This window comes from Curtobacterium sp. GC_Cur_3, from assembly GCF_026544205.1.
GTDB lineage: Bacteria > Actinomycetota > Actinomycetes > Actinomycetales > Microbacteriaceae > Curtobacterium.
Genome location: NZ_JALNUI010000012.1, coordinates 1 through 57,671, shown reverse-complemented (window position 1 = coordinate 57,671; position 57,671 = coordinate 1). Strand labels below are relative to the sequence as shown.

The following is a 57,671-nucleotide window of genomic DNA, read 5'->3' as shown; positions in this document are numbered from 1 at the left end:
CCAGTCGAGCCCGCGGGCCTCGGACCACTCGCCGATCTGGGCGAACTCCTGGCCCATGAACAGCAGCTGCTTGCCGGGGTGCGACCACATGAACGCGAGGTAGGCGCGCACGTTGGCGAGCTTCTGCCACTCGTCGCCGGGCATTTTGCCGTAGAGCGAGCCCTTGCCGTGCACGACCTCGTCGTGGCTGATCGGCAGGGTGAACTGCTCGCTGAACGCGTACACGAACGAGAACGTCAGCTCGTCGTGGTGGTACGAGCGGTACGCCGGGTCACGCTGCACGTACTCGAGCGAGTCGTGCATCCACCCCATGTTCCACTTCTGCCCGAAGCCGAGGCCGCCGGCACTGGTGGGCTGGGTGACGCCCGGCCACGAGGTGCTCTCCTCGGCGATCATGACGATGCCCGGGTAGCGCTTGTACGCGGTGGCGTTGGTCTCCTGCAGGAACGAGATCGCCTCGAGGTTCTCGCGTCCGCCGTGGATGTTCGGCAGCCACTCCGTGCGGGAGTAGTCGAGGTACAGGATCGAGGCGACGGCGTCCACGCGGAGGCCGTCGATGTGGAACTCCTCCATCCAGTACAGCGCGTTCGCGACCAGGAAGTTCTTCACCTGCGGCTGCCCGAAGTCGAACACGTAGGTGCCCCAGTCGAGCTGCTCGCCGCGGCGGGGGTCCGGGTGCTCGAAGAGCGCGTAGCCGTCGAACTTCGCCAGCGCCCACTCGTCCTTCGGGAAGTGCCCGGGGACCCAGTCCATGATCACGCCGATGCCGGCCGAGTGCAGCCGGTCGATCAGGTAGCGGAGGTCGTCGGGGCTGCCGTAGCGGGAGGTCGGGGCGTAGTACCCGGTGACCTGGTAGCCCCACGACCCACCGAAGGGGTGCTCGGACAGGGGCAGGAACTCGATGTGCGTGAACCCGAGGTGCTGCACGTGCCCGATGAGCTCGTCGGCGACGTCGCGGTACGACAGGCCCGGACGCCAGGAGCCGAGGTGGACCTCGTACACGCTCATCGGGCGATCGTGTGTCGTCGCGGCGGCGCGGTCCGCCATCCACTGGCGGTCCCCGTCCGACCATGCGTAGGAGGAGCTCGTGATGACCGACGCCGTCAGCGGCGGGACCTCGGCGCGACGCGCGAAGGGGTCGGCGCGCTCGACCCAGCCGCTGTCGGTGAGGATCTGGAACTTGTACCGCTGCCCGTCGAGGGCACCCGGCCAGAAGAGCTCCCAGACGCCGAGGTCGTTCAGGCGGCGCATCGCGGTGGTGCGGCCCTCCCAGCCCTCGAAGTCGCCGATCACGCGGACGGCGGTGGCCCGGGGGGCCCAGACGGCGAACGCGACGCCGTCGACGCCGTCGACGGTCGTGACGTGGGCACCGAGGTGGTTCCAGAGCTGCTCGTCGCGGCCCTCACCGAACAGGTGCAGGTCGAGTTCGCCGAGCGTCGGCGGGAACCGGTAGGCGTCGTCGCTGGTCCACGTCGTGTCGTCCTCGACGTACTCGGACTCGACGCGGTACCGGCCGAGTTCGCCGGTCGTGGCGCCGGACCAGAGGCCGTCGCCCTCGTGGGCGAGCTCGATGTCGTCGCCGTCCGGACGGACGATGCGGACGGCCTCGGCGAGGTGGCGGACGACGCGCACACTGGTGCCGCCGTCGACCGGGTGCGGGCCGAGCACGTCGTGCGGCTGGGACCAGCGGCCCTCGGCGACCTGCTGGCGCAGCCACTCCTCGAGGGGAGCGGGTCGTGGCTCGACGGTCGCCGCGGCAGCGTCGGCCGTGGTGGTCGTGCCGTCGGACGGCTCGGCGGCTGCGGCCGACTCAGCGACGTCCTGTGCGGTGGTCGCCGGGGTGGTGTCTGCCGGAGTGGTGTCCGCCGGGGTCGCGTCCACCGCTTCGGCGTGACGGGGGTGCGGTGTGTCCAGGCCACCGGCGAGCGTCGCCGACTCGGGCACGTCACGGTCGGGGGACTCGCGGCGCGGCAGTCGGGCACCGGGGAGGTCCTCTCCGGGGGCCGACGTCCGCGGCTCGGTGCGGGGCACAGCCTGGGGAGCGCGCGACGGCACCGGTGCGGGGACCGGGCGGCTCGGGACCGGGGACCCGGCGCCCAGGCCGGCGGCGTCCGCAGCGTCGACGGGGTCGAGCGCGTCAGCGGGGTCCGCGGTGGGGTCGACGTGCTTCGCCGGGTGCTCGGAGCGTGCGGGCGGGGGCGGCGGCTGGACCGGGGGCACGCTCGGCCCCTGGCCCCGGTCGCGGGGTTCGATCCGCTCGGGGTTGTGGTGGTCGGTCATCGGTGGGGTCCTTCCACGACGAGCAGGTGCACGGGCTCCTGGAATGCGTCCAGGCGGACGTAGTTCGACGATCCCCAGACCCAGCGCGCACCCGTGACGACGTCGCGGACGTCGAACGACTGCTCGGGGTCGAGTCCGAGTGCAGCGAGGTCGAGGTGCACCGTGGTCTCACGGGCGGAGTGGGGGTCGACGTTCGCGACGACGATCACGGTGTCGGCGCGGCCCGAGCGGATGAACTGCCCGGGGAGGTGCTTGGAGTACACGACGATGGCGTCGTCCTCGCTGGTGTGCACGTGCAGGTTCCGGAGCTGCCGGAGCGCGGGGTGCGCCTGCCGGAAGCGGTTCAGCATCGTGACGTACGGCGCCAGGCTCGCGCCCTCGGCCTCGGCGAGGGCGAAGTCGCGCGGCTTGTACTCGTACTTCTCGTTGTCGATGTTCTCCTCGGAGCCCGGGCGTGCGACGTCCTCGAAGAGCTCGTAGCCGGCGTACATGCCCCACGTCGGAGCGCCCGTCGCGGCGAGCGCAGCGCGGATCTTGTACCCAGCGCGACCACCGAACTGCAGGAACTCGGTGAGGATGTCCGGCGTGTTCACGAACAGGTTCGGACGGAGGTAGTCCGAGGTCTCGTGGGCGAGCTCGTCGAAGTAGTCCGCGATCTCGTCCTTCGTGTTGCGCCACGTGAAGTACGAGTACGACTGCTGGAAGCCGGCCTCGGCCAGGGCCCGCATCATCGCCGGGCGGGTGAAGGCCTCGGCGAGGAACACGGTGTCGGGGTGCTCGTCGCGGATCTCCCGGATGACGCGCTCCCAGAACCAGAGCGGCTTGGTGTGCGGGTTGTCGACGCGGAAGATCCGGATGCCGAACGCGATCCAGTGGCGCAGGACCCGCTCGACCTCGACGACCAGGCCCTCGGGGTCGGAGTCGAACTGGATCGGGTAGATGTCCTGGTAGCGCTTCGGCGGGTTCTCCGCGGTCGCGATGGAGCCGTCGGCGCGCGTGGTGAACCACTCCGGGTGCTCGGTGACCCAGGGGTGGTCGGGGGAGCACTGCAGCGCGAAGTCGAGCGCGACCTCCATCCCGGTGTTCTTCGCCGTCTCGACGAAGTCGCGGAAGTCGTCCTCGGTGCCGAGGTCGGGGTGGATGGCGTCGTGGCCGCCCTCGGCCGAACCGATCGCCCAGGGGCTGCCCGGGTCGTTCGGGCCGGCGTCGAGCGTGTTGTTCGGGCCCTTCCTGGCGGTGTGCCCGATCGGGTGGATCGGCGGCAGGTAGATCACGTCGAAGCCCATCCGGGCGACGGCGGGGAGGCGGCGGGCGGCGGTGCGGAAGTCACCGCTCTTCCAGGAGCCGTCGGCGTTCCGCTTGGCGCCTTCACTGCGGGGGAAGAACTCGTACCAGGCGCCGACACCGGCGCGCGTGCGCTCGACGTCGAGCAGCTGCACGGGGGAGTCGGTGCGGAGCGAGGTGACGGGCGACTCCTCGACCTCGGACAGGATGCGCGGGTCGTCGACCGCCGCGAGGCGGTCGGCGGCGTCGAGCTCCGTGTCGCGCATGCGGGCGGCGGCACGGGTCGCGGCGGGGGAGTCGGTCTCCGCCGCCAGCCGGTCGAGCAGCACGGCGCCGTCGAGCAGCGTGGCTTCGGTGTCGACACCGGCGGCGATCTTCAGCCGGGCGCCGTGGAGCCAGGATGCCCAGTCGTCGGAGTAGGCCTCGACGTGCCAGGTCCACACGCCGACGTGGTCGACCTGGACGGTCGCCTCGTACCGGTCGGTGCCGGCGGCGGCGAGGCGCAGTGGGACGGTCCTGGTCCCCCCGTCGGGTCGTTCCAGGACGACGTCGGCGCCGATCACGCCGTGGCCTTCCCGGAAGACGGTCGCGCCGAACGTGATCACCTCGCCGTCGAAGGCCTTGCCGGGGAAGCCGTTGGGCGTCCTCGGGGTGAGTTCGGTGATCGGGATGCGCCCGATCTTCGGACGCCGGGGTCGGTCTGCGGTGGCCACGGAGCAGACGCTACCCGGCGCGGCGCTCCGTGTTCCCCGGATCGCGTGTCCTGTGGACGGATCGGCGCGTCGCACGGCCGGTGGAGGACCCACCGACCGCGCCGATCGACCGCACTCGCCGCCCGGCCCGACCAAGTGGGCTCAGACGACCTCGAACACGTGGATGCCCGGCCCGTACGCCGTGAACACCGTGCCGGCAGGACGGTGCCGGGCGTGGTCGCGGTGCTTCTCGCTCGACCACGCCAGCCGGTACGCCAGCACGTCCTCCCGCACGGGGAGCGTCAGGTCCCGGGTCCGCCCGCTGCCGTGCACCACGACGAGCACCCGGTCGTACGGTTCGTGCTCCGGCGTGGACTCGATGAAGGACTGCAGCGCGCGGTGGATCGGCTGGTCCCACCACTCGCCGGTCATCGGACCGCCGTCGGGCCCGTACCAGGTCATCCGGGACGCGGAGGGCGTGACCTGGCCCTCGACGCCGAAGCGCGACGGGCGCAGCGCCGGGTGCGCCGCACGCAGTCGGGTCAGCGCGGCCACGGTCTCGGTCATCGACTCGGCGTCCTCGTCGTCCGACCAGTCGACCGGGGTGAGGTCGCCGGAGACGACGTACGCGTTGTTGTTGCCGTGCTGGGTGCGGCTGCGCTCGTCGCCGGCGGTGAGCATCGGCACCCCGGCGGACAGGAACAGCGTGCCGAGCAGGTTGCGCATCGACCGCCCCCTGGCCGCACGGACGCCGCGGTCCTCCGTCGCGCCCTCGTGCCCGTGGTTGAACGAGCGGTTGTCGTTCGAGCCGTCGCGGTTGTCCTCGCCGTTGGCCTCGTTGTGCTTGCCGTCGTACGACACCAGGTCGTGCAGCGTGAAGCCGTCGTGCGCGGTGACGAAGTTCACGCCGGCGAGCGGCCCGCGCGCGACGTCGAAGACGCTCCGCGACCCCGTCAGCGAGTTCGCGAGCGCGCCGATGCCCGCTCCTGGTACGCCGCTGCGGCGCTCTTGGCCGACGTCGGCCAGCCAGAACTGCCGCACGGTGTTCCGGAAGCCGTCGTTCCACTCCAGCGTCCCCGCGCCGAACGCCCCGGTGCGCCAGCCGTCAGGGCCGACGTCCCACGGTTCGGCGATGACCAGGACGTCCTGCAGGTCCGGGTGCTGCCGGATGCGCTCGAGCAGCGGGTGCGCCGGGTCGAAGACGTGGTCGGCGTCGCGGGCCAGCGCGGCCATCAGGTCGAAGCGGAAGCCGTCGACCTGCATCTCCCGCGCCCAGTACCGCAGGCTGTCGACGACGAGGTCGGCGGTGGCCTCGACCGAGGTGTCGAGCGTGTTCCCGCAGCCCGTCGTGTCGTAGTAGGTGTCGTCCTCGGCGAAGCGGTACCGGTTGGCGCCGTCGATGCCGCGCACGGAGGAGGTCGGACCGCCGAGGCCCTCCTCGGCGGTGTGGTTGTAGACGACGTCGAGCACGACCTGGATGCCGGCCTCGTGCAGCAGCCGCACCATGCCCTTGAACTCGCGGAGCACCCCGTCCGCGCCGGCTTCCCGGGCAGAGGAGGACGCGTACCCGGCGTGCGGGGCGAAGAACCCGAGCGTGTTGTAGCCCCAGGCGTTCTCCCGCTCGGCCTGCTGCAGCCAGTGCTCGGTGTCGAACGCGTGCACGGGCAGGAGCTCGAGCGTCGTCACCCCGATCCGCTGCAGGTGCGCGATGGTGCTCTCGTGCGCGACCCCGGCGAAGGTCCCGCGGAGGTGCTCCGGCACGGCGGGGTTCGCGCTCGTGAGCGTCCGCACGTTGGCCTCGTACAGGACGACCCGGTCGAGCGGCACCGTCGGCTTGGGTACGTCGCCCCAGTCGAAGGCGTCGTCGACCACGACGCTCGTCCAGCGGGCCGCAGCGTCCTCGGGGGCGTGGACGACACCGCGGGCGTACGGGTCGAGCAGCTGGCGCGCGCCGTCGAAGTCGTGGCGCCCGCCGGTCGGGCCGTCGACGAGCAGGTGGTAGGTGTCGCCGACGCGGACCTCCGGCACCTCGGCGTGCCACTGGTCGGAGTCCGGCGCGTGCCGGAGTGTGACCCGTCGCTCCGCCACCGAGCCGTCAGGACGGGGATCGAGCACCAGGGTGGCGGCCGTCGCCGTCGCCGAGCGCATCGCGAAACGCGCGACGTCCTCACCCAGGTGGAGGCCCTGGACGGTGTCGATCGCGATGTCCTGCACCCGACAAGGGTACGAGGACACGCAGGTATCCTGAAAACGCTCTCGAAGGGAGTCCTCCAGTGCCGGTCTACCTCGACCACGCAGCGACGACGCCGATCCTGCCCGAGGCGCTCGCCGCCTTCACCGACGCCCTCGCCACGGTCGGCAACCCGTCGTCGATCCACAGCGCCGGTCAGCGCGCCAAGATGCTGCTCGAGGACGGTCGCGCCCGCGTTGCCGCCTCCCTCGACGCCGAACCCGTCGAGGTCGTCTTCACCTCCGGCGGCACCGAGAGCGTCAACCTCGCCGTCAAGGGCCTCTTCTGGGCGCGACAGGTCGACCACCCGCGCCCCCGCATCGTCGTCGCGGCGGGGGAGCACCACGCCACCGTCGACACGGTCGACTGGCTGGAGCGCCACGACGGCGCCGTCGTCGACGTGGTCCCGCTGGACGCGCAGGGTCACCTCGACCTCGACGGCCTGGAGGCCCGGCTCGCCGCGGCCTCGGACGTCGCCCTGGTCACGTTCCTGTGGGCGAACAACGAGGTCGGCACGATCCAGCCGGTCGCCCGCATCGTCGAGCTCGCCCACGCGGCCGGCGTCCCGGTGCACGCCGACGCCGTCGCCGCGTACGGCCAGGTGCCGGTGTCGTTCCGCGACTCGGGTCTCGACGCCATGAGCGTGTCCGCCCACAAGATCGGGGGACCGGTGGGGATCGGCGCGCTGGTGCTCGGTCGCCGCGCCACGGTCGAACCGCTCATCCACGGCGGCGGACAGCAGCGCCAGGTGCGGAGCGGCACGCAGGACGCCCCGGCGGCGATCGCGTTCGGCGTCGCGGCCGCGACACCCCACGCCGACGTCCAGGCCCTCCGAGACCGGCTGGTCGCCGGGGTCCTCGACGCCGTGCCCAGCGCCGTGCTCCGCGGTGACCCGGTCGACCGGCTGCCGGGCAACGCGCACTTCACCTTCCCGGGCTGCGAGGGCGACTCGCTCCTGTTCCTCCTCGACGCCGCCGGGGTGGCCGTCTCGACCGGCTCCGCGTGCCAGGCCGGCGTGCCGGAGGCCTCCCACGTGCTGCTCGCCATGGGGCTGTCCGAGGACGAGGCCCGCGGCGCCCTCCGGGTGACGCTCGGGCACACCTCGACCGACGCGGACGTCGACGCCTTCCTGGCCGCCCTGCCCGACGCCGTGGCGCGGGCGAGCGTGGCGGGCATGGCCTCCCGCGAACCCCTGCTCGGGCGCTAGGCACCAGTCCCCAGTTCGGGGCTGACCAGGGGTTCTCCCGACTCCTGCCCGGCGCTGGCCCCCCTGTCCCCAGTCCGGGGCTGACCTGCTCGAAACGCTGTCGGAGCCTGCTCGAGCGCCCGTACAGTACCGATCGTTTCGGTCGGTCAGGGGCAGGGAATCAGCAGATGGACAAGCAGACGAACACCGGTGCGGTGCGGGGACGAGCGGGTGTCGGGACGGTCGTCGTCCGCGGACACGCACGCCGACGTCTCGCCGTCGCCGTCACCGTGTCGGCGATCGTCGCCGCGACGCTCAGCGCGTCCCCGGTGTTCGCCGCGAGCGCGACGACGACGGGCTCGATCGACGCCGTCAGCGCCGGCCTCGGCACGGTCACGGTCCGCGGGTGGGCAGTCGACCGGGCGAAGTCGACCGCGTCCACGAGCGTCCGCGTCACCGTCGGGGGCAGCGTCGCCGGCACCGTGCCCGCCGCGACGGCCCGTGCCGACGTGAACCGCCGCCTGGGCGTGCGCGGGAACCACGGGTACAGCGGCTCCGTCGTCGCCACGAAGTACGGCAAGCAGTCGGTCTGCGTCACCGCGCTCAGCCTGACCCGTGGGAAGGACGTCGCGCTGGGGTGCCGGACCGTCACCGTCGGGGACCCGTCCCCGGTCGGCTCGTTCGACGGCGTCGCCGCCAGCGCGGGCACGGTGACCGTCCGCGGGTGGGCACTCGACCCGGACACCTCGTCCGCCTCCGTGGACGTCGCGGTCACCGTCGGCGGCACCAGGATCGGGACCGTGCACACGGACGTCGCCCGGGGTGACGTGAACCGCGCCCGCGGGGTCACGGGGACCCACGGCTTCGCCACCGCGCTCGCGACGGCGAAGACCGGCGCGCAGTCGGTGTGCGTCGTCGCGGTGAACGTCGGCAGCGGATCCGACCGGCAGCTCGGGTGCCGGACGGCCACGATCCCGGCAGCACTGCCCGCGACCGCGCCGGCGCCGCAGCCCACGCCCCAGCCGACGACCCAGCCGACGACCCAGCCGACGACGTCGCCCGTGCCCTCCCGGCCGACGACCCCGGACAGCACCGCGGGGTCCGACCAGCAGGACGGCGGCGCGATGCCGGCGGCAGCGTCGGGGTGGACGCGCATCTTCGGTGAGGACTTCACGACACCGGCGGCCTCCGGGGCGTTCGCGAAGGACTACGGGGACCGCTTCGTCGCCTACGACGGCTTCAACGACACGAGCGGCGTCGGCATGTACCGACAGTCCGCCATGTCCGTGGCCGACGGGACGCTCGACATGCACATGCACACCGACGCGTCCGGGCAGCCCACCGGCGCCGCGTTCATCCCGCTCGTCGACGGCCGGTGGGGCGGACAGACCAGTGGCCGGTACGACATCCGGCTCCGTGCGGACGCCGTCCAGGGGTACGGGCTCGCCGGGCTCCTGTGGTCGGACACGAACACGTGGGAGGACGGCGAGGTCGACTTCCCGGAGGGTGCCCTCGACGGCAACGTCACGCTCTCGAACCACTGCCCGGGAAACCCGGCCGCGAACTGCCTGCACCGGGACCTCGGCACGACGTTCACGGCATGGCACACCTACACGATCGAGTGGACGCCGACGAAGCTGAACTTCCTCGTCGACGGCGTGAGCGTGAGCTCCACGACGCAGAACCTCCCGAAGAAGCCGCTGCACCTCGTCCTGCAGGCGGCGACGATGTCCCCGCAGAAGCCGCCGAAGGACGCTGCCGGTGACGTGCAGGTCGCGTGGGTGAGCATCTCCCGAGCCGGTTGACGGACCGCCGGGCCACGCCCGGCGGACCGTGCGCCGACGTGACGGGCGAGGCGGGGCCGCGCCGAGCCTCCCGGTCGGCCGTGTCCTGGCCGCGCCGGTAGGATCGGGGACCATGGTCGAACTGGACTACACCGAGCAGCTCTCCGCCCTCCGAGAGACCTTCGGCAACATCCGCTCGGTGGTCGACGTCGACCGCCTGCAGCGCGAGATCGCCGACCTCAGCGAGCAGGCCGGGGCCCAGGACCTCTGGGACGACGTCGACCACGCGCAGCAGGTGACGAGCGCGCTCTCGCACCGGCAGTCGGCGCTGAAGAAGATCACCGACACGCAGTCGCGCATCGACGACCTCGAGGTCCTGGTCGAGATGGCGAACGAGGGCGACGACCAGGAGTCCGCCGACGAGGCCGCCTCGGAGCTCAAGGCGATCACGAAGACGATGGGCGAGCTCGAGGTGCAGACGCTCCTCGACGGCGAGTACGACGACCGCCCCGCGGTCATCACCATCCGTGCCGGGGCCGGTGGCGTCGACGCCGCCGACTTCGCCGAGATGCTCATGCGCATGTACCTGCGGTACGCCGAACAGCACGGCTACAAGGCCACCGTGATGGACACCTCCTACGCCGAGGAAGCGGGCATCAAGTCCGCCACGTTCGAGGTCGACGCCCCGCACGCCTTCGGCACCCTGTCGGTGGAGGCCGGCACGCACCGCCTGGTCCGGATGTCGCCGTTCGGCGCCGCGGGCAAGCGGCAGACGTCGTTCGCCGCGGTGGAGGTAATCCCGCTGATGCCGGAGACCGCCGTCATCGACATCCCCGAGAACGACATCCGCGTCGACGTCTTCCGCTCGTCGGGACCCGGTGGCCAGTCCGTCAACACGACGGACTCGGCGGTGCGCCTCACGCACATCCCCACCGGCACCGTGGTGTCGATGCAGAACGAGAAGTCGCAGATCCAGAACCGTGCTGCGGCCATGCGCGTGCTCCAGTCGCGACTCCTGCTCCTGAAGAAGGAAGAGGAGAACGCGAAGAAGAAGGAGCTCGCCGGGAACATCACGGCGAGCTGGGGCGACCAGATCCGCTCCTACGTCCTGGCGCCGTACCAGATGGTCAAGGACCTCAGGACCGAGCACGAGGTGAACAACCCCTCAGCCGTGTTCGACGGCGACCTGGACGGCTTCATCAACGCCGGCATCCGCTGGCGCAAGCAGTCCGTCGAGTCCTGAGCCGCGCGCCTGGCGGTCATTCCGAGCCAGGCGACCTACCCTGATCCGGTCATGATCAAATTCGACCAGGTCACCAAGCTGTACTCGGGCAACCCGAGTCCCGCACTCGACAACGTCACCCTCGAGATCCTCAAGGGCGAGTTCGTCTTCCTCGTCGGTGCGTCCGGCTCCGGGAAGTCGAGCTTCCTGCGCCTCGTGCTCAAGGAGGAGAAGCCCTCGCGCGGGCAGATCCACGTGCTCGGACAGCGCCTCGGTGCGCTGTCCTCGAGGAAGGTCCCGTACTTCCGCCGCAACCTCGGCGTGGTCTTCCAGGACTTCCGCCTGCTGCCGAACAAGAACGTGTTCGACAACGTCGCGTTCTCGCTCCAGGTGATCGGCAAGAGCAAGGGCTTCATCAGCGAGGCCGTGACCGACGTGCTGAAGCTCGTCGGGCTCAACGGCAAGGCGAACCGCATGCCGCACGAGCTCTCCGGTGGCGAGCAGCAGCGCGTCGCGATCGCCCGCGCCGTGGTGAACAAGCCGTCGGTGCTCCTGGCCGACGAGCCCACCGGCAACCTCGACCCGACGACCTCGGCCGGGATCATGGCGCTCCTCGAACGCATCAACCAGGGAGGCACCACCGTGCTGATGGCGACCCACGACGCGAGCATCGTGAACCAGATGCAGCGACGGGTGATCGAGCTGTCCGGGGGCGTGGTCCTCCGTGACGAGCAGTCCGGCGGGTACCAGACCCAGGCGCTCCCGATCCAGCACCCGGCAGGCGTCTCGAACACCACCGGCATCCAGACCATCCCGGGGCTCATCCGATGAGGCTCGGACTCGTCATGGGCGAGGTCGGTTCCGGCCTCCGCCGCAACGCCTCGATGGTCGTCTCGGTCGTCCTCGTCACGTTCATCTCGCTGACCTTCGTCGGCACCGCGATCCTGCTGCAGATGCAGATCAACCAGATGAAGGGGTACTGGTACGACCGTGCCCAGGTCGCCGTCTACCTGTGCACCGACACCGACACCACCGGCAACTGCACCGGGGCGAAGGCCACCGAGGACCAGCGCAAGCAGGTCGAGGAACAGCTCAAGGGCCCGACGCTGGCGCCGTACATCGAGAAGACGTACTTCCAGGACCAGCAGCAGGCGTACGTCCGCTTCAAGCAGCAGTTCAAGGACGCGCCGACCACGGAGTTCGTCAAGCCCGAGTACCTCAACGAGACCTTCTGGGTGAACCTGAAGAACCCGTCGCAGGCGGACGTGCTGCAGGAGAGCCTATCGAAGGTCGCTGGCGTCCAGAGCGTCATGGACCAACGCGGGTACCTCCAACCGATCTTCAACCTGCTGAACGCGTCGTCGTACACGGCCATCGGCATCGCGGCGCTGATGCTCATCGCCGCCGTGCTGCTCATCGCCACGACGATCCGCCTGTCCGCGTTCTCGCGGAGACGGGAGCTCGGGATCATGCGTCTGGTGGGGGCGTCCAACCGGTTCATCCAGACGCCGTTCGTGCTCGAGGGCGTGATCGCCGCGGCCATCGGTGCCGTGCTGGCCGGTGGTGCGATCACCGCGGTCGTGTGGTTCTTCGTCCGCAACTACCTCACCAAGCGGTTCAGCGGTGTCGCGTTCATCGGCATGAGCGACGCGGCCGTGGTCGTCCCGGCGGTGATCGTCATCGGCGTGGTCCTGGCGGCGGTGTCGGCGTCGATCGCCATCCGCCGCTACCTGAAGGTCTGATCGTCCGATAGACTGTGGGGCTGCGCACCCGCAGCGAACGGTCGAGAGGAGACGCGCATGGCGAAGGAACGCGGCGAGAAGATCGTGGCGACGAATCGTCGAGCGCGCCACGACTACCTGATCGAGTCGACGTACGAGGCCGGCATGGTGCTCTCAGGCACCGAGGTCAAGTCCCTGCGTGAGGGCCGGGCGTCGCTCGTGGACGGCTACGCCTTCGTGGACGGGGGAGAAGCCTGGCTCGACGCCGTGCACATCCCCGAGTACACCGAGGGCACCTGGAACAACCACGCCCCGCGGCGCAAGCGCAAGCTGCTCCTGCACAAGCAGGAGATCGTGAAGATCTCGCACAAGACGGCGCAGGGTGGCTACACCCTCGTGCCGCTGCAGATCTACTTCCACGACGGCCGCGCCAAGGTCGAGATCGCCGTGGCCAAGGGCAAGCGCGAGTTCGACAAGCGCCAGGCCATGCGCGAGAAGACCGACAAGCGCGAGGCCGAGCGGGCCATGCGGACGAAGAACCGCGTCGGCGAGTAGCGGTGTCAGCCGTTCCTCGGTAGACTGAACAGCTGCCTGCGGAAACAGGCACAACAACTCCACAGTGTGACAGCGGCTCGCTGCTCGGCCCGTACGGGGATGATCGGTTTCGACATTGCCTGTGTGCCGACGGGAAGCGGGCCGAGGATCCACGGTCATCTCGTCAACGATCCGTGGAAAACAACAAGTGCCAATTCCAAGCGCACTGACTTCGCTCTCGCTGCGTAAGCAGCCCAGCACATGAAGTCCGTCGGCCAGGTGATCGTCTTCTAACCTGAGTTCCGGCGTCATCCAGAGGACTTGCTGCACGGTTGCGCCTCAGGGCCGTGCGGGACTTGCACTGAGACTGGGCCCGTCGTCCTAGAAGCCGGTAGCAAAGGACGGGGCCGAGCAGAACGAATCATCCGGATACGCCCGTAGAAGACGTCGAATTGCAGCGATGGACGGGGGTTCGATTCCCCCCATCTCCACCATCGCCGAGCGGCGCAGCTGCTGTCACACGTGGCCTGAGCGATCAGGACCGAACGCCCCGGCGGTGTCGAAGGACACCGCCGGGGCGTTCGCTGTTCGTGCACGCTCGAGGACTACGCTCCGGGGCAGGCGCGGGTGGACACCCGTGCCGAACCCGAGTGGAAGGTCCCGCTGTGCAGGAGATCGCGATCCGAGTCCGGCTGCGAGAGCAGGAACGAGTCGGCCTGGCCGAGTACGAGCGCATCGTCGCGTCGGTCGCCACCGTCGCCGCGTTGACGGCCTGGCTCCCCACCCCCGACGCCCGACTGGTCGTCCGCGGCCGTGGCGCCGAGCCCGTCCGCCTCGAGACCGTGTCGTACGGCTCCACGTTCGAGATGCTCGTCGTGCTCGACCAGCGCAGCGCCGCCGTCGAGCGTGCCGCCGCCACCGTCGCAGCACTCATCGAGTCCGTCCGGCACGAGCACGTCGAGGACGACGTCGCCGGGGTCGCGGGCGAGATCGACCGGCTGGACCGCTCGGCTCCCCGAGGTCGTTCGGCCGTCGAGCGCTCGCTGCGGACGTTCCTCGAGGGCGCCCGGGCCGACGTGCTGGCCCGCAAGAGCACCACGCGCCTCCGTGCCGCGCAGGCCCTCGTCCGACTCGCCGAGGACGCCGCCGAGCTCACCGTGGAGCGGGTCGAGGACGCACTCGCCTCCGAGCTGACCGAGCAGCCCGTGGACGTGCTCGAGGACACCGGGTCCGCCGTGGTCGTCGAGCCGGTCGACGGAATCGAGCCGAGCGAGCCCGTGGTACCGACCGTCCCCGCCGTGCAGCCCGTGCCCGAGGCACCCGAGGCAGCTGAGGCAGCTGAGGCAGCTGAGGACGAGGACGGCAAGACGACGAAGAAGTCGAAGAAGTCGAAGAAGCAGGACGACGAGGAGCAGTCGTCGAAGAAGAAGTCGTCCAAGAAGAAGGACGACGAGAAGAAGTCGTCGAAGAAGAAGGACGAGAAGAAGTCCTCGAAGAAGGACGACAAGAAGAAGAAGTCCAAGAAGTAGCCTGAAGGGTTATACAGGACTGGTGTTTCAGTCATGTGAACAATCCGTCCCAAGTCGCCGCACGGTGCCAGAGTCGAACACGACCCCCCGAACGGGGTCGTGTTCGACTCGACAGGAGCAACCGTGGCAACAACGAGCGCACCGACGCTTCCGGATTCCGGCCTGAAGCGGAACGTCGGCTTCATCGGACTCATCTGGGCGTCCACCGGTTCGATCATCGGGTCCGGGTGGCTGTTCGGGTCACAGGAGGCCCTGAAGACCGCCGGACCCGCCGCGATCATCTCGTGGCTGATCGGTGGCGTCGCGATCCTCGTGCTGGCGCTCGTGCACGCCGAGCTCGGTGGCATGTTCCCCATCGCCGGCGGCACGGCCCGCTTCCCGCACATCGCGTTCGGTGGCGTCGCCGGAGCCTCCTTCGGCTGGTTCTCGTGGCTGCAGTCGGTCACGGTCGCCCCGATCGAGGTCGAGGCGATGATCAAGTACGCGCAGCACTGGCAGTTCGCACACCCGTGGCTGCACACCACCACGGTGGACGGTGAGACCCAGCAGCTGCTCACCGGTGCGGGCATCGCGGTGGCGGTGGTGCTCATGGCGGTCGTCACGGTGATCAACCTGCTGAGCGTGAAGATCCTCGCGAACACGAACTCGGCGGCGACCTGGTGGAAGGTCGCCATCCCCCTGCTGGTCATCATCGTGCTGGCCTTCAGCGGGTTCCACGGCTCGAACTTCACCGCGGCGGACGGCTTCATGCCGCAGGGTGCGAAGGGCGTTCTCGCGGCGGTCTCCACGTCCGGCATCATCTTCGCGTTCCTCGGCTTCGAGCAGGCGGACCAGCTCGCCGGCGAGGCGAAGAACCCCAAGCGCGACATCCCTCGCGCTGTCATCGGCTCGGTCGTCATCGGCCTGGTCATCTACCTGCTGCTGCAGGTCGTCTTCCTCGGCGTCCTGCGCTCCGACGCGATCCAGGGCTCGTGGGCGACGGCGGACTTCACGAAGTACACCGGTCCGTTCGCCGACATCGCGATGGCGGCCGGGCTGACCTGGCTGGCCGTCGTGATCTTCATCGACGCGATCATCTCCCCGGCGGGCACCGGCCTGATCTACGTCACCGCGACGTCGCGCATCTCCTACGGCCTCAGCCGCAACGGGTACTTCCCGAAGGCGTTCGAGTGGACGACGAAGGCCGGCGTGCCGTGGGTCGGGCTCATCACCGCGTTCGTCGTCGGCTGCGCGTGCTTCGCCCCGTTCCCGTCGTGGCAGGGCCTCGTGAGCCTCATCACGAGTGCGTCGGTGCTCATGTACGCCGGGGCGCCGCTCGCACTCGGCGCCTTCCGGAAGCGCATCCCCGAGGTCGAGCGCCCGTACCGGATGCCCGCGGCTGCGGTGCTCTCCCCGCTCGCGTTCATCGTCGCCAACCTCATCATCCTGTGGACGGGATGGGACACCGACTGGAAGCTCGGCGTCGCGATCCTGATCGGCGCCGTCGTGATCATCGCGAACAACGTGTTCCGCGGACAGACCAGCGTCCGCCCGCGGTGGGACTGGAAGGCGGCGCAGTGGCTGTTGCCCTACCTGGTCGGCATGGGCCTCATCGTGTTCCTGAGCGACTTCGGGCCGCTCACGCACCCGGTGTTCCCGCTCTGGATCGACATCGTCGTGGTCGCCGTGTTCTCGGTCATCGTCTACTACTGGGCGATCAACTCGGCGTCCCCGCGGGAGGAGATCCTGCGCACCGCGGACGACGTCCGCGAGGTCGAGGAGTCCGCGGTCGTCGATCCTGTGCGGCACTGACGCGCCGCGCGGCGGCAAGGCGCAGCCTAGAAGTCGAACAGGTTCGACCGCAGCCCGCCCGAGCCGTACTCGCGCCGCAGCAGCCCGCGCTGCCGCAGCACCGGCACCAGGTCGCCGAACATCCGGTACACCTGCGCCGGGTGCAGGTCGCCGGAGAAGATGATCCCGTCGTTGTCCGCGTCCGCCCCGAGCTCCTCGATGAAGTCCGCGAACTCGCCAGCGGTGCCCACGAAGCCCTCGCGCGATGACACCCGCCCCTTGCGGGCCTTCCGCGTGAGGAGCTCCCGCAGCGGCGCGTCCGGCGTGTCCCCGAGCAGTCCCCGGATCGTGCCGGCGGAGACGTGGTCGCCGAAGGTGCCGGCGGGGACGGGCGCGTCGAGGTCGAGCGCGAGCAGGTCGGTCTCCGAGTCGCTCGACCACGCGATCGCCGCGGTGCGGAGGTCGTCGTCGGACGGGTGTCGCGATGCCTCGACTACACGCTCGGCCTCCGCGGCCGAGACGACGATCTCGGGCTTCAGCACGAACAGGATCCGCAGCTGGTCGGCCGTCCGCCCGGCGTCGGCCGCAGCGGTCAGCACACGAGCGCGGTAGTCCCGCACCGCCGCGGCCGACAGCGGCGCCAGCGCGAGCTGCACGTCCGAGTGCGTGCCGGCGAACCCCAGGCCCCGCCCGGAGCCGCCGGGGGAGACCACGACCGGGTCGCTGTCGAACGGCAGCGCGTTCAGCGGGCCGTCCGCCGTGAAGTACGCCCCCTCGTGGTGGAACGCGTCGAGCGCGTCACCGTCGGCGAAGTGCCAGTCCTCGCGGTTCCCGACGTGGCCGTCCGACCCCCACGAGTGCCACAGGCGCCGCAGCAGGGTGATCCACTCCTCGGCCCGGTCGTAGGCCTCGTCGTGGGGCAGCGGCGGCAGCCCGGCGTGCCTGGCGCTGCCGACGTCCGTCACGACGTTGATGCCGAAGCGCTCCGACGACAGGTGTGCGAGCGTCGCGAACTGTCGGGCGGCCAGGTACGGCGGCGTGATCCCCGCGTTCACCGTCGGCGCGATCCCGATGTGCGAGGTGGCGGCGAACAGGTACGGCGCGAGCAGGAGCGGGTCGTGCTTCGGGCCGCCGTACGCCTGGCGGATCCGCAGGTCGAGGGTCGAGGGGTTGCCGAGGGAGATCGCGTCCTCGGCGATGACCAGGTCCATCCCCGCCTGCTCCAGCGCGCGCACGGACTGTTGGTACAGGTCCGGCTTCGTCCAGTCGTGGCCCCAGTCCCAGTCGGAGCGTCCCCACGCCTGCGGACCGAATCCGCGCGAGAAGAAGTACCCGAAGTGCTGCAGGTCGGCCATCGTCAGATCTCCTCGGCGATCACGTGCTGCGCCGGGACGGTGTGTCCCAGGGCGGCGAGCTCCTTGGCGGGCGCGGGCCGAGCCTCCTGGCCGGTCCTGCTGCCACCGCGCACCGCGGCGAGCCCGCGCTCCAGGTCGCGGAGCAGGTCCGCGACGTCCTCGATGCCGACGGACAGTCGGATCAGGCCGTCGCCGATGCCCTGTTCGGCCCGTTCCTCGGGCGTGCGTCCCGCGTGCGTCGTCGTGGCCGGGTGCAGGATCAGCGACCGCACGTCGCCCAGGTGGGTCATCCGGCTGAACAGCTGCACCGCGTCGATGAAGGCGCGGGCGGCCGGCTCGCCACCGGCGAGCGTGAAGGCGAACACGGAGCCGGCTCCCCGGGGCAGGTACCGCTCCGCCAGGTCGTGGTACGGACTGGAGGCCAGACCCGCGTGGTCGACGCTCGTCACCTCCGGCTGCTGGTCCAGCCACTCCGCGATCGCGAGCGCGTTCGCGCTGTGCCGCTCGATCCGCAGGCTCAGGGTCTCGATGCCCTGGCGGAGCAGGAAGGCGTTGAACGGCGAGGGGGTCGGGCCGATCCGGGAACTGACGACGTCGCGTGCGTAGACGACCCAGGCGCGGGTGCCGTACCGGTCGACGTAGCTGTGGCCGCCGAGGGACCGCTCCGGGGTGGTCAGGTGCGTCCAGCGTTCGGGGGAGGCGGACCAGTCGAACGTCCCGCCGTCCACGACCACGCCGCCGAGGCCCGAGCCGTGTCCACTGAGGAACTTCGACGCCGAGTGCACCACGATGTCCGCGCCGTGCTCCACCGGACGCACGAGGTACGGCGTCGCCAGGGTGTTGTCGACGACGAGGGGCACGCCCGCACGGTGCGCGGTGTCCGCGACGCCGGCGATGTCGAGCACGTCGTTCTTCGGGTTGGGGATGGTCTCCGCGAAGAACGCCTTGGTGTTCGGACGGACGGCGGCGGCCCACGCGTCGAGGTCGCGGGCGTCACCGACGAAGTCGACCTCGATGCCGAGCCGCCCGAGGTTCTGGGTCAGGAGCCCGCGGGTGCCCTCGTAGATGCTCCTGGCGCTGACCACGTGGTCGCCCGCCTGCAGCAGCCCGAGGAACGCCACGGTCGCCGCCGCCTGACCACTGCTGACGAGGATCGCTTCGGCTCCGCGCTCGAGCAGCGCCACCCGGCGTTCGACGTCGGCGTTCGTGGGGTTGCCGAGCCGCGTGTACGTGTAGCCGTCGTCGGTGCCGGCGAAGCGGTCGCGGGCCTGGTCGAAGTCGTCGAAGAGGAAGCCCGAGGACATGTGGATCGCGGGCACCCGGGCGCCGTGGCCGGCGTCGGGCACGAACCCGCCGTGGACCTGCTCGGTCGCGAAACCGTGGTCGTCGTTCGACAATGGGCACCTCCGGGACGTGGTGTCCGTACTCTCGCAGTCCCGGCTGTGCCCGCCGCCGTTTGCGGCTCCCCGTTACGCGGAGCGGTCCACGACGCCGGGGATCGGGGTCGTGCCGACGAAGTCGTCGCGCATCGTGTCGACGCCCCACTGCGGGCGGGCCTCGTCGACGAAGGACTGGCGGTCGCGACGCTTGCCGTCGGTGTCGAGGTGCATCTGCGTGTCGCGGTCCTGCTTCATGGCCTCGTCCGACTCGCCGTCGCGGTTGAACGACCACATCAGCCGCGCGTCGCCGTAGGGGAGCGGGGTCCCCGGCTGCGCGCCGTGCGCCAGCGAGTGCCAGGTGTGCCACGTCTTGCCGTAGGAGTTCAGCAGGCGGTGCATGAGCGCCTTCTCGGCCACCTCGGGCAGCCCCGGTGCGACGAGCTGGCCGGAGAGCACCTCGAAGTTGTGCGGGTGCCACGACGGCCGCTCGTCCTCGGGCATCGTCTCGAACAGGTCGCCGGAGACGATGTACTCGATGCCGATCAGGTTGGCGTCCTTCGTGTTGCCGTCGAAGACGACGCACTGCAGGAAGTCGTCGTTCACGACCTTGCAGAAGTGGTGCGCCTCCATCTGCATCTCCGGGTCGCCCTTGGCGCAGTGGAAGCCGACGACGTACACGTCGAAGTCGGCGAGCGGCGCCGTGGTCTGGAGCAGGTCGGCACCCGCGCTCGAGTGCCGCGAGCCCGAGGCCCTTCCGGTCACCGGCGGGCTGGAGTCCGGTGCGGCGGTCGTGGATGGTCGGGTTCCTGGGCATCTGGTCCTCCTCGGTCGGTGCCCGCGAGGGTAGGCCGCGCCCGGTCCGTCCCCGTCCAGGCCGTCGGATGTCGAAGTCCGTCCTCGGCGGTGACGGATCTGGTCGGCGATCCTCGGAGATCGCGAACCGGATCCGTCACGCCGCGGCATGAGGAAGCACTTCCGCTGGTCCGCCCCCCGTGGCGGTGCCAGGGCGGGGCGACGCGACGTGACGCGGGTACGGGTTCAGATGCGGGCGCGGAACGCCGTCCGGATGCCGTCGAGCCGGTCGGCGAAGCCCGGGGGCAGCGACGCGGGCAGGGCGTCGACGGGGAACCAGCTGACGTCGTCGCTCTCGTCGCTCACGCTCGTCGGGACGTCGGGCCGGGCGATCGCGACGAAGCCGACGTCCCAGTGCGCGGCGCAGGCGAAGCCGCCGTGCAGGTCGTGTCGGTCGAGGTCGACGATCCGTGTCGCCGCCAGGTCGAGGTCGGGGACGCCGGACTCCTCGCGGGCCTCGCGGCGAGCGGCGTCGGCGAGCGACACGTCGCCGTGCTCGAGGTGTCCGCCGAACTGCACCCAGAACCGGCCCTTGCGGTGCAGGCAGAGCAGCACGTGGGACAGGTCGGGCGACAGCACGAAGCAGGACGCGGTGAGGTGCTCGGGACCGCCCTCGCGCCACAGTGCGTCGTCGCCGCGGGACGTGACGAAGTCGCTGAACGCGTCGCGGTCGTCCCCGGGCGGAGCGTCGAGGAGTTCGGCGAGGGCATCGGGCGCGTGCACGGGGTCCATCGTGGCAGGGCTCGCGCGGTGCTCGCGGACGGGCGCCTGCGTCAGACCAGGCTGCGGACGCCCGCGGCGACGGTGTCCCACACGGCGAGCAGCGGTCCGCGGGCGAGCCACACCGCGACGCCGTTCACGACCACGAACAGGACGAACCACACGGCGGCGGGCAGGCGCATCTCGGCGGCGGCGATGTGGAAGTCCGTCTGCACGCGGGCGCCGGTGCCGAGCCACCGCGCGACCTGCACGACCGAGCGCAGCCCGTCCACGACGAACAGGGCGCCGACGGCCGCGACGACGAGCACCGTCGCCTCCGACGGCCGGAGCGCCACCCAGAGGGCGAGCGCGTCGAAGCCGACGACGACGAGCAGCCCGAACCAGTTCCGGACGAAGACCAGGGCGACGAGGCCGATGACCCCGAGCACCACGACCGGGAGCCACCTCGACCCGTGCAGCACCCCGGTCACGAGCAGCACGCCGGTCCAGAGCGGCGCGCTGTAGCCGGCGTACAGGTTCAGCACGCGGACGAGCCACCTGATGCTGCCGGGGACACCGCCGAGCTGCACCCAGGCCTCCCCGGAGCCGTCCGGGCGCAGGTCGATGCGGCGGATCTGCCCGCCGAAGGGCACCACGACGACACAGTGGCCGACCTCGTGCGCGATCGTCGCGGCGATCCGCGCCACCCGCCCGACGACGGGGACGAACGGGAGCACGGCGCCGACGAGGATCGCGACGGGGACCAGGGAAGCGGAGGACATCGTCCGCCACCCTGACAGAAACGGCTTAGGAGTGCACCGAGGGGAGCAGCACGACGGCGAGCAGCGTCGCGGGGACGGCCACCGAGGTGAGGACGACGAGGAACATCGTCAAGCGGTTCATGCGGGTCTCCCTGGCTATTCGACCGTCACCGACTTGGCGAGGTTCCTCGGCTTGTCGACGTCGCAGCCGAGCTGCAACGCGAGTTCGCGGGCGAGCATCTGGAGGGGCACGACGGCCTCGAGCGGACCCCATGGCCCGGTCTCGCCGAGCGCGGGGATGTCCGAGCCCGGCCCTCCGATGGTGATGACGAAGCCGCCGCGGGCACGGACCTCGGAGATCGCGGCCTGCAGGCGGTGCTCGCCGTGGTCGATCACGACGACGGGGGTGCCCTCGTCGACGAGCGCCAGCGGGCCGTGCTTCAGCTCACCCGACGGGTACGCCTCGGCCCAGCGGTAGCTGAGCTCCTTGAGCTTGAGCGCGCCCTCGGCGGCGTAGGGCAGACCCACACCACGGCCGAGGAACAGGAAGCCCGTGGCGTCCTTCACGCTCGACACGAGCAGCGGGATGCGGTCCGCGGCGACCTGTCCGGCCGTGGCGAGGCGTGTCGGGAGCTCGCGGAGCGAGGCCACGAGGGTGGCGGCGTGCATCGGCTCGATACGGCCGGAGGCGACGAGTGCGGAGATCATCGCGGCGACGCCGACGACGACCTGGGCGGTGAACGTCTTCGTCGCGGCCACCCCGATCTCCGGTCCGGCGTGGCAGTCGAGCACGGCGCTGGCCCGACGGGCGAGCGAGGAGTGCACGTTGTTCGTCAGGGCGAGCACCGGGAAGCGGTCCTCGAACCGGTCGAGGGCCCGCAGCACGTCGGCGGTCTCACCGGACTGGCTGATCGCGACGACGAGGGTGCCCGGGCCGAGGACGACCTGGTCGGCCTCGCTGGCGACGACGATGTCGGTGGGGACGCCACCGATGCCGCGCAGCGCGGTCGCGATGACCTGCCCGGCGTTCAGGGAGGTGCCGCAGGCGACGATGGCGAGCCGGTGGAAGCCGGGGAGCCCGAGGCCGACCCACATGCTGCCGTCGGCGGCGCGGGCGGCGATGCGCTCGACGATGCCGGCGACGACCTCCGGCTGCTCCTCGATCTCCTTCGCCATGTGGTCCGGGTGGTCGCCGAGGTCGAGCGCGGCGGCTGCGAACGGCGAGGGGGTCGGGAAGGGCACGGCGACCGAGACGCCGTCGGAGGACCAGGACCAGGACTCGCCGAGCTCGACGACGTCGCCGTCGCGGAGCGCCACGAAGGTCTCGCACCACTCGGCGATCGCACCGATGTCGCTCGCGACGAAGTCCCCGCGGGAGGCCCGGGCGACGACGAGCGGGGAGCGCTCGGCGGCGACGACCATCCGACCGGTGCGGGAGTCGAGGACGACGATGGCCCACGACCCCTCGAGCTGCGCTGCGGCGATCTGCACGGCGAGCATCAGGTCGTGGTCGACGGCCAGGGCGCGCTCGACGAGGTGGCTGATGACCTCGGAGTCGACGTCCGACCGGAACACGTGTCCCTGCGCCTCGAGCATCGTGCGGAGACGCTCGGCGTTCTCGATGATCCCGTTGTGGACGACGCTGATGCGACCGGAGCAGTCCTGGTGCGGGTGGGCGTTCGCCTCGCACACGCCGCCGTGGGTGGCCCAGCGGGTGTGGCCGATGCCGGTGCCGGTGAGGGCGTCGCCGGACCGGGCCGCGACGAGCGTGCGGAGGTCACCGACGCGGGACACGGACCGGATGGTCTCGGTCCCGCCGGAGGCCGTCCGCACCGCGATGCCGGCGGAGTCGTAGCCGCGGTACTCGAGTCGTTCGAGGCCGTCGAGCAGGTACGGGGTTGCGTCGTCGGAGACGCGGGCCGCGATGATGCCGCACATCGTGGATCCCTTCGGGTGGGAGGGGTGGAGGGAGCGGGTCGGCACCGACCGCCGCTCGGGTCGGCCACGCGATCGGGGTTCGTCGACCTGGACCGCCGCCCGTCCTCGGATCAGGCGAGGACGGACGACGGCGTCCTGGGGTCGACGGTTCGGGTACCGATCGGGGTACCGTGGCCGGCCTCCTGGGGAGGCGCGGCGGTCGGTGCTCAGACAGCATCACCGGCGGGGCAGTCACCGGACAACGTTCGACCACGACTGTTGCGGTTCCCCGCGCGCCAGGTGCGAGACTGCGGGTCCGGATGCGGAGTCACGCAACCGGTGGACCGAACGGTGCGTTTCGCGATGCCCGGACGAACCGACCTCGCAGGCTCGGTCGGCGCTGGCGCCGCGCGCCGCTGGCGCGTCGCAACATGCGGAGCGCGCGCAGGAGGCCCGGTGCCAGCTGGCACCGGGCCTCCCGTGTGTGGATGGTCGCCGATCAGGTCACGTGAGCAGCGCGACCAGGTGGGAGCGCGAACGCGCCCCGACCTTGCGGTAGATCTGCGTCAGCCGCAGCTCGACCGTGCGCTGGGACATGTACAGCGACGAGGCGATCTCGCGGTTGCGGTACCCCTCCGTCACCTTCTGCACCACGGCACGCTCCTCCGCGGTCAGCGACGTGAGCACCGCCGACGCGTCCGGCGCACTCCGCGGCGTACCGGGCGTGCCCGGGGTGGTCGCGGAGAGGAGCACGCCGGAGCGCACCGCACCGGAGAACGGACCGGAGCCGACGACGCCACCGAGGGTGGGCATCGCGACCGTCGGTGCCGGCGTCACGAGCGGACGTCGGAGACCGGCGGCCTCGTACGCCGCCGCTGCCGCTGCACCCAGGCGGGCACGGTCGGCGGGGCTGCCGACCGCTGCGAGGGCCGCGAACGTGCGGGCACGCTCGAACTGCGAGTCCGCCGGCTGGAAGACCTCGAGGGCACGTCGCTTGGACGCGTCCTTGGTCCCCTCGTCGGCGATGAGCGCGACGCTCCGTGCCAGCACCAGGGCGCCCCACCGGGACGGCCGGGCGTGGTGGTCGGCGGCGAGGCGCGCGGTGATGTTCCGCGCGTCGTCGATCCGGTCGAGCCGTGCGTAGGCCTCGACCAGGTCCCCGAGGTGCCGCAGCACCGCCGGGTTCCGCAGGGAGCGACCGATGGCGTCGGCGGCCTCAAGGGAGGACGCCGCCTCCTCGAGCCGGCCGTCGAGCAGCAGCACGCGGCCGCGCAGGGCGTACAGCTTCGCCGTCGCACCCCACAGCCGGCTGGTCGTGCGCTGGCGCAGGCAGTGGTCGATGACGTCGAGTGCGTCGGCCGAACGGCCCTCCGCGAAGTGCCGCCAGGCGATGGCGATCGCCCGGGACGGCTCGCGGAGGCGTTCCACGACCGCGGAGCCGGACTCCCACACGTCGATCGCGCGGAGCGCCTGCCGGAAGTTCCCGGAGCGCACCTCGTTCTCGGCGGACAGGTACCGCGCGGCCTCGAGCCACACCGGAGCGGTGTCGTTGGCACGGGCGAGCACGAGGGCGAACACGCGTCGGGCGCTGCGGTAGCGCTCGGCGAGGCTCAGGGCGTGCGAGAGCAGCAGCAGTGCCGGGTCGGACATCGCGAGCAGCTTCTGGGCCGCGAGGCCCTCGTGCAGCTCGGCGTCCGGCGGCAGGGTGCCGTCGACGGCGGCGACGAGCTGTCGTGCCGTGGCGAGGATCTCCGCGGTGTGCACGGAGGCACGGTCCTCGAAGAGCTCGGCGCGGTGCAGCAGGTCACGGGCCTGGTCGAGCTCCCACGCCTCGGCGCGGAAGGACGCCACCATGGCCAGCAGGCCGGCGAGGGCGTCGGACTCCTCGGCGTCGTCCGGGCGGACGGGCACCATCAGCTCGTCCGCGTGGACCGCGTCGCCGCTGAGGTACTGCACCGAGTACTGCAGGCGGAGTCGTCGGACCTCGTCGCGCAGTTCCGCGAACGGCTTGATCGCCGCGAGGTACCGCGCCGCGTAGCTGAGCAGCCGGTGTCCGAGGAGGACCTCGGCGACGGACAGCAGTGCGGCGTGCTCGACCTCCGAGCCCGTCCCGACGTGCAGGGCACGCTCGGTCAGGGCGACGGCGGCGTGCGAGTCGCTCTCGGCCGCGTACGACTTGGCCGCGGTCAGCAGTGCGACGGCGTCGGGCGTGTGCTCGACGAAGCTGCTGTGCCAGACGGCCGACCGGTCGTCGTGTGCCGCGGCGTCCGCTGCCAGCTCGGTGTGCGCCTCGCGGCGGTCCTTCGCGGGCATGCTCCAGTACAGCGCGGAGCGGACGAGCGGATCACGCACGGCGATCGACTGCCCGCGGAGCGTGGCCAGGCCCGCGCCGACGAGGTCGTCGACGGCGTCCCGGTCCCAGCCGGCGAGCCGGGCCGTGGGCACGAGTGCCAACCGCGCCAGGACGTCCAGATCGCGTCCTGCAGCGGCTTCGAGCACGAGTGCCGCGGCTGCGGCGGTCGTCGGTGTGGGGCGGAGCGGGAGCACGAGCGGCTCGGCGCCGACGAGCTGTTCACGGCGGAGTGCGCCGATCTGCTCGCGGAGCGCGCCGGGGTTGCCGCCGGTCTCCTGGGCGAGGACGGCGAGGACGCCGTCGTTCGCCTCTTCCGGGGCCATGTCACGGGCCAGCACCAGTGCCTCGTCCTGCGCCAGCGGTTCGAGCCGCAGCGTGGGGAGGGACGTGAGCGGGCCGTTCGACGGCACACGGCGGACGGTCGCCACGAGGCGGAGCGCCGTGCCGGCGAGCCGTCCCGCCAGGAACGCGATGAGCTCCTGGCTCTCGGCGTCCATGCGGTCCAGGTCGTCGATGAGCACGAGCGTCGGCGGGAGCGTCAGCGCGTGCACGGCGTCCAGGAAGTCGTGTGCTGCGGCCAGGCCCTCGTCGACGTTCCGGACCAGGCGCGCGATGTGCGCCGAGGCTCGGGGGTCGTCGAGGGCGGTGAACAGGGAGGTCACTCCCGACATGGGCCAACGGGCTTCGCTTCCGTTGACGCCCAGTCGGACGACGGGGATGGAGACACGGTGCGAGACCGCGTCGAGGACGCTGCTGCGTCCGGAGCCAGGGTCGCCGACCACGACCATCGCAGACTCCCGGGGGAGGACTGCGAGGGCTGCGATCCGGTCGACCTCAGTACGTCGACCGGTGAGTTCCATCAGGACTCACCGGCCTCCGGTACCGGAGGCGGACCAGCGGTCAGAGCGCACGGAGGCGGACCGAGCCAGGACGGGGGTGGTGCCCCCGACGGAGCTCAGACGTGTGGCGGCCATCAGGGTGGCGCCGGGCAGATCGTGGTTGGAATGCGGTCGAGTGAGGGTGCACTCGATCTCGCTCGGGAACGATGAATTCATCGTCTTCTCACCCTTCGGGTTGGGTATCTGACGAACACGACGGGCTGGTCTCTGCTCCGGGACTAGGGATCCTGAGGCGTCGAACGGCCTGCCGTCTGTCCACGAACCTATCTCAGTGATCCCACGTGACAGCCGATGCGCGCAGTCCGATGTGACGATCGATCACCCCAGTACGGGGGGTGCCGACCCCCTCGTGGGGGGCACATCGGGCGTTCCGGGGGTCAGAACGGGGGACAGATCTGTCCCCCTGGGTGCGGACCAGTCCGGCTCAGCGGCGGATGATCTCCACCACGGCGTCGTGCACCAGGCCGTTCGTGGCGAGCGCGCTGCCGTGCCAGGGGCCGGGATCGCCGTCGAGCGAGGTGAACCGGCCGCCCGCTTCCTCGACGATGGGCACGAGGGCCGCCATGTCCCACGGCTTGAGGTCCGGCTCGCCGGCGACGTCGAGGATGCCCTCCGCCACCATCATGTAGGACCACATGTCGCCGTAGGCCCGCGTCCGCCACACCGCTCGGGACAGCGTGATGAGCGGCTCGAGCCGGTCGTCCTCGTCCCACTGCTGGATGCTGTTGTAGCTCAGGCTCGCGTCCGCCAGGTCCGCGACGCCGGACACGTGCAGGGGGCCGTCGAACGCGTGCGCGCCGAGCCCCTCCGCTGCCCACCAGCGCTTGCCGAGCGCCGGGGCACTGACGACGCCGAGCACCGGTCGGCCGTCCACCGCGAGCGCGATGAGGGTGGCCCAGACCGGGACGCCACGGAGGTAGTTCGCGGTGCCGTCGATCGGGTCGACCACCCACTGGCGGTGTCCCTCGCTGCGGGCGTCGGCACCGGTGTCCGCGGTGGTCTCCTCGCCGAGGAAGGCGTCGTCGGGCCGCTCGGCGGCGATCCGCTCGCGCAGCGCCCGTTCGACCGCCTGGTCGGCGTCGGTGACGTGGGTGCTGTCGGCCTTCCGCGACACGCGCAGGTCGGCGGCCTTGAAGCGCTCGAGGCTGATCGCGTCCGCGGTGTCCGCGAGGGAACGGGCGAAGTCGAGGTCGGCGCTGAGGTCCACGGGACGAGCGTAGCGGGACCTAGGCCGCGACGACCTCCTCCTCCTCGAGCCGGCTGACCTCGCGCTCGCGGGCGATGCGGCTCCGACGGGCGACCAGGCCGTGCACGACGACGCAGAGCAGCACGGCCGCGGCGAGCCAGAGCGCCAGCACCAGGGAGCTCCGACCGAGGGACGCACCGGGGAAGTACTGCAGGTCCTGCGCGGCCTGCAGCCAGGCGGCGCCGCTCCAGAACGTGTGGAGCGCGGCGAAGAACCCGGGCTGGAACGCCGGCTGGAAGATCCCGCCGGACGACGTGAAGTTGAGCATCACGAACAGCATCGTCAGCACCGGGGTCGTCCAACGCCCCAGCAGCGGGTGCAGACCGATCCCGAGGCCGATGATGACCGCGTCGTACATCCAGGCGAACAGGAACACCTGCCACGTGTGCGTCGTGACCACGCCGTAGACCGGACCGGCGACGACGACGCCGATGCCCGCGACCACCCCGGCCGTGACGAGCCCGACGACCGCCGTCCAGACCGCGCCGAGCCGCGTGGCGAAGGCCGCGACCGCGATGGCCGAGGCGTATCCGCCGACGCTCAGGGCGACGAGCAGGAAGAACAGGCCCTGCCCCGTGGTGTCCTGGTCGCCGGTCGGCACGACGTCGACCACGCGGAAGGGCAGGTGCTGGTCGTACGCGATCGGCAGGAACACCTTCTGTGCCGCCGTGGCGGTGGTCTCGGACGCGGCGGTGCTCACGTACAGCGTGGCACCCGTCGTGGTCGCGGCGTACACGGCTGCCAGGTCTCGGGTCCGCACCTGGCGCTCGGCGCTGGCCGTCGTCGGCACGACGTGGGCCACGAGGGCACCGTCCGACTGGTCGGTGACCGTCTGCGCGAACACCTGCGTGGTGGGGCCCTGGCCGACGATGCCGACGGGGAGCTCCCTCGGCGTCGGGGCGTGGAAGGCGCCGAGGTACGCCAGGCCCATGCCGGCCGCGAGGAACAGCGGCACCAGGATGTGCGTCGCGAAGGTCAGCAGCGTGCGGCCGAGGCCAGCGGGGCGGAGCACCCCGGGCGCACGGTGGGGAGGCCGGGGTGCGGCATGGAGGCTCTTGGCATAGTTGTACTTTGCAACTTCAGACACGTGTGCCGATGCTACGCCCGCTCCGGCCCGTTGTCGACGGGCGTCGAGTGGTCAGCGGGGCTCGACCAGTCCGGTGAGATCGCACTCCGTGTCGCCTCGGCCCCAGCCGACCCGACACGAAGTGCGATCTCACCGAAGCCCGGGCCCAGCGCACGCTGGCCGCGCTAGTCGGACCCGGGGTCGTGCGCGCCCATGCCCGTCAGCAGCGCACGGAACGAGTCGAGCCGCTCGATGCCCGTCGGCCCGAGCTCCCCGGCGGCGACCCGGTCGACGATCTCCCAGTCGTGGGCCTGCGGCAGCGGGATGTCGTCCCGCGGGGGCAGCACCGGGATCGCGTGGGAGGCGAAGGCGCGGAACACGTTCTCGGGCTGCACGTGCCCGAGGCCGAACGACCGCACGCCCGGGGTGTCGATGATCCAGCCGCCGTCGTGCACGCGCAGCGCGACCGAGGACGACGACGTGTGCCGCCCCCGCCCGGTGACGGAGTTCACGACGCCGATCGCCCGTGTTGACCCGGTCAGGGCGTTCACGAGCGTGGACTTGCCGACACCGGAGTGCCCGACGGTCACGGTGACCTTGCCGTCGAGCAGCTCGTGCAGGTCGTCGAGCGGGAAGTCGTCCGCACGGCTCGTCACGATCCGCAGGTCCAGGCAGGCGAAGTGCGCCAGGAACGCCGTCGGGTCGGCGAGGTCGGTCTTCGTGATGCACAGGATGGGGTCGAGGCCCGCGTCGAACGCCGCCACGAGGTACCGGTCGATGAGCCGGGTGCGCGGTTCGGGGTCCGCCGCGGCGACGACGATGAGCATCTGGTCGGCGTTCGCGACGATGACGCGCTCGACCTCGTCCGAGTCGTCGGCGCTCCGGCGCAGCAGCGTCGTCCGCTCGGCCACCCGCACGATGCGCGCGAGGGAGCCCTCGTCGCCCGAGACGTCCCCGGTGAGCGACACGTGGTCGCCGGTGACGACGGACTTGCGCCCGAGTTCCCGCGCCTTCGTCGCCGTGATGACGTGGTCGCCGTCCTCGTCGGTCACGAGCACGCCGAAGCGGCCGCGGTCGACGTTCGTCACCCAGCCGGTCGGTGCGTCCTCGTACGCGGGCCGCGTCTTCGTGCGCGGCCGGTTGCCCTTCGGGTTCGGGCGCACCCGCACGCTCGACTCGTCGTACTGCCCGTACGGCTCGTCCTCGTCGCCGTCGGACCCGGCGCCGTCGTCCCACCAGCTCATCGGGACACCTCCGGCGACGACGAAGCCGATGACGACGGCGCCGCCGACGCCACGAGTTCGGCCCACAGCTCCGGGAACTGCGGCAGCGTCTTCGCCGTCGTCCCGATGTCGTCCACCGCGATGCCCGGCGTCACCAGCCCGACGATCGCGCCGGCGGTCGCCATCCGGTGGTCCTCGTACGCGGCCCAGCCACCGCCCCGCAGGCGAGCCGGCTCGATCCGCAGGCCGTCGTCGAGTTCGTGCACGGAGCCTCCCGTCCGGTTCACGTCCGCAGCCAGCGCCGCCAGGCGGTCCGTCTCGTGCCCCCGCAGGTGGCCGATCCCGGTGATCGTCGTGGGTCCGGCGGCCAGCGCCGCCAGCGCGACGAGTGCCGGTGCCAGCTCGCCGCCGCGGCTCAGGTCCAGGTCGACACCCGGGACGGAGGCTCCTCCGCGGATCCCGACGCCGCCACCGAACACCAGGTCGTCACCGTCACGGTCCACGGTCGCCCCCCACAGGGGCAGGAGCGTCTCGAGGTCGGCACCGACCTGCGTCGTCGCGGTGGGCCAGGTGCGGATGCGGACGGTGCCCCCGGCGACGAGCGCCGCGACGGCGAAGGGCGCGGCGTTCGAGAGGTCGGGTTCGATGGTGACGTCGACCGCGGCGATCGGTCCTGGGTGCACGACCCACTCACCGACGGCGGGCTCGTCGACGCGGACCCCGCGGGCGCGGAGTGCGGCGACCGTCATCTCGATGTGGGGGAGGCTCGGCAGGCGCTCGCCGTCGTGGCGGAGGTGCAGGCCCTCGTCGAAGCGGGGCGCCGAGAGCAGCAGGCCGGACACGAACTGGGACGAGGCCGAGGCGTCGATCGACAGCGCACCGCCGCGGACCGAGCCCGTGCCGGTGAAGGCGAAGGGGAGCGAGCCGTCGCCGTCGTCGGTGACGTCCACGCCGAGCTGCACCAGGGCGTCGATGACGGGGCGCATCGGGCGGCGGCGGGCTGCCTCGTCACCGTCGAAGACGACCGGGCCGACGGCGAGGGCGGCGAGCGGGGGCAGGAAGCGCATCACGGTGCCGGCGAGCCCGCAGTCGACGCGGACGTCCCCGGTCATCGCAGCCGGCGTGACGCGGAGGTCGGGGCCGTAGGGGTTCGTGCCCGGCAGTTCCTCGATCCCGACGCCGAGCGCGCGGAGCCCCTCGACCATCAGGGCGGAGTCCCGCGAGTGCAGCGGCAGGTGGATCGTGGAGGGGCCGTCGGCCAGGGCCGCGAGGACGAGTTCGCGGTTCGTCAGCGACTTCGACCCGGGCAGCGAGACGTCGCCGCGCAGGGGTCCGCTCGCGACGGGCGCGACCCACGGGTCCTGACCCGCTCCGCTGGGGGTCTGGCTCTGGGAATGCGTCGTGTCTGCCATCGGTTCACAAGACTACTGAAACGATGTGGAGGACCCGTGGCGACAGCACTCGCACCCACGCGGACGCGCCTGCCCGACGTGTCGACGACGCTCGCCCTAGACTGGCGGGCGATGACGACCGACGAGCCGCAGGCGACACCGAACGACCTGGTCGAGGAGACCGAGGCCCAGCTCGACGCTGTGGAGGACGAAGAAGAGGTCGTCGACGCGAAGACCGTGTCGAGCCCCGAACTGCGTCGGCTCTTCGAGGACCAGGCACTCCCGTTCATGGACCAGCTGTACGGTGCCGCGATGCGCATGACGCGCAACCCCGCGGACGCGTCCGACCTGGTGCAGGAGACCTTCGTCAAGGCGTTCGCCGCGTTCCGCCAGTTCAAGCAGGGCACGAACCTGAAGGCCTGGCTGTACCGGATCCTGACGAACACGTTCATCAACACGTACCGCAAGAACCAGCGGAACCCGTACCAGGGCACCATCGACGAGCTCGAGGACTGGCAGCTCGGCGGCGCGGAGAGCGTCACCCAGTCGGTCTCCGCGCGGTCCGCCGAGGCCGACGCGATCGACCACCTGCCGTCCTCCGCTGTGAAGGACGCCCTGCAGGCCATCCCCGAGGACTTCCGGATGGCCGTCTACTTCGCTGACGTCGAGGGCTTCTCGTACCAGGAGATCGCCGACATCATGAAGACCCCCGTGGGGACGGTCATGAGCCGCCTCCACCGTGGACGCCGACTCCTGCGGGGGCTCCTGGCGGACCATGCCCGTGAGACCGGTGTCGTTCCGGATGCAGCGTCGACGGCGACGATGCGCGGACGAGGCCGAGGAACTGCCGCGGCGTCGAGCCGCACGAACCGAGAGGGTGAGCGATGAGCGGCTGCGACTGCTCCAAGGCCAAGGCGGAGCTCGAGGAGTTCCTGCACGACGAGCTGCGGCACGAGGACGCCGCGGACATCCGCGAGCACATGGACGACTGCGTCGACTGCCAGACCGAGCACCGTGTCGGTGTGGTCCTGATGGAGACCGTCAAGCGTGCCTGCCGGGAGACCGCGCCGGACCAGCTCCGGTCCGAGATCCTGACGCGCATCCGCGAGGAGCAGTCGACGCACTGACGCCGTCCGGCGGCTGGTTGCGCAGCGGCCGGTCGTTGAGCGGCCGGTCGCTCAACGTCCGGATGTTCAGCGTTCGGTCGTTCAGCGTCCCGCTGCGTACTCGGCTGCGACCGTTGCCGGGTCGAGCACCCGGTCGTGGACGCGGACCGTGTCGACGTCACCGGTGAACGCGAACGCCCCGCTGCCCGACCAGCCGTCGAGCGACTGTCGGCCGACGCGCCAGTACCCGCCGTACTGGCGCAGGCTCCTGGCGTCGGAGCGACTGCCCTGACGCTCGCCGTCGAGCCAGAGCACCATCGACCCGGACGTGAAGGTGCCGACCGCGTGGTGCCACTGCCCGTCGTCGACGCGTCCCGCTGACGTCACGGCGAACTTGAACTGCGATCCCGACTCCTCGGTCCCGAAGCGGAGTCGGCCGCCCGTGTCGATGAACAGATGGCGGTCGCGGTACGCCGACGACAGGCTCTGGTCGGACCCGAACCCGAACACCCGCCCCCCGGCGACGTCCGTGCGGAACCAGGCCGAGATCGTGAAGACGTTCGGTGCTGCGACCGGTGTCGTGGTCACGGCGTAGCCCTCGGCGCCGTCCGCGGTGAGCTGGACGGACGGGTTCGCCGCGCAGTCGCCGTCGACCCGGACGGCACCGGCGTTGGCGAAGAAGCCGTCAGCGCCGTGCCCGCTGACGTCGGCGACCCGCGTGCCGTCCTTCTCCGCGAAGTCCCACGCGAGCACCGCGTCGGCCGGGTCGTGGTGGAAGCACCCGAACTCGCTCGAGCCGAGCGCGGCCCTGGTCGTCGTGGTGCCCGAGAACGTGGCGCCGGAGAACGCCGTGCTGAGGCCGATCAGCACCACCAGGGTGCCCGCGACGAGGGGGACCGCCGCTGGAGCGGTCGCGGTGCCCGTGCCCCTGGGTCGCATCGGCGTCGTGCGGAGGTCCCAGCGCGGGGTGCCGCACCGCCGGCACGGTTCCCCCGCCAGGATCGGCCGGTCGAGGCGGGCGAGCAGCAGCAACCCGGCGGCTGTGAGCCCGACGGCGATCAGGTTCGACCAGGCGCCGTCGGCGATCCACACGCGCGGCAGCCCGACCCCCGGGAACCGCAGCACGCCGATGCCGAGCACCGCGTCGGGCGCCACGGCCGTCCGGTCGACCGCCGGGTTGGCGTCGCCGCGGAGTCGGAGCGACCCGTCCGGTTCGACGCGGCGCAGTCGGTGCAGCCGGAGCCGGTCGTCGTGGTCGGGGTCCTCGACGAGCAGGACACGGCCGGGTGTGACGGCGTCCGGACCGGTGGGCATCGCCGCGACGACGTCGCCCGTCCGGATCGCCGGGGCCATCGAGCCCGACACCACCGTCGTCACGTGCCAGCCGAGGATTGCGGGCAGGTTCGACCAGAGGGCGAGGAGGAGGACCGACCACAGCACGGTCCTCGCCGCGACCGCGAGGAGCAGCCGCGGGACGTCACCCACGCACCGGCGGTGCCAGGTGGTGATGGTGGTCGACATCGGCTGCTCCTCGTGCTCGGTCTCGGACGGGTCGGCGTGGGACGGTCGGCGTGCGCTGGTCGGTGTGGACACGCCGGGCGGCGGGTCAGGAGGCCGTCTGGGCTTCCCAGACGAACGTCGTGCCGGCCTCGGAGGACTGCGCGGTGTTCGGGGTGTCCGTGTCGAGGTCGTAGTCGAACTGGTACGTGGCGCTGGCGGTGCCGGTCGCGGGCGCCCAGGCGTCGAGGCCCTCGCCGAAGGAGTCGAGCTCCAGCAACCCGGCGAGCGTGCCGTCGTGCACGGTGGACGTCGACGTGAAGGTCGTGCAGTCCCCGGGCGTGCCGAGCGACCCGCGCTGCACGGTCATGTTGAGGTGCTTCGGGAGCGTGTCGTCGTCCGACTGAGCGGCGGTGTAGAGCTTCACGGTCGACGCGTTCGTGGTGTTCGCGGTCACCGTGATGCAGTTCGAGCCCGTGGAGCCGGGGACGAGGTCGGCGACGTCGAACAGGGCGGTGCCCTGGTCGTCGTCGGTGAGGGTGACGGCACCCGTCCGCCAGCTGTTGCCGGCGTTCTCGGTGGTGTCCGAGAACGCGGCGTACGACGCGGTGGCGATGAGCGCACCGCTGGCGACGACGGCGAGGGGGAAGGCGATCCAGGCGGCGGTCCGGCCGTGGCGGGAGGAGATGTGCATGGCTGTCCTGTCGGTGAGGTCACCCGGGTTGGTGACATACCAGCAGCGTATATGAATATCAGTTGCGATGGAACCCGTGGGCGCAACACGATCCGCGGCCCGGGTAGGGTCACGGACATGAGCCTCTCCGTCGAGTCGATCACCAGCTGGTCCGACCCGGACGTCGACGACGTCACCACCCTCGTCCGCCTGCTCGGGCACGACGCCGACCCCGCGGGCATGCGCGCGCGACTCGAACGGCTGACGCCGGAGGCCGGTCACCGGACGTGGATCGTCCGCGACGAGGCCGGCCAGGCCGTCGCCGTCGCGGGAGCGCAGGTGACGTGGGCGTACGCGTCCGACGAGCCGACGGCGCAGCTGCTCCTGCTGGTGGTCGACCCGTCAGCCAGGAGGCTCGGCACCGGCTCGCTGCTCATCGGCACCTTCGAGACGTGGGCCGCCGAGCAGGGCGCCCGACGGCTGTCCGCCGTCAGCGCCGCCGCCACGGACAGCGCGCACCGGTTCTACCAGAAGCGCGGCTACCACGACTCCGGGGTGCGGTACACCCGCATCGTCTGACGGGTGGTGCGCCGGGCCCAGCGCAGCACCACGAAACGGACAACGCACCTCGGGATTCCGAGGTGCGTTGTCCGATTCGTGGTGTGGTGTGCTGCTAGCCGAGCGCCTTCGTGATGACGTCGGAGGCCTCCTGCGACGAGCGCTTCGACGACCCGGTGGCCGGTGCGGCACTGGCGGGACGGGACGCGACCGACAGCGGACGGCCGTCGAGGTGCGGCGAGAGGTTCATGCACACGAACGGCCAGGCGCCCTGGTTCTCCGGTTCCTCCTGGGCCCACACGACCTCGGCGTCCGGGTAGCCCGCCAGGACCTCGAGGAGTCGGTCGAGGGGGAGCGGTGCGAGCTGCTCGAGCCGGACGAGGGCGACGTCGGTGATCCCGCGCTTCTCGGCCTCGGCGCGGAGGTCGTGGTGCACCTTTCCCGAGTGGAGCACGACGCGGCGCACGGCACCACGGTCGGTGATGGTGGCGTCGTCGATGACCTCCTCGAAGGTGCCGCTCGTGAAGGCGTCGACCGGGCTCGTGGCCTGACGGAGTCGGAGCATCGCCTTCGGGCTGAACACCACGAGCGGCTTCTGCGGGCGCTCCCACGCCTGACGACGCAGCAGGTGGAAGTACGACGCCGGGGTCGACGGACGTGCCACCACCATGTTGTCCTGCGCGCACAGCTGCAGGTAGCGCTCGATGCGGGCCGACGAGTGGTCGGGTCCCTGGCCCTCGTAGCCGTGCGGCAGCAGCAGGACCAGGCCGGAGCGCTGGCCCCACTTCTGCTCGGCCGAGGAGATGAACTCGTCGATGACCGTCTGGGCGCCGTTGGCGAAGTCGCCGAACTGCGCTTCCCAGAGCACGAGCGCGTCGGGGCGTTCCACCGAGTAGCCGTACTCGAACGCCATCGCCGCGTACTCGCTGAGCAGGGTGTCGTAGATGTAGAAGCGGGCCTGGTCCTCGGTCAGGTTCGACAGCGGCAGCCACTCCTGGCCGTTGGTCCGGTCGTGGAACACCGCCTGGCGCTGCACGAACGTCCCGCGCCGGGCGTCCTGCCCGGCGAACCGGACGGGCTTGCCCTCGGTCAGGAGCGACCCGATCGCCATCAGCTCGGCCATCGCCCAGTCGACACCGCCCTTGCGGGTCATCTCGGTGCGCTTGGTCAGCAGGGCCTGCAGCTTCGGGTGGACCTGGAACCCGGCGGGCGGGTTGCCGTGCGCGTCGCCGATGAGCTCGACGAGCTCCTGCGAGATCGCGGTGTCGCGGGCCTCGTGCTCGGAGTCGTCGCGCTGCGCTGCCGGTCGTTCGAGCCCCTGCACGGCGCCGTCGTCGTCGACCTCGATCACGGGGATCGTGCCGGTCTGGGCCTCGTGCGTCTCCGCGAAGGCCCGCTCGAGGCGGTCCTGGAAGTCGCGGTGGGCCTCGTCGTACTCCTCTTGCGTGATGTCGCCGCGGCCGACGAGGGCCTCGGTGAACAGGGTGCGGACGGAGCGCTTGGCCTCGATGAGGTTGTACATGAGCGGCTGCGTCATCGAGGGGTCGTCGCCCTCGTTGTGGCCGCGGCGGCGGTAGCAGACGAGGTCGATGACGACGTCGCGGTGGAACTCCTCGCGGTACGCGAACGCCAGGTCGGCGACGCGGGCGACGGACTCGGGGTCGTCGCCGTTCACGTGGAAGATCGGCGCCTGGATGGTCTTGGCGACGTCGGTGGAGTACACCGAGGTGCGCGCCTGGTCCGGCGGGGTGGTGAAGCCGACCTGGTTGTTGATCACCAGGTGCACGGTGCCGCCGGTGCGGTACCCGCGGAGCTGGGACATCTGGAGGGTCTCGACGACCACGCCCTGACCCGCCATCGCCGCGTCGCCGTGCACGAGCACGGGGAGCACACCGTAGACCCCGGCGGGGCCGCGGTCCTGCTTGGCGCGGACGATGCCCTCGAGCACGCCGTCGACGGCCTCGAGGTGGGAGGGGTTCGCCGCGATCGTGACGGGGATCGTGGTGCCGTCCGACGCGCGGAAGACGCCCTCGGTGCCGACGTGGTACTTCACGTCACCGGAGCCCTGGCCCTGCACGGAGCCCGGGAGCGTGGTGCCCTCGAACTCGCGGAAGATCTGGCCGTAGGTCTTGCCGGCGATGTTCGTCAGGACGTTGAGGCGACCGCGGTGGGCCATGCCGATCGCGACCTCGTCGAGCCCGGCGACCGCCGCGTGCTGGATGAGGGTGTCGAGGAAGGCGATGGTGGACTCGCCGCCCTCGAGCGAGAAGCGCTTCTGGCCGACGTACTTGGTCTGCAGGAAGGTCTCGAAGGCCTCGGCCTCGTTGAGCTTGCCGAGGACGCGGAGCTGTTCCTCCTTCGAGGGCTTGCTGTACGGGACCTCGATGCGCGACTGGATCCAGCGGCGCTGCTCCGGGTCCTGGATGTGCATGTACTCGATGCCGACCGTGCGGCAGTAGGCGTCGCGGAGCACGCCGAGCACGTCGCGGAGCGGCGCGTTCGTGGTGCCGGCGAGTCCGCCGGTGACGAACTCGCGGTCGAGGTCCCAGAACGTCAGCCCGTGGCTCTCGATCTCGAGGTCGGGGTGCGTGCGCTGCCGGTACTCGAGCGGGTCGATGTCGGCCATCAGGTGACCGCGGACCCGGAAGCTGTTGATGAGCTCCTGCACGCGGGCCGTCTTGTTGACGCGGTGCGCCAGGTCGACGTTGATGTCGTTCGCCCACTGGATCGGCTTGTACGGGATCCGGAGCGCGGAGAAGATGCCCTCGTAGAAGCCGTGCTCACCGATGAGCCGCTCGTGCACCCGCTTGAGGTACTCGCCCGACCCGGCGCCCTGGATGACGCGGTGGTCGTAGGTGCTGGTCAGGGTGATGGTCTTGCCGATGCCGAGCTCGACGAGGGTCTTGGCGGCCGAGCCCTGGAACTGCGCCGGGTACTCGAGCGCGCCGGCGCCGATGATCGACCCCTGGCCCTTGGTCAGGCGGGGGACCGAGTGCACGGTGCCGATGCCGCCCGGGTTCGTCAGGGAGATCGTCGTGCCCTGGAAGTCCGCGGGCGTGAGCTTGTTGTCGCGGGCCCGCTTGACGAGGTCCTCGTACGCGGAGAGGAACTGGCCGAACGTCAGCGACTCGGCGCGCTTGATGCTCGGGACGAGGAGGGAGCGGGTGCCGTCCTTCTTCGGGACGTCGATCGCGATGCCGAGGCCCACGTGCGCGGGCTGCACCACGAAGGGCTTGCCGTCGCGGTCCTCGTAGAACACGTTCTGGCTCGGGGTGTCCTTGAGCGCCTGCACCATGGCCCAGCCGATGAGGTGCGTGAAGGAGATCTTGCCGCCGCGGGCACGGCGCAGGTGGTTGTTGATGACGATGCGGTTGTCGATCATCAGCTTCGCCGGGATGGTCCGCACGCTGGTCGCCGTGGGCACGGTCAGCGAGGCGTCCATGTTCGACGCCAGGGTCTTGGCCATGCCACGGAGCGGGGTGGCCACGTCCTCGTGGGTCTCGTCGTGCTCGTCGGTCTGGTCGTTCGCCTCGGCCGGGATCGGCTGCGGGGACGGCTGCTTCGACGTGGTGCGGGCCTGGATCTGCCCGCCCTTGCCCTCGGCGGGAGCCGCGGGTGCCGACGCGGCAGGAGCCGCCGGGGCCCCTGCGGGTGCCGGCTGCGATGCGCCAGCGCCAGCTGCACCAGCAGCGGTGTCACCGGCGGGAGCGGCGGCGCTGCCCTTCCCGCTCTGGTGGTAGCTCTCGAGGACCGGCCACCACGACTTGTCGACCGAGTCCCTGTCGGCGAGGAACTGCTCGTAGAGCTCGTCCACGAGCCACTCGTTCGCGCCGAATTCGCCCGCGGTCTCGTCAGTTCCGGTCAGATGGCTCGACACAGCCGATCGCCCACTCTCCGTCGATTGATGCTCGTGTGTGTCGTGCGACGCAACCCTGCCCCGCACGACGTCCAGCGTAGCCGTTCCCGCTTGACCGTCCGGTGTCAGGTCGAGGCATGTCGTCGGCGCAGTACGGTGGTCGGCATGAGGTTCTACGAGACCCGGCCGACGCACGACCTGACCTACTCCGACGTCTTCCTCGTGCCCAGTCGATCGGGTGTCACGAGCCGGTTCGACGTCGACCTCGCGTCGAACGACGGCACCGGCACCACCATCCCGATCGTCAGCGCGAACATGAACTCGGTCACGGGTCCACGTCTCGCCGCCACCCTCGCCCGACGCGGTGGCCTCGGGGTCCTGCCGCAGGACATGCACCTGCAGGACCTCGACGCCGCGATCCGCTGGGTCAAGGACCAGCCGGTCGACTTCGACACCGCGATCGACATGGGCGCCGACACCACGGTCGCCGAGACCCTCGAACAGCTGCTGCCGGTCGCCGGCCGCGGGGTCGTCGTGCGGGACGGCTCGGGGGAGTACCTCGGCTGCGTCCCCGCGACCCGCCTCGGCACCGCCGGCCCCGACGCCACGCTCCGCGACCTGCTGCACGGCGCCTCGACCGCCGTCGACGCCGAGGACGCGGGCTCCTCGCGCCACGTCTACGACGTCCTCACCGCCGCCGACGTCGACTTCGCCCCGGTCATGCGCCACGGGCACGTCGTCGGCACCACCAGCCCGACGAGCGCGATCCGCTCGGACATCTACCGTCCGGCCGTCGACGCCTCCGGTCGACTCCGGGTCGCCGCAGCGATCGGCATCAACGGCGACGTCGCCGCCAAGGCGAAGGCCCTCGCGAGCGCCGGCGTCGACGTCCTGGTGCTCGACACCGCGCACGGCCACCAGGAGGGCATGCTCCGTGCGCTCCGCGCCGTGTCCGGACTCCGCCTCGGCATCCCGCTCGTGGCCGGCAACGTCGTCACCGCCGACGCCGTCGCCCACCTCGTCGCAGCGGGCGCCGACATCGTGAAGGTCGGCGTCGGCCCCGGGGCCATGTGCACCACGCGCATGATGACCGCGGTCGGCCGTCCGCAGTTCTCCGCCGTGCTCGAGACCGCCGCAGCCGCCAGGTCCCTCGGCGCCCACGTCTGGGCCGACGGCGGCGTCCGGTACCCGCGCGACGTCGCCCTCGCCCTCGCCGCTGGTGCCAGCTCGGTGATGATCGGCTCCTGGTTCGCCGGAACCCTCGAGGCCCCCGGCGTCCTGCGCCGCGACGCGAAGGGCGCCGCGTACAAGGAGAGCTGGGGGATGGCGTCGGCGAAGGCCGTCCGCGAGCGCTTCGAGCGGCTCGACCCGTACGAGCGGGCACGCAAGGCCCTGTTCGCCGAGGGGATCTCGTCCTCGACGATCTACCTCGATCCCGAGCGGCCGAGCGTCGAGGACCTGCTCGACATGATCACGACCGGCGTGCGCAGCTCCGCGACCTACGCCGGGGCGACCAGCCTGGCCGAGTTCTCGGAGCGCGCGCTCGTCGGCATCCAGTCCGCCGCCGGCTACGAAGAGGGCAAGCCGCTCCCCGTCAGCTGGTAGCGCCGGACGAGGGCAAGACAGCACCCTCGGCTGGCCCGTCAGCTGGTAGCCGACCACGGACGGACGGGAGGCTCCCCACCAGCTGGTGGGGAGCCTCCCGTCTGTCTGTCGGGTGCGTCTACCGGCGTCGGGTGGCGTCCTCGACGGTGCCCACGAGCTCCTCGAGGATGTCCTCCAGGAACAGCACGCCCGTCGTGCGGCCCTCCGCGTCGAACGCGCGGGCCACGTGGCGGCCGGCGGCGCGCATGGTGGCGAGGGCGTCCTCCAGGTCCATCTCCGTGTACAGCGAGATGAGCTGGCGGATGCGCTTCGGCGGCACCGGGTCGTCGAACTCGTCCGGACGCAGGTCGATGACGTCCTTGACGTGGACGTAGCCGGTGGGCTCGCCCTCGTCGCCGACGAGCACGTAGCGGGAGAACCCGCGCTGCGCGACCGCCCGCTCGACGTCACCGGGGGTGGCGACGTCGGGCAGGGTGACGAGCTCGGACATCGGCAGGGCGATGTCCTTCACCTTCTTCTCGGTGAACTCGAACGCCATCCGGAGCGTGCCGCCGTCGTCAGAGAGCGTGCCCTCGCGACGGGACTGCTCGACGATGGTCTGCACCTCTTCGACGGTGTAGGCGCTGACGGCCTCGTCCTTCGGCTCGACCTTGAAGAGCCGGAGCACGGCGTTCGCGACCTCGTTGAGGCCCACGACGACCCAGTGCAGGCCGTGGCCGATGTACCAGAGCGTCGGCACGAGGAGCAGCGCGGCGCGGTCGGGCATCGAGAACGAGATGTTCTTCGGCACCATCTCGCCGAACACCACGTGCAGGAACGACACGAGCAGCAGCGTGAAGACGAACGCCACGATGCCGATGACCTCGACGCTCCACCCGGTTAGGTGCAGCGGGCCCTCGAGCAGGTGGTGGATCGCCGGCTCGGAGACGTTGAGGATGAGCAGCGAGCACACGGTGATGCCGAGCTGGGTCGTCGCGAGCATCCGGGTGGCGTGCTCCATCGCCCACAGGGTCATCTGTGCGGCGCGGGAGCCCTCCTCGGCCCGGGGCTCGATCTGCGAGCGGCGTGCGGAGATGACGGCGAACTCGGCGGCGACGAAGAACGCGTTGCCCATCAGCAGGACGACGAGCCAGAAGATCCCCCACCAGTCGGAGCTCATCGGGTGGCCTCCTTCTTCGTCTTGGTCGTGCCCTTGCCGGTCGTGGGGACGGTCACGCCGTCCGGCGGGGTGTCCACCGGGGTGGGGGTCCAGCGGATGCGGTCCACCCGGCGGCCGTCGAGGCGTTCGACGCGGAAGACACCGTCCGGCAGCGGGACCTCGTCGCCGACGATCGGCAGACGGCCGAGCGTCGACATGACGAAGCCGCCGACGGTCTCGTAGGGGCCGTCCTCCGGCACCTTCACGCCAGCGCGGTCCTCGAGCTCGTCGGGGCGGAGGAGCCCGGGGAACGTCAGCCAGTTGCGGGAGCGGACCACGTCGATGCGGGCGCGGTCGTGCTCGTCGGAGACCTCGCCGACGAGTTCCTCGATGAGGTCCTCGAGCGTGACGACCCCGGCGGTCCCGCCGTACTCGTCGACGACGATGACCATCTGGTAGCCGCGACCGCGGACCTCGGTCAGCAGGGTGTCGCCGGGCATCGTCTCGGGGACCCGCTCGGCGTCGGTCATCAGCGCGCCCACCGGCACGTCCGGGCGCTTCTCCCGCGGGACCGCGACGGCCTGCTTGACGTGCACGAGGCCGACGACGTCGTCCGCGTCCTCCTCGATGACGGGGAAGCGGCTGAAGCCGGTGCGGCGGGCGAGGGCGATGACGTCCTCGGCCGACTCGGACACGCGGATCGTGGAGAGCCGCGGGCGCGGGGTCATCACGTCGCTGGCGTCGAGCTCGGAGAAGGACAGCGTGCGCTGCAGGAGCGTCGCGGTGTCCTGTTCGAGTGACCCCTCGGACGCGGACCGACGGAGCAGCGAGGTGAGCTCCTCGGCGCTGCGGGCACCGGAGAGCTCCTCCTGCGGCTCGATGCCGAGCGCGCGCAGCACCGCGTTCGCCGTGCCGTTCAGGACGGCGACGGCCGGCTTGAACACGGTGGTGAACGCGATCTGCAGGGGCACGACCAGGCGTGCGGTCTGCAGGGGGAGCGCGAGGGCGAAGTTCTTCGGCACGAGCTCGCCGAGGATCATCGAGAGCAGCGTCGCGATGACGAGCGCCACGATCGACCCCACCGTCTCGACGACGCCCTCGGGGAGGTCCATCGCCAGGAACGGGGCCTCGAGGAGCTTCGCGATCGAGGGCTCGAGCAGGTACCCGGTCAGCAGGGTGGTCAGCGTGATGCCGAGCTGGGCGCTGGACAGGTGCGTCGAGGTGACCTTGAGCGCGCCGATGACCGGCGCCAGGCCGGCCTCGCCGCGGTCACGACGGGCCTCGACGTCGGCGCGGTCGAGGTTCACGAGCGAGAACTCGGACGCCACGAACACACCGGTGCCGAGGGTCAGCAGGATGCCGCCGACGAGCATCAGGACGTCGACGGGGCTCATCGTCGCCACCCCCGGTCGTCGAGGCGGACGGCGCGTCGGGCGCGCGATGAGTCAGGGCAGCTCACCGAGTGAGCGCCGGATGAGTGATGGGGCGAAGAAGGATTCGGAGGATCGTCCACAGTGAGTGTCATCGTACCGGGCGCTCAGTCGGCGGATGCCGAGAAAGCGCTCACTTCGTGACGGATGCTCGGTGGTACTGCTGCGGCTCGTAGTCGATCTCGACGTTGAGCTCACGCGCGGCCCGGAGCGCGAACGAGGGGTCGCGGAGGAACTCGCGTCCGACCATCACGACGTCGGCCTGCCCGGTCGCCACGATCTGCTCGGCCTGGAACGCCTCGGAGATCATGCCCACCGCGATGGTGCCGATGCCGGCGCCCTGCTTGATGCCGGCGGCGAAGGGCACCTGGTAGCCGGGGCCGACGGGGATCGGGGCCGAGGCCACGTTGCCGCCGGTCGAGACGTCGGCCAGGTCGGCACCGTGCTCGGCGGCCCAGCGTGCGACCTGGACGGTCTCCTCGAGCGTCACGCCGCCCTCGGTCCAGTCGGTGGCGGAGAACCGGACGACGACCGGGAAGCCCTCGCCGACCTCGTTGCGCACGGCGTCCACGACGTCGAGCAGCGCACGGGCACGGTTCTCGAGCGACCCGCCGAACTCGTCGGTGCGGTGGTTGCTCAGCGGTGAGAGGAACTGGTGCAGGAGGTACCCGTGCGCGGCGTGCAGCTCGACGAGGTCGAACCCGGCCTCGACCGACCGGCGCGCGGCGGCGGCGAACCCGAGCGCGACCAGGCGGATGTCCTCGGTGGTGAGCTCACGCGGGACGTCGTAGCCGTCGAAGGCCACGGCCGACGGGGCCACCGTGGTCCAGCCGCCCTCGGCCGCGGGGACTGTGCCGTGCGTGGCGTCCCAGGGGCGGTACGTCGACGCCTTGCGGCCGGCGTGCGCGAGCTGGATGCCCGCGGCGGCGCCCTGCGAGTGGATGAAGTCGACGATCGGACGGTAGGCGTCGCGCTGCTCGTCGTTCCAGAGCCCGAGGTCCTGCGGGGTGATGCGGCCCTCGGGCACGACACCCGTGGCCTCGAGCACGACCGCGCCCGCGCCGCCCTTGGCGAACCCGCCGAGGTGCACGAGGTGCCACGGCGTCGGGACGCCGTCCTGCCGGTCCACCGAGTACTGGCACATCGGCGAGACCCAGATGCGGTTGCGGACCGTCAGGTCGCGGATGGTGATCGGCTCGAACAGGGCGTGCGTCACGCGGTGGCTCCTTCGTCAGGTGCGTCGGCGAGCTGCTCCAGGAAGGTGCGGAGCGCTGCCGGCGAGGTGTAGTGGTGGCCGACCGCCCCGATCGCTTCCGCGCCCGTGGCGTTCTCGGCCCTGTTGTCCACGAACACCATCTGCGCCGGGTCGATTCCCAGTCGCGCGCAGGTGTCGCGGTAGATGGACGCGTCGGGCTTCAGCACGTGCTCCTCGGCGCTCACCACGACGGTCTCGAACAGCGAGCCCATCGGGGACCGGCGGTAGGGGTCGCCGAAGTCGAACCCGGCGTTCGACAGCAGCGCCAGCCGCGTGTCGGCGTCGTGCAGCTCCTCGACCAGGTCGAGCACCTCCGGGTCGACCTCGAACCAGCCGGTGAAGTCGAGCGCCCAGAACCGGTGGACCTGGCTCACCGACCACGTGCGGCCCGTGCGCTCGCCGATCGCGCGCCAGTAGTCGAGGACCGAGAGGTCGCCGCGGTCCAGGTCGTGCCGGAGCTCCTGGTACACGGGGAACAGCTCGTTGGCGGTCAGGCCCGTCGCCGCGAGCAGGGCCTGGCGTGCCGCGTGCGGTGTCCGGCTGATCACCTCGCCGTAGTCGAACACGACGACACGACCAGGCAGGGACAGGCTCATGCGCCCCACCGTAACGTGGGCACGATGAACGACTTCGTGCCCTTCTCCGTGTCCGATGCCGCCGCCTGGGTCACCGCGCCGACCGGGGACTCGACGAAGTACCGCCGCGGCGTGCTCGGCGTCGCGACCGGTTCGGACCGCTACCCGGGTGCCGCGGTGATGGGCGTCGACGCTGCCGTGCACACCGGCGTCGGCATGGTCCGGTACGTCGGACCGGACCGCGCCACCGACTTCGTGCTGACCCGTCGACCCGAGGTCGTGTCCGGAGTGGGCCGCGTGCAGGCCTGGCTCGTCGGGTCCGGGATCTCCGCGTCCTCGCTCGGTTCGCTCGACCCCGCGACCGCTGCCGCGTTCGCGCACGCGTCCGACGACGGCGTCCCGGTGGTCGTCGACGCCGGGGCCATCCCGCTCGTCGACCTCGGTCCGCTCGCGGTGCTGACGCCGCACGCGGGGGAGCTGGGCGCCCTGCTCGACGTCTCCCGCGAGTCCGTCGAGGCCGACCCGCAGGGATCCGCGCTCCGAGCCGCCGAACGGACGGGCAGCGTCGTGCTCCTCAAGGGCGCCGACACGCACGTGGTCACACCCGACGGGTCCGTCCGGCTCGTGGCGTCGTCCGCCACGCCGTGGCTCGCGGCCGCCGGTGCCGGTGACGTGCTCGGCGGGGTGCTCGGAGCGCTCGTCGCCAGCCGCGCGGGGAGCAGCGAGGTCGGTCCCTCGGACCTCGCCCACCTGGCCGCAGCAGCCGCGGTGGTGCACGGAACGGCGGCCCGGCGGGCGTCCGGCGGTGGGCCCTTCACGATGACGACGCTCATCGAGGCGCTCCCGGGCGTCGTGCGCGACCTCGTCGTGGACGGCGACGCGCAGGCCTGACGCCGTCCGCTCGCGCCTCTCGCGCGTCGCGTGCGGGCGTTCGCACGTCACGGACGGGAGGCTCGTTGCCGGACCGGTGGGGAGCCTCCCGTCCGGTGGAGTGCGCGCCGCGCTCGCCGACACCGGCGTTGCCAGCGTGCGCCCCCACCCGGTAGCGTCCTGGCCATGCAGTGCCGCTGAACCGTCTCCGATCCCACCCACGCGCCCTCCTGCGGCGCCATCGAGAGGTTCACCATGTCCGCATCCCTGCCCCTGCACGGCCAGACCGCCCTCGTCACCGGAGTCTCCCGACGCCGTGGCATCGGGTACGCCGTCGCCACGAAGCTCGCGTCCCTCGGCGCCGACGTCGTCATCCACCACCACCGACCGCACGACCTGGACCTGCCGTGGGGTGGGGACGACCTCGACGCGGTCCGCGCCGGTGTCCGGGAGCACCTGACCGAGGGCGCCCGGTTCGCCGACGTCGGCGCTGACCTGTCCGACGCCGCCGCGATCCCCGACGTCATCGCCACGGCGGTCGGGCTCACCGGACGACTCGACGTCCTCGTGTGCAACCACGCGAAGAGCGGCGACGACGGCAGCGTCCTCGACATGACGCCCGAGCGGCTCGACGCCTTCTGGGACGTCAACGCGCGCTCCACCCTGCTGCTCACGGCCGAGTTCGCGCGGCTCCGGGCGCCGCACCGCGACGAACCGAGCCGACCGGGCGACCGGATCGTCGGGAACGGGCCGTACGCCGAGGCGCAGGGCCATGTGTTCTGGATGACCTCCGGGCAGATCCACGGCGCGATGCGGGGCGAGGTGGCCTACGCCACGAGCAAGGCCGCGCTCGCCGGGGTCACGCCGACCGTCGCCGCGGAGCTGCTCGAGCTCGGGATCGTGCTCAACACGATCAACCCCGGGCCGGTGAACACGGGCTACATGGACCCGGAGTCGACGGACCGGTCGCTCGAGGACCTCGACGCCTCCGTCGCCAGCACGCCGTTCGGTCGTGTGGGGGCGCCGCAGGACCCGGCGGAGCTGATCGGGTGGCTGTCGACCTCGGCCGGGAGCTGGGTCGTGGGGCAGGTCCTCACGACGGACGGCGGGTTCGGGTTGTGAGGTCGTCGGTCGGGCGAGGTGCTCGACCCGGAACGACATCGTCGAGGTCGTACGACAGCGAGGTTGTCGCGCGCGGGTCCTGCCCGGGCGCGGCGCGACAACGCGGATGTCGTACGACAGTGATCTTGTCGCGCATGGCTCGCGGAGCGCTCGCCGCGGCCCGCGTCGCCTATCCTTGACGTCTGTTCAGCGAGTCCCACCAGCAGCAAGGACCACCACGCAATGCCCGAACTCCCCGTCGTGTTCGAAGTCGGCTCGATCGTCGCGCTCGTCCTGATCCTGCTCGCGGACCTGCTCATCGTGGCACGGCGTCCGCACGTGCCGACGCTCAAGGAGTCGGCGGTCTGGGTCGGCGTCTACGTGGGGCTCGCGCTCGTGTTCGCGGTCGCGATGCTGGTCTTCGCGGGCGGTGAGCCGGCGGGGCAGTTCCTGGCGGGTTGGCTGACCGAGTACAGCCTGAGCATCGACAACCTGTTCGTGTTCGTCATCATCATGGCGCGGTTCTCGGTTCCGAAGAAGATCCAGCAAGAGGTGCTCATGCTGGGCATCATCATCGCGCTCGTGCTGCGCGGGATCTTCATCCTGGTCGGCGCCCAGCTCATCGAGAACTTCTCGTGGATCTTCTACATCTTCGGCGCGTGGCTGGTGTGGACCGCGATCCAGCAGCTCCGCGGCGAGGACGAGGACGCGGACCAGAAGGACGGCTTCATCGTCCGCCTGCTGCGCCGTCGCGTGCGCCTGACGGACACGTTCGACGGGATGAAGTTCCGCACGCACAAGGACGGCGTCCGGCACTTCACGCCCCTGCTCGTCGTGCTCATCGCGATCGGCACCACCGACCTGCTGTTCGCCCTCGACTCGATCCCGGCGATCTTCGGCATCACCGAGAGCCCGTTCATCGTCTTCACCGCGAACGTCTTCGCCCTGATGGGCCTGCGGCAGCTGTACTTCCTGCTCGGCGGGCTGCTGGAGCGGCTGGTCTACCTCAAGTACGGCATCGCGTTCATCCTCGCCTTCATCGGCGTGAAGCTCGTCCTGCACGCACTGCACGGCAACGAGCTGCCCTTCCTGAACGGCGGCGCGCACATCGCGTGGGCGCCGGAGATCCCGACGTGGGTCTCGCTCGTGGTCATCGTCGCGGCGATGGGTGTCTCGACGATCGCCAGCGTCGTGCGCATCCGGCACGAGCAGTCGGTGACTCCGGACGACGTCGAGCCGGCGCGCGCGGCCGACTGATCGTCCGGACGACCACGCTCAGGCCAGCAGCTGCTCCGTGACGTTCCAGAGTCGCCAGGCATCGGTGTCGTCGAGCATCGCGGAGTTCGCGTCCGACGGGATGCTCGACGCGGTCAACGGGCGCACGGTGTCGTCGAGCACGGCGACGTCGCTGTCCTTCAGGTAGACGCCGCCGATGCCGTCGAGCGCCGGGCTCACCGCGCCGAACACCAGGGTCGCCGCACCCTGCTCGATGGTCTTCTTGCCGACGGCGGGGTCGATGACCGTCGTGCCGTCCGCGTCGACGAGGCCCTGCTCCCGGTAGGACGCCAGCCGCGACGGGTCGTGCGGGCCGGGGCCGATGATGACGCCCGGGTGTGCGGCGAACGCCCGGATGCCCTCGTCGGCGAGGCGTCGGTCGAGCTCCACCGTGAACAGCACGTTCGCCCGCTTGGACTGCCCGTAGGCCGCACCGGCGTCGTACCCGCGGGTGAAGGCGAGGTCGTCCCAGCGGATCTGCCCGAACCGCGCGGCTCCGGACGTGACGGTGAGCACGCGGGCGCCGTCCGCGGCACGGAGCGCCGGCAGGAGTGCCCGCGTGAGCTGGAAGTGCCCGAGGTGCGTGGTCGAGAAGGACAGCTCGTTGCCGCGGCCGTCGAGCCGGAGCTCGGGGGAGAAGAGCATCGCGGCGTTGTTCACGAGCGCGTGCAGGGGACGCCCGGTCGCGGTCCAGCGTCCGGCGAAGGCGTCGATCGAGGCGGGGTCGGTGAGGTCGAGCTGCTCGACGGTGACGCCGGACAGGTCGGCGACGGCGGCGCTGGCACGCTCGGTGTCGCGCGCGGCGACGGTGACCGAGGCCCCGGCGGCTGCGAGGGCGCGGGAGACCGCTCGTCCGAGGCGGCTGTGGCCGCCGGTGACGACCACGTGTCGTCCGGTGAGGTCGAGGCCGGCGAGGACGTCGGTCGCGGTGGACGCTGCGGTGAACCCGGAGTCGATGGGGTGCTGGTCGGAGATCATGGTGGTGGAGCCTCTCGTCGGACGGTGCGCCCCGAAGTGGAACGGCGTTCCGCAAAGATACGGAACGATCTTCCGTTTCGCAAGCCGCCCCGGTCACCAACGGGACCACGGGCGGACTGGAGGCTCGGTGCCGGACCGGCGCCGGGCCTCCAGTCCGGTGGGGTGCGCGGCTACTGCTGCGGCGTCGCGTGCACGAGGAACTCGACGGCTCCCGCGTCGTCGACCTTCACGAAGCCGAGGCTCGGTGCCTGCACGCTGAAGTCCGCGAAGGTGATCGGGATCGTCCCGGAGATGTCGACCCCGTCGCCGCTCAGACCGACCTCGAGCGTCGCGGTGACGGGCTTCGTCACGCCGTGCAGGGTGAGGTTCCCGGTGGCCTCGACCTCCTTCGTGGCGGTGCCGGTCGGGACGGCGTCCTCGACGGGCTTCGTGAGGGTGAAGGTGGCCGTCGGGAACGCCGACGTGTCGAGCGCGGAGTCGCGGAAGTACGAGTCGCGCTGCTCGGAGTCGGTCCTGATGTCGCCGACCTGCACCTGGATCGTCGCGGCGGCGATCGCGGTGCCGTCGACCTTCGCGCTGCCGGAGACGCTCTTCGTGCGGCCGGTGACCGTGACGTCGGACCCGTTGAGCACCTCGTGCAGGCGGTACCCGGCCTCGGAGTCACCACCGACGGCCCAGTCGCCCGACAGGGTCGTCGTCTCGAGCGTGGAGGGCGCCCGGGTCGCGGCGACGGTCGGCGTGGCCGAGGCCTTCGCGTTCTCGGTGTTCGAGTAGACCGAGGTGCCGATGACGGTGCCCACGACGGCGAGCACGGCGACGCCGACGACGACGGAGATCCAGATGACGGCCTTGCGCCGGGGTGCGTTCCGGGGCCGGGATGAGGGGGTCACACGCCGAACGCTGACACGTCACCCTCGGGAGCTCCTGGGGACCAGTGCCGCTACGCTCGTCCGGTGCAGCTGTCCAGGTGGTCCGAACGCGCCGGCTTCGGGGTCGCGTTCGTGGCCGTGCACCTGGTGCTGTGGTGGCTGACGACGGTCACCGCGAACCTGCCGCTCGGTGACGTGACGATCACCTACCGGCGCTGGATCGAGACCGGGCTGAGCTCCCACTTCTGGGTCGGGATGGACTCGGACTGGGTGTACCCGATCCTCGCGATCGTGCCGATGGCCGCGGCGGCGATCGGCGGTGTGGCCTCGATCGGCACCGGTTGGCTCGTGCTGATGGTGCTGCTCGACGCGGTGGCCTGCGCGTTCCTGTGGCGGTTCCGGGCGCTCGGCGTGCGGGTCGTCTGGTGGTGGCTCGTGTTCCTGCTCGCGCTCGGCCCGATCGGGCTCGGGCGGATCGACACCGTCGCGACTGCCGTGGCCCTGGTCGGGGTCTGCTTCGTGGCGTCGCGGCCGGCCGTGGCGTCCGCGGTCTTCACGGTCGCGGCGTGGGTCAAGGTGTGGCCGGCGGCGCTCGTCGGGGTGCTCCTGGTCCTCCGGCGCGGACACCGCACCGGCGTGCTGACCGGGGCGCTGACCGTCACCGCGCTGGTCGTGCTCGTCGACGTGCTCTTCGGCGGAGCGGCGCACCTGCTCTCGTTCATCGGTCAGCAGAGCGGCCGGGCGCTGCAGATCGAGGCACCGCTCGCGACGCCCTTCATGTGGGCCGCTGCCGCGCACGTGCCCGGCGCGGCCGTCTTCTACGACACCGAGATCCTGACGTTCGAGGTCTCCGGCACCGGGACACACCTGGCGGCAGCCGTGTCGACGCCCCTGATGGCGCTCGTCGTCGTCGCGGGGGTCGTCCTCGCCGCGTGGGCCGTCGGCCGGGGTGCCCGTCGGGCCGAGGTGGCGCCGGTGCTCGCGCTGCTGTTGGTCGCGGCCCTCGTCGCGACGAACAAGGTCGGGTCGCCGCAGTACGTCGGGTGGTTCGCCGTGCCGATCGTGTGGGGGCTCGTCGCGGGGCGGGGGAGTGCCAGGCGGTTCCTGCCGGTGGCGGTCGCCGCGTTGCCGATGGCCCTGCTGACGCAGCTCGTCTACCCGGGCTGGTACGACCAGGTGCTCACCGTGCAGCCGTGGATCCTCGTGGTGCTGACCGTGCGGAACGCGCTCGAGGTCGCGATCCTCGTGTGGGCCGTCGTGGCCGTGGTGCGGCTCGGGCTGGGCGGGCGGCGCGGGGTGCGTCCGCTGACTGGGTCGCGCGGGTGGGGTCCTTGGGCCGGGTCGGGTCCGGTCGGCCGGCCGGGAGGCTCGGACCACCTTCCCGGGTCTGGTCCGGACCCCGCGTCGCGGGGCAGGATGGGCGCATGATCGTCGCGTTCTCCGTCGCCCCGTCCGGTGGTCCCTCCGAGCAGCCGGACGGGTCCGTGCACGACGCCGTCGCGGCGGCCGTGCGGGTCGTGCGCGAGTCCGGGCTGCCGAACCACACGTCCTCGATGTTCACCGAGGTCGAGGGGGAGTGGGACGAGGTGATGGCCGTGGTCAAGGCCGCCACCGAGGCCGTCGGGGCCTTCGGCACGCGGGTGTCGCTCGTGCTCAAGGCCGACATCCGGCCCGGGTACACGGGCGAGCTCGAGGGCAAGGTCGCACGCCTGGAGACGGCGCTCGAGGGCGGTTCCTGAGTCCTCCACGACACGCCGCCCGGGTCCCGATGATGTCGGTGGTCGGGTGTGTCATGGCCTGCAGACGGACACACCGGGTGTCCCGACCCGGACCTACGAGGAGACCGTGATGATGCACGACGGCTGGTGCCCCGACTGTGACCTGCGAACGGTCGTCATCGACTCGGACGAGTCCGGCTCCGGCAACGCCTGGGCGTCCTGCACCGAGTGCGGCGTCGGGTGGGTGCACCGTGAGGAGCACCCGTCGGAGTCGTCGCGTCGTGCCGGCCGGCAGCCGTCCGAGGAGCGTCGCGCGGCCTGACCGTACGGACTTGTTCGACGACGGGCTCGAATCGATTCGGCCGAGGGCTTTCGACGGTGCGTTGGAGCGGTCTACACTGAACCGACCGGGTCGCTCTGGCGTCTCGGTCGCTTCCGTTCACCGCCGAACGGGCCGGCACAGACGCCGGTCGTGACGATGCGGTTCGGACGCCGGGCCTCGGACGGCCCCGTCGACGCCGCTCCGCCAGTTGCGCGCCTGACCAGGTCCGTGGCCGGTCCCGCCCGCACCTCGTTCGAAGACCAGGCACCATGTCCCAGCTCACGCCGGCGCGACGCGCGCTCGCGATCACCGCACTCGCCCTCGGCGGGTTCGCCATCGGGTCGACCGAGTTCGTCGCGATGGGCCTGTTGCCGAACATCGCCGCCGCGCTCTTGCCGACCCAGTACTCGGCCGACCCGGACGCCGGCATCGCGCACGCCGGGTGGCTCGTCAGTGCCTACGCGCTCGGCGTCGTCGTCGGCGCCCCCACCATCGCCGCGATGAGTGCCCGGTTCCCCCGCAAGGGCCTGCTCATGGTGCTGCTCGTCGGGTTCGTGGTCGCGACCGTCGCCAGCGCGGTGCTGCCCTCGTTCGGGCTCGTCCTGGTCGCACGCTTCGTCGCCGGGCTCCCGCACGGTGCGTACTTCGGCATCGCGTCGATCGTCGCCGGCGACATCATGGGGCCGGGCAAGCGCGGCCGGGGCATCGCGATGGTCCTGCTCGGGCTGTCGGTCGCGAACGTCATCGGTGTGCCCGCGATCACCTGGATCGGGCAGATGTCCGGGTGGCGCGTGGCCTACGGCGTCGTCGCCGTCCTGTTCGCCGCCACCTTCCTCGCCGTGTCCGCCTTCGTCCCGCGGTCAGTCCGCGACGAGTCCGCGTCGATCCGCCGGGAGCTCAGTGCCTTCCGCGTGCCGCAGGTCTGGCTCGTGATGGGGCTCGGGGCCGTCGGCTTCGGCGGGTTCTTCGCCGTCTACTCGTACATCTCGCCGCTCGTCACGAACGTCACCGGCCTGCCCGAGGGCGTCGTGCCGCTCGTGCTCGTCGTGGTCGGACTCGGCATGGTCGTCGGCGGCGTGCTCGGCGGGCACCTGGCGGACCACAGCGTGAAGCGCACGATCTACATCGGCATGTTCGCGCTGATCGCGTCCCTGCTCTTCATGGTGCTCACCGCGCAGTGGACCGTCGGCGTCTTCGTCGGGGCGTTGCTGCTCGGTGCGACCTCGTCCGCGATCCCGCCGGCGGTGCAGTCCCGCCTGATGGACATGGCCGGTGACGCCAGGACCATAGCGGCGGCGCTGAACCACTCGGCGTTCAACATCGGCAACTCGCTCGGTGCGGCCCTCGGTGGCGCGGTCATCGCGGCCGGGTTCGGCTTCGTCGCGCCGGGGTGGCTCGGCATCGGGCTCGCGCTGCTCGGTGTCGGCATGACGGCGATCAGCTACGGGGTCGAGCGTCGGACGAACCGGCGTGCGGCAGCGGCTGCGAAGCACCCCTCCACGGGGCCGATCACCGCACCGGTCCCGGTCGGCTGACCCCGCGCGCGGTCCTGCGCGCTGAGATCGCACTCCGTGTCGGGTCCGGCGGGACCGAGGCGACACGGAGTGCGATCTCAGCGGACCAGAGCATGGTGGCGCCTCCGCCGAGTGGTCACGACACCCCGACGGTGCGGCGCCGACCGGTCACGTCTCGTCGGTCGCGGCGTCGGCGAGCGACGAACCGTGGCCGCTCGGCGGACCTGAGCGGGGTGTTGCGACCGCTCGGCGGGGGTGCAGCGGCGCGGCGGCGCGGTCGGCAGCCCCCCAAATGGTGAGATCGCACTTCGTGTCGGGTCCGGCGGGACCGAGGCGACACGGAGTGCGATCTCAGCGAAACGGGTTCAGCGGGTCGGGCTACAGGCCGTGGGGGCTGCCGTCCTGGACGATGATGCCGTCGGTGATCGCCCGCTTCCGGAGCGCCACCTTCGTGCCCACGTCGAAGCCGGCCACACGGTACTTCTCGCGGATGCGCTTGAGGTAGCTCTTGGCGGTCTCCTCGGAGATGCCGAGCTGGTACGCCACGCTCTTCACGGGCTCGCCACCGCCGTAGAGCGCCATGACGCGGCGCTCCTGCGCGCTGAGCTTCGGCACGCCACCGACGTCGCCGGAGTTGATCGCGAGGTCGAGCTCCGCGGACACGTACTGCTCGCCGCGCTGGGCGGAGCGGATGGCCTCGACGATCATGTCCGCGTCCTCGCTCTTCACGAGGTAGCCGAGGGCACCGGACCCGAGGGCCTCGCGCACGACGTTCGGCTCCGAGTACGTGCTCATCACGACGGTCTTCACGCCGGCGGTCTTCAGCGTCGAGATCTTCAGCGAGACCGGGATGGAGTCCTTGAGGTCGAGGTCGAGGAGCACCACGTCCACCGGGAACGCGGGGCTCGTGAGGAGCTCCGGCCAGGTCGTGACCGCTGCGACGAGCGTGATGTCGTCGGCGGCGCCCCGGATCCACTCGGTGAGCGCGCCGAGGAGCATCCTGTGGTCGTCGACGAGTGCGAGTCGGATCGGTTCCTCTGGAGTCGCCATGTCGGCGTCCTTTCTCGTGGTCTGCGTGGCCGAGCCTAGAGGTCGACTGCACGCTGGAGGCGCAGGTGGTCAGGGTGTCCGGCAGGTCACATGTTCGGGTGACGGCTGACGACGCAGTGGGCGACGATGTGCAGGACGCCCTCGCGGACGTTCTCCGTGTAGGGCCCGATGCGCTGCAGACCGCTCCACGCAGGCGGGCCGAGTCGTCGGCGTGGGACGCCGCGGGACTCGATGACGATCGGCACGTCCATGGTCTCGTCGGAGACCGGGTGTCCCGCGGTGCCGACGGGCCCGAGCGTGACGGAGACCACCGGGACGCCTGGCTGGTGCCCGCGGCCGTCACCGACCATCTGCCACAGCGCCTGGAGCAGTCCGTCGCGCTGCGCGGGCGTGAGGTGCCCGGCGAGGGAGCTCGGGTCGGCGACGCTGACGGCCCGGCCGAGGTGGTCGGACTCCGTGATCGCGTGGTAGAGCCAGGTCTCGCGGCGGCCCTCGATGAGGTGCAGTCGGAGTTCGGTGGCGAGTGACGCTGCGACCGACGACGAGGCGTCGGACAACGGCAGGGGGTCGGTCCCGTTCGCCACGGCGTCGAGGAGCTTCTCGGCGGCGAGGTCGAGCCTGGCGAGTTCGTCCGAGGCCAGCATCCCGACGGCGAACTGCGGCGCGCCGACGTTCGACTGCACGAGCACCCGGTCGAGTTCGCGCTGCACGAGCTGCCGGAACCGGTGGGTCACGAAGATGGCGACCGACGGCGGCACGATCACGAGCGCCAGCAGGGAGAACAGCCCGGGGATCGTGTCGGTCGTGATCGGGGTCGACGCGATCGACATCCCCACGAAGGCCAGCGCGAGGACGGCGATCGCGGCAGCGACCTCCCGTGCGGGGCGGAGCGTGGCGACGGGCAACAGCGCGAACCCGGCGGCGACCGAGGCGCTGGCCGTGTGGGCGAGGTCGTGCTCGGGCCAGATGCCGATGAAGTCGAGCGTGACGACGCAGCTCAGCACGACGCAGATGAGGGCGAACGCGACGCCGGTGAGTCGTTCGCCGTAGGTCATGACGCTGAGCCCGACGCCGACCGCGGCGATGACGAACAGGATCCAGCCGGCGGCGGGGAGCCACGGGTCCTGGTACTGGGACCACCGCGACAGGAAGAACACGATGCCGGAGACCGCTTCGAGCGCCGTCAGCACCGCCGCGCCGAGGCCGAGGTGCCCCGCACCGAGGGACGCTCCCGGCTTGGCGGCCTGCCGCAGCGACCGCGCACCGGTGGAGGTGGAGGGGAGGCCGCGCGCCTGCCGACGTTCCGTGCCCCGGTACCGCTCACGAGCCTCCCGGCGGGTCCGCGGCGCGGGTTGTCTGGTCTCACCGGGCAGACTGCGACCGATGGTGTCCTCGGGGGTGCGGGTCATCGGGGCGCCTCCAGGACGACGGTGGTGCCGGAGCCCGGCGCGGAGAACAGGCGGGCGTCGCCGCCGACCTCGCGGAGACGGTTCACGACGCTCTCCTTGAAGCCGAGACGTTCCTCGTCGATGGTGCCGATCTCGAACCCGACGCCGGAGTCGGTGACCATCGCGCGGACCATGTCGTTGTCGTGGACGATCGTGACGTGGGCCTCGGCGACGCCGGCGTGGCGACGGACGTTCTCCAGGCACTCGGCGAGGGCGAGCAGGAAGGCGTCGAGCACCTGCGTGGGGAGCAGGACCTGGCCGGTGCCGTGCCAGCTGACCTCGAGGCCCATGCGGCCGAAGCGCTGCTTGACCGACTCGAGGGTCTGCCCGAGCGGGGACTCCTCGGCCCGGGTCAGCGAGTAGTCGCCGGACTGCGACGGCTGCGGGGTCGCGCCGAGGCGGAGGTGGCGGAGGAGCCGCGCGTCCTCGGCGGCCTGTTCGCGCATGGCCTGCTCGGAGACCCCGACGCCGGAGTGGGCCAGGAGCGTCAGCGTGGCGAGGACCGTGTCGTGCAGCAGTCGGGCACCCTGGCGGCGCTGGGCCTCGGTCTCGCTGGCCTGCCGTTCGGCGCGGTGGGCGGTGCCGATGCTGTAGATGCGGCGGGCGACGCGGGGGATGCTGCGCGAGATCCAGTAGGCGACGACCGCGGTGAGGACCCAGCCGAGGGCGGTGCCGCCGACGGGGGAGGACAGCACCGAGCCGGTCGCGGTGGTCATGATGACGAGCGACGCCCCGCCGCCGAGGATCGTCAGCGCGAGGCCGACCAGGTGGCCGCGCTGGGCCATCAGCATCGAGGACAGCCCGCCGGCGGCGAGGGGGACCAGCGCGCTGGCGACGACCTGGCGCAGGTCGGGTTGGGCGTTCGTGAGCAGGACGACGAGCGCGGCGAGGCCGGAGACCTGCGTCAGCGCGGTCCACCACACGGCACCGTTCCACCCGAAGGCGACGAGCGCCCCGAGCATCACGACGATGCACGCGACGCCGATGGCGAGCGGACCGGCCGGGACGGCGAAGGCGCAGAGCACCCCGACGAGGCTGACCAGGGTGCACACGATGCCGACGACACGGGTCGTCGACCGGAGCAACCGGTCGCGTTCCTGAGCCAAGGGTTCCATCGGGGTCCTGAAGCGTCTGTCCTCGTCGGTGGAGCGAGGGTCGTACGGGAAGGCATCCGAAGTGGACGCTCAGTCATCATTCCACGAGCGGCACTCGTTGGGGGGTGTTCGGCACGCCCGGTTGTTCGGTTTGGCAACGATGTCGTCACGACGAACGTGGACAGACCGTGCGCAACGGGTGTCGTGGGCGGTTCGCGGACAGTCGGGCCGCAGTGTGGATCGCCGGGCGCGGCGTGGCGGGAACGCGGTGAGTGGACAGCGGGGGCTGTCACCGCGGGGCCCGGGGCGCGCCTGGCGTGCGGGGCACGCCTGGCGTGCGGGGCACGCCTGGCGTGCGGGGCACGC

45 protein-coding genes and 1 other RNA gene (1 of these 46 running past the window's edge) are annotated in these 57,671 nt (G+C 71.4%); 20 read left to right on the top strand and 26 right to left on the bottom strand.

All coding sequences use genetic code 11. The annotated features are described in order from the left end of the window. The 3 genes from glgB to OXR63_RS08150 form a co-directional block, all read right to left on the bottom strand. Positions 1–2,280, bottom strand: the 5' portion of a protein-coding gene (glgB, locus tag OXR63_RS08160) for a 1,4-alpha-glucan branching protein GlgB (RefSeq protein ID WP_267421770.1). The gene continues 414 nt to the left of window position 1, outside the view; 2,280 of the gene's 2,694 nt are visible here — the first part of the coding sequence; the start codon lies at positions 2,278–2,280; its stop codon lies off the left edge, out of view. Then, positions 2,277–4,277 carry an alpha-1,4-glucan--maltose-1-phosphate maltosyltransferase gene (locus OXR63_RS08155; RefSeq protein ID WP_267421769.1) on the bottom strand — a complete coding sequence of 667 codons (2,001 nt, stop codon included), beginning with the start codon at positions 4,275–4,277 and terminating at the stop codon, positions 2,277–2,279. The genes glgB and OXR63_RS08155 overlap by 4 nt, the downstream gene beginning before the upstream one ends. Positions 4,278–4,418: 141 nt before the next feature. Then, on the bottom strand, positions 4,419–6,470 hold the full coding sequence (locus tag OXR63_RS08150; protein ID WP_267421768.1) for a glycogen debranching protein: 2,052 nt from the start codon (positions 6,468–6,470) through the stop codon (positions 4,419–4,421). Positions 6,471–6,529: 59 nt separating this feature from the next. Here OXR63_RS08150 and OXR63_RS08145 point away from each other — a divergent pair, with 59 nt between their 5' ends. From OXR63_RS08145 to OXR63_RS08105, 9 genes are all read left to right on the top strand, one after another. Then, a complete protein-coding gene (locus OXR63_RS08145; RefSeq protein WP_267421766.1) occupies positions 6,530–7,693 on the top strand; it encodes a cysteine desulfurase family protein in 1,164 nt (387 codons plus the stop codon). A 167-nt stretch (positions 7,694–7,860) separates the two neighbouring features. Then, positions 7,861–9,477, top strand: a complete 1,617-nt coding sequence (locus OXR63_RS08140; RefSeq protein WP_267421765.1) for a glycoside hydrolase family 16 protein — start codon at positions 7,861–7,863, stop codon at positions 9,475–9,477. Positions 9,478–9,589: 112 nt separating this feature from the next. Continuing rightward, on the top strand, positions 9,590–10,699 hold the full coding sequence (gene prfB / locus OXR63_RS08135) for a peptide chain release factor 2 (protein ID WP_267421763.1): 1,110 nt from the start codon (positions 9,590–9,592) through the stop codon (positions 10,697–10,699). Between the two features lie 51 nt (positions 10,700–10,750). Next, positions 10,751–11,509 carry a cell division ATP-binding protein FtsE gene (gene ftsE / locus OXR63_RS08130; RefSeq protein ID WP_194660305.1) on the top strand — a complete coding sequence of 253 codons (759 nt, stop codon included), beginning with the start codon at positions 10,751–10,753 and terminating at the stop codon, positions 11,507–11,509. Beyond that, complete coding sequence (ftsX, locus tag OXR63_RS08125) at positions 11,506–12,420, top strand: permease-like cell division protein FtsX (protein ID WP_267421760.1); 915 nt, start codon at positions 11,506–11,508, stop codon at positions 12,418–12,420. Before ftsE ends, ftsX begins: the two co-directional genes overlap by 4 nt. 57 nt (positions 12,421–12,477) lie before the next feature. Then, positions 12,478–12,954 (top strand): SsrA-binding protein SmpB, encoded by a 477-nt coding sequence (gene smpB / locus OXR63_RS08120; RefSeq protein ID WP_267421758.1) that lies wholly within the window; start codon positions 12,478–12,480, stop codon positions 12,952–12,954. Positions 12,955–13,049: 95 nt separating this feature from the next. After that, positions 13,050–13,427: a transfer-messenger RNA gene (ssrA, locus tag OXR63_RS08115) on the top strand. A gap of 171 nt (positions 13,428–13,598) precedes the next feature. After that, positions 13,599–14,462, top strand: coding sequence for a hypothetical protein (locus OXR63_RS08110; protein ID WP_267421755.1), 864 nt, complete (start codon positions 13,599–13,601; stop codon positions 14,460–14,462). A 123-nt stretch (positions 14,463–14,585) separates the two neighbouring features. After that, positions 14,586–16,253, top strand: a complete 1,668-nt coding sequence (locus tag OXR63_RS08105) for an APC family permease (protein ID WP_267421754.1) — start codon at positions 14,586–14,588, stop codon at positions 16,251–16,253. A 26-nt stretch (positions 16,254–16,279) separates the two neighbouring features. On the opposite strand, the gene OXR63_RS08100 is transcribed toward OXR63_RS08105, so the two are convergent. The 11 genes from OXR63_RS08100 to aroA form a co-directional block, all read right to left on the bottom strand. After that, positions 16,280–17,587, bottom strand: coding sequence for an LLM class flavin-dependent oxidoreductase (locus tag OXR63_RS08100; RefSeq protein ID WP_267421752.1), 1,308 nt, complete (start codon positions 17,585–17,587; stop codon positions 16,280–16,282). A 2-nt stretch (positions 17,588–17,589) separates the two neighbouring features. Next, complete coding sequence (locus tag OXR63_RS08095) at positions 17,590–18,984, bottom strand: O-acetylhomoserine aminocarboxypropyltransferase/cysteine synthase family protein (RefSeq protein ID WP_267421750.1); 1,395 nt, start codon at positions 18,982–18,984, stop codon at positions 17,590–17,592. Between the two features lie 72 nt (positions 18,985–19,056). Then, entirely contained in the window at positions 19,057–19,728 is a 672-nt protein-coding gene (locus OXR63_RS08090) for an OBAP family protein (protein ID WP_267421748.1), read from the bottom strand. Between the two features lie 276 nt (positions 19,729–20,004). Further along, entirely contained in the window at positions 20,005–20,550 is a 546-nt protein-coding gene (locus OXR63_RS08085) for an NUDIX hydrolase (RefSeq protein WP_276585081.1), read from the bottom strand. A gap of 41 nt (positions 20,551–20,591) precedes the next feature. Further along, entirely contained in the window at positions 20,592–21,299 is a 708-nt protein-coding gene (locus tag OXR63_RS08080) for a M50 family metallopeptidase (RefSeq protein WP_267421745.1), read from the bottom strand. Between the two features lie 135 nt (positions 21,300–21,434). After that, complete coding sequence (glmS, locus tag OXR63_RS08075) at positions 21,435–23,216, bottom strand: glutamine--fructose-6-phosphate transaminase (isomerizing) (RefSeq protein ID WP_267421744.1); 1,782 nt, start codon at positions 23,214–23,216, stop codon at positions 21,435–21,437. A 483-nt stretch (positions 23,217–23,699) separates the two neighbouring features. Beyond that, positions 23,700–26,408, bottom strand: a complete 2,709-nt coding sequence (locus OXR63_RS08070) for a helix-turn-helix transcriptional regulator (RefSeq protein ID WP_267421743.1) — start codon at positions 26,406–26,408, stop codon at positions 23,700–23,702. A 463-nt stretch (positions 26,409–26,871) separates the two neighbouring features. Beyond that, positions 26,872–27,654 carry an inositol monophosphatase family protein gene (locus OXR63_RS08065; protein WP_267421740.1) on the bottom strand — a complete coding sequence of 261 codons (783 nt, stop codon included), beginning with the start codon at positions 27,652–27,654 and terminating at the stop codon, positions 26,872–26,874. 19 nt (positions 27,655–27,673) lie between these two features. Next, positions 27,674–28,780, bottom strand: coding sequence for a hypothetical protein (locus OXR63_RS08060; RefSeq protein ID WP_267421737.1), 1,107 nt, complete (start codon positions 28,778–28,780; stop codon positions 27,674–27,676). Between the two features lie 164 nt (positions 28,781–28,944). Next, positions 28,945–30,003 (bottom strand): ribosome small subunit-dependent GTPase A, encoded by a 1,059-nt coding sequence (gene rsgA, locus OXR63_RS08055; RefSeq protein WP_267421736.1) that lies wholly within the window; start codon positions 30,001–30,003, stop codon positions 28,945–28,947. Next, a complete protein-coding gene (aroA, locus tag OXR63_RS08050; protein ID WP_267421734.1) occupies positions 30,000–31,394 on the bottom strand; it encodes a 3-phosphoshikimate 1-carboxyvinyltransferase in 1,395 nt (464 codons plus the stop codon). Before aroA ends, rsgA begins: the two co-directional genes overlap by 4 nt. Positions 31,395–31,505: 111 nt before the next feature. On the opposite strand from aroA, the gene OXR63_RS08045 reads away from it, so the two are divergent. Both OXR63_RS08045 and OXR63_RS08040 read left to right on the top strand, forming a co-directional pair. Continuing rightward, entirely contained in the window at positions 31,506–32,261 is a 756-nt protein-coding gene (locus OXR63_RS08045) for a sigma-70 family RNA polymerase sigma factor (protein WP_276585088.1), read from the top strand. After that, positions 32,258–32,500 carry an alpha-ketoglutarate decarboxylase gene (locus OXR63_RS08040; RefSeq protein WP_194625430.1) on the top strand — a complete coding sequence of 81 codons (243 nt, stop codon included), beginning with the start codon at positions 32,258–32,260 and terminating at the stop codon, positions 32,498–32,500. The genes OXR63_RS08045 and OXR63_RS08040 overlap by 4 nt, the downstream gene beginning before the upstream one ends. 81 nt (positions 32,501–32,581) lie before the next feature. Here the strand turns inward: OXR63_RS08040 and OXR63_RS08035 are convergent, their stop codons facing one another. Together OXR63_RS08035 and OXR63_RS08030 are read right to left on the bottom strand one after the other, a co-directional pair. Continuing rightward, positions 32,582–34,000 carry a LamG-like jellyroll fold domain-containing protein gene (locus OXR63_RS08035; RefSeq protein WP_267421724.1) on the bottom strand — a complete coding sequence of 473 codons (1,419 nt, stop codon included), beginning with the start codon at positions 33,998–34,000 and terminating at the stop codon, positions 32,582–32,584. 85 nt (positions 34,001–34,085) lie between these two features. Then, on the bottom strand, positions 34,086–34,670 hold the full coding sequence (locus tag OXR63_RS08030; protein ID WP_267421722.1) for a hypothetical protein: 585 nt from the start codon (positions 34,668–34,670) through the stop codon (positions 34,086–34,088). Between the two features lie 117 nt (positions 34,671–34,787). Here OXR63_RS08030 and OXR63_RS08025 point away from each other — a divergent pair, with 117 nt between their 5' ends. Then, positions 34,788–35,228, top strand: a complete 441-nt coding sequence (locus tag OXR63_RS08025) for a GNAT family N-acetyltransferase (protein ID WP_267421720.1) — start codon at positions 34,788–34,790, stop codon at positions 35,226–35,228. A gap of 94 nt (positions 35,229–35,322) precedes the next feature. Here the strand turns inward: OXR63_RS08025 and OXR63_RS08020 are convergent, their stop codons facing one another. After that, positions 35,323–39,084: a multifunctional oxoglutarate decarboxylase/oxoglutarate dehydrogenase thiamine pyrophosphate-binding subunit/dihydrolipoyllysine-residue succinyltransferase subunit gene (locus OXR63_RS08020; RefSeq protein WP_267421719.1), complete on the bottom strand. Its 3,762-nt coding sequence runs from the start codon at positions 39,082–39,084 to the stop codon at positions 35,323–35,325. A 144-nt stretch (positions 39,085–39,228) separates the two neighbouring features. Here OXR63_RS08020 and OXR63_RS08015 point away from each other — a divergent pair, with 144 nt between their 5' ends. Further along, the gene (locus tag OXR63_RS08015; RefSeq protein WP_267421718.1) at positions 39,229–40,668 is read left to right on the top strand and encodes a GuaB1 family IMP dehydrogenase-related protein; all 1,440 of its coding nucleotides are present in this window, start codon (positions 39,229–39,231) and stop codon (positions 40,666–40,668) included. Positions 40,669–40,786: 118 nt separating this feature from the next. On the opposite strand, the gene OXR63_RS08010 is transcribed toward OXR63_RS08015, so the two are convergent. The 4 genes from OXR63_RS08010 to OXR63_RS07995 all read right to left on the bottom strand — a co-directional run bounded on the left by OXR63_RS08010 (position 40,787) and on the right by OXR63_RS07995 (position 45,087). Beyond that, a complete protein-coding gene (locus OXR63_RS08010) occupies positions 40,787–41,827 on the bottom strand; it encodes a hemolysin family protein (RefSeq protein WP_267421715.1) in 1,041 nt (346 codons plus the stop codon). Next, the gene (locus OXR63_RS08005; RefSeq protein WP_267421713.1) at positions 41,824–43,200 is read right to left on the bottom strand and encodes a hemolysin family protein; all 1,377 of its coding nucleotides are present in this window, start codon (positions 43,198–43,200) and stop codon (positions 41,824–41,826) included. Before OXR63_RS08005 ends, OXR63_RS08010 begins: the two co-directional genes overlap by 4 nt. 169 nt (positions 43,201–43,369) lie before the next feature. Next, the gene (locus OXR63_RS08000; protein ID WP_267421711.1) at positions 43,370–44,452 is read right to left on the bottom strand and encodes an NADH:flavin oxidoreductase/NADH oxidase; all 1,083 of its coding nucleotides are present in this window, start codon (positions 44,450–44,452) and stop codon (positions 43,370–43,372) included. Beyond that, a complete protein-coding gene (locus OXR63_RS07995; RefSeq protein ID WP_267421710.1) occupies positions 44,449–45,087 on the bottom strand; it encodes an HAD family hydrolase in 639 nt (212 codons plus the stop codon). Before OXR63_RS07995 ends, OXR63_RS08000 begins: the two co-directional genes overlap by 4 nt. A 24-nt stretch (positions 45,088–45,111) precedes the next feature. Between OXR63_RS07995 and OXR63_RS07990 the strand changes: the two genes are divergently transcribed. The 3 genes from OXR63_RS07990 (at position 45,112) to OXR63_RS07980 (ending at position 48,294) form a co-directional block, all read left to right on the top strand. After that, entirely contained in the window at positions 45,112–45,957 is an 846-nt protein-coding gene (locus tag OXR63_RS07990; RefSeq protein ID WP_267421707.1) for an ADP-dependent NAD(P)H-hydrate dehydratase, read from the top strand. A 234-nt stretch (positions 45,958–46,191) separates the two neighbouring features. Continuing rightward, the gene (locus OXR63_RS07985; protein ID WP_267421705.1) at positions 46,192–47,058 is read left to right on the top strand and encodes an SDR family oxidoreductase; all 867 of its coding nucleotides are present in this window, start codon (positions 46,192–46,194) and stop codon (positions 47,056–47,058) included. A gap of 222 nt (positions 47,059–47,280) precedes the next feature. Further along, the gene (locus OXR63_RS07980; protein ID WP_267421703.1) at positions 47,281–48,294 is read left to right on the top strand and encodes a TerC family protein; all 1,014 of its coding nucleotides are present in this window, start codon (positions 47,281–47,283) and stop codon (positions 48,292–48,294) included. An 18-nt stretch (positions 48,295–48,312) separates the two neighbouring features. On the opposite strand, the gene OXR63_RS07975 is transcribed toward OXR63_RS07980, so the two are convergent. After that, positions 48,313–49,290 (bottom strand): SDR family NAD(P)-dependent oxidoreductase, encoded by a 978-nt coding sequence (locus tag OXR63_RS07975; RefSeq protein WP_267421702.1) that lies wholly within the window; start codon positions 49,288–49,290, stop codon positions 48,313–48,315. A gap of 170 nt (positions 49,291–49,460) precedes the next feature. Beyond that, the gene (locus tag OXR63_RS07970) at positions 49,461–50,180 is read right to left on the bottom strand and encodes a YceI family protein (RefSeq protein WP_267421701.1); all 720 of its coding nucleotides are present in this window, start codon (positions 50,178–50,180) and stop codon (positions 49,461–49,463) included. A 63-nt stretch (positions 50,181–50,243) separates the two neighbouring features. Here OXR63_RS07970 and OXR63_RS07965 point away from each other — a divergent pair, with 63 nt between their 5' ends. From OXR63_RS07965 to OXR63_RS07950, 4 genes are all read left to right on the top strand, one after another. Next, positions 50,244–51,587, top strand: a complete 1,344-nt coding sequence (locus tag OXR63_RS07965) for a glycosyltransferase family 87 protein (protein WP_267421699.1) — start codon at positions 50,244–50,246, stop codon at positions 51,585–51,587. Further along, positions 51,584–51,898 (top strand): thiamine-binding protein, encoded by a 315-nt coding sequence (locus tag OXR63_RS07960; RefSeq protein ID WP_267421697.1) that lies wholly within the window; start codon positions 51,584–51,586, stop codon positions 51,896–51,898. The genes OXR63_RS07965 and OXR63_RS07960 overlap by 4 nt, the downstream gene beginning before the upstream one ends. Before the next feature lie 109 nt (positions 51,899–52,007). Beyond that, a complete protein-coding gene (locus OXR63_RS07955; RefSeq protein WP_267421696.1) occupies positions 52,008–52,199 on the top strand; it encodes a hypothetical protein in 192 nt (63 codons plus the stop codon). 269 nt (positions 52,200–52,468) lie between these two features. Next, the gene (locus OXR63_RS07950; RefSeq protein WP_267421694.1) at positions 52,469–53,734 is read left to right on the top strand and encodes an MFS transporter; all 1,266 of its coding nucleotides are present in this window, start codon (positions 52,469–52,471) and stop codon (positions 53,732–53,734) included. 357 nt (positions 53,735–54,091) lie between these two features. Here OXR63_RS07950 and OXR63_RS07945 read toward each other — a convergent pair whose 3' ends face one another. From OXR63_RS07945 to OXR63_RS07935, 3 genes are all read right to left on the bottom strand, one after another. Then, entirely contained in the window at positions 54,092–54,763 is a 672-nt protein-coding gene (locus OXR63_RS07945) for a response regulator transcription factor (protein ID WP_071271083.1), read from the bottom strand. Positions 54,764–54,849: 86 nt separating this feature from the next. Continuing rightward, on the bottom strand, positions 54,850–56,172 hold the full coding sequence (locus tag OXR63_RS07940; protein WP_267421692.1) for a hypothetical protein: 1,323 nt from the start codon (positions 56,170–56,172) through the stop codon (positions 54,850–54,852). After that, complete coding sequence (locus tag OXR63_RS07935) at positions 56,169–57,326, bottom strand: sensor histidine kinase (RefSeq protein WP_267421690.1); 1,158 nt, start codon at positions 57,324–57,326, stop codon at positions 56,169–56,171. Before OXR63_RS07935 ends, OXR63_RS07940 begins: the two co-directional genes overlap by 4 nt. Between the last annotated feature and the right edge of the window lie 345 nt (positions 57,327–57,671).

Bases quoted from the DNA above. Each gene is read 5' to 3' on its own strand.
- OXR63_RS08140 (WP_267421765.1), top strand. From the start codon at position 7,861: ATGGACAAGCAGACGAACACCGGTGCGGTGCGGGGACGAGCGGGTGTC.
- prfB (WP_267421763.1), top strand. From the start codon at position 9,590: ATGGTCGAACTGGACTACACCGAGCAGCTCTCCGCCCTCCGAGAGACC.
- ftsE (WP_194660305.1), top strand. From the start codon at position 10,751: ATGATCAAATTCGACCAGGTCACCAAGCTGTACTCGGGCAACCCGAGT.
- ftsX (WP_267421760.1), top strand. From the start codon at position 11,506: ATGAGGCTCGGACTCGTCATGGGCGAGGTCGGTTCCGGCCTCCGCCGC.
- smpB (WP_267421758.1), top strand. From the start codon at position 12,478: ATGGCGAAGGAACGCGGCGAGAAGATCGTGGCGACGAATCGTCGAGCG.
- OXR63_RS08100 (WP_267421752.1), bottom strand. From the start codon at position 17,587: ATGGCCGACCTGCAGCACTTCGGGTACTTCTTCTCGCGCGGATTCGGT.
- OXR63_RS08085 (WP_276585081.1), bottom strand. From the start codon at position 20,550: ATGGACCCCGTGCACGCGCCCGATGCCCTCGCCGAACTCCTCGACGCT.
- OXR63_RS08080 (WP_267421745.1), bottom strand. From the start codon at position 21,299: ATGTCCTCCGCTTCCCTGGTCCCCGTCGCGATCCTCGTCGGCGCCGTG.
- glmS (WP_267421744.1), bottom strand. From the start codon at position 23,216: ATGTGCGGCATCATCGCGGCCCGCGTCTCCGACGACGCAACCCCGTAC.
- OXR63_RS08070 (WP_267421743.1), bottom strand. From the start codon at position 26,408: ATGGAACTCACCGGTCGACGTACTGAGGTCGACCGGATCGCAGCCCTC.
- rsgA (WP_267421736.1), bottom strand. From the start codon at position 30,003: ATGAGCTGGTGGGACGACGGCGCCGGGTCCGACGGCGACGAGGACGAG.
- aroA (WP_267421734.1), bottom strand. From the start codon at position 31,394: ATGGCAGACACGACGCATTCCCAGAGCCAGACCCCCAGCGGAGCGGGT.
- OXR63_RS08045 (WP_276585088.1), top strand. From the start codon at position 31,506: ATGACGACCGACGAGCCGCAGGCGACACCGAACGACCTGGTCGAGGAG.
- OXR63_RS08040 (WP_194625430.1), top strand. From the start codon at position 32,258: ATGAGCGGCTGCGACTGCTCCAAGGCCAAGGCGGAGCTCGAGGAGTTC.
- OXR63_RS08035 (WP_267421724.1), bottom strand. From the start codon at position 34,000: ATGTCGACCACCATCACCACCTGGCACCGCCGGTGCGTGGGTGACGTC.
- OXR63_RS08030 (WP_267421722.1), bottom strand. From the start codon at position 34,670: ATGCACATCTCCTCCCGCCACGGCCGGACCGCCGCCTGGATCGCCTTC.
- OXR63_RS08025 (WP_267421720.1), top strand. From the start codon at position 34,788: ATGAGCCTCTCCGTCGAGTCGATCACCAGCTGGTCCGACCCGGACGTC.
- OXR63_RS08015 (WP_267421718.1), top strand. From the start codon at position 39,229: ATGAGGTTCTACGAGACCCGGCCGACGCACGACCTGACCTACTCCGAC.
- OXR63_RS08010 (WP_267421715.1), bottom strand. From the start codon at position 41,827: ATGAGCTCCGACTGGTGGGGGATCTTCTGGCTCGTCGTCCTGCTGATG.
- OXR63_RS08005 (WP_267421713.1), bottom strand. From the start codon at position 43,200: ATGAGCCCCGTCGACGTCCTGATGCTCGTCGGCGGCATCCTGCTGACC.
- OXR63_RS07995 (WP_267421710.1), bottom strand. From the start codon at position 45,087: ATGAGCCTGTCCCTGCCTGGTCGTGTCGTCGTGTTCGACTACGGCGAG.
- OXR63_RS07990 (WP_267421707.1), top strand. From the start codon at position 45,112: ATGAACGACTTCGTGCCCTTCTCCGTGTCCGATGCCGCCGCCTGGGTC.
- OXR63_RS07985 (WP_267421705.1), top strand. From the start codon at position 46,192: ATGTCCGCATCCCTGCCCCTGCACGGCCAGACCGCCCTCGTCACCGGA.
- OXR63_RS07980 (WP_267421703.1), top strand. From the start codon at position 47,281: ATGCCCGAACTCCCCGTCGTGTTCGAAGTCGGCTCGATCGTCGCGCTC.
- OXR63_RS07975 (WP_267421702.1), bottom strand. From the start codon at position 49,290: ATGATCTCCGACCAGCACCCCATCGACTCCGGGTTCACCGCAGCGTCC.
- OXR63_RS07960 (WP_267421697.1), top strand. From the start codon at position 51,584: ATGATCGTCGCGTTCTCCGTCGCCCCGTCCGGTGGTCCCTCCGAGCAG.
- OXR63_RS07955 (WP_267421696.1), top strand. From the start codon at position 52,008: ATGATGCACGACGGCTGGTGCCCCGACTGTGACCTGCGAACGGTCGTC.
- OXR63_RS07950 (WP_267421694.1), top strand. From the start codon at position 52,469: ATGTCCCAGCTCACGCCGGCGCGACGCGCGCTCGCGATCACCGCACTC.
- OXR63_RS07945 (WP_071271083.1), bottom strand. From the start codon at position 54,763: ATGGCGACTCCAGAGGAACCGATCCGACTCGCACTCGTCGACGACCAC.
- OXR63_RS07940 (WP_267421692.1), bottom strand. From the start codon at position 56,172: ATGACCCGCACCCCCGAGGACACCATCGGTCGCAGTCTGCCCGGTGAG.
- OXR63_RS07935 (WP_267421690.1), bottom strand. From the start codon at position 57,326: ATGGAACCCTTGGCTCAGGAACGCGACCGGTTGCTCCGGTCGACGACC.